Here is a 57,671-nt window from a genome sequence, read left to right as displayed (position 1 = left end):
AGGCGACCAACCCCCTATTGGACAGACGGCAGAGTTACGTCGGATTCCGTACATTTTTCTCGACATCTGCACGGCTATAGCAAACCCAAGTTTTATCATTCTACCTATCCCACTGTTTTGATGGGATGTTTTTTTTGGCACGGTACATGCTCTGCTGTCTGCAACAGCGAAGAACGGTGATGAAAAATGGATTTAGGACTTGTGGGCAAGGTGGCAATGGTCGCGGCCGCCTCCAGCGGCTTAGGTTTGGCCACAGCTGAGGAGTTAGCCAACGAAGGCTGCCGCCTGTCCATCTGTGGACGAGATCCGGAGCGACTAGAAGGTGCAGTGGATCGGTTGCGCAGCAAAGGCGCCGAAGTGCTGGCGCGAGCGACCGATGTGACTGACTGCACGGATGCCGCAGCTTGGGTTGCCGAAACAGCAGAGCATTTTCGGTATATCGACATTTTGGTGACGAATTGCGGTGGCGTTTCTGCCGGGCCACCCTCGGCCATGACGCCTAAGGATTTCGACGATGCGTTTGACCGAGTGCTTTTACCTTCGATAAATCTAATCACGGCTGCCTTGCCGTATCTGCGATGCTCCCAGGCGGGGCGGATACTGATGCTCGCTTCCGAGGCTATTGTGCGGACCCCAGTACACTTTGCGCTGTCGGGTGTCGCACGGGCAGGGCTGGTCCCTTACTGCCACACGCTAGTACAAGAATTGTCGGGGGAGAGCATCACCGTAAACGTGCTCGCTCCAGGAGCACATAGCACGGCCATTCACGAAGCCAATCGCCTTGGCGACCACGCCGAAGCCATCCGTGCGCTGGAGGATAGAACCCCGGCGCGACGCCTGGGCGACCCCTCCGAATTCGCAGCAGTCGCTGCGTTCTTGGCCAGCGCCCGCGCAGCCTATGTCAGCGGCGCCCTGATCGTCATCGATGGTGGGCTGAGTGCAACCGTCTGAACAATTCGTCGCACTACGAGCCGTCCGATGAGCAAAGCTAATGCAAACAGAGCTGTCATTGCCTCGGCGATAGTCCAAAGCGGAAGGTCGCTTTTCTTGGCCCCGCTCTTGCGGCTGGTCAACACCTCTTGCTAATGAATCACGGCAATGAATTGAACAAAGGCAGTAGTCATAGCAGAACCGGGTAGGATATCATGACTGATACAAATCATTATGCGGCAGTTGGCGGAAAAGAATACCAGAAGCTCTTCGGAATTGATGGCAAGGTAGTTTGCATTACAGGTTCGAGCCGCGGTCTAGGAAAGGCGCTCGCCAGTTGCTTTGGACGGTTGGGTGGCAATATAGTCCTTTCCTCGCACAATATTAAAGAGCTGACCGAAGCAGAGGCCGAACTCGAGGGCCAAGGAACCAACGTGACGGCTATCCGCGCTGATGTGCGGTCGCACGACGATTGCAAGGCGCTGGTTAGAGGCACGGTCGACCGCTTTGGACAGATCGATGTGATGATCTGCAATGCAGGTACCGACATCATTAAGCCAGCGCATTCATATGAAGAGCCGGAATGGGACGAAATCGTCGATACGAATCTGCGTGGCTACTACTATTGTGCGAAGTTTGCCGCCCAGGCAATGCTGGATCAAGGCGGCGGCAGCATCATCATGACCTCTTCGGTCGCCAGTTCGCTCGGCATACCGGGCCTGGCTGTCTATGCTGCGAGCAAGGGAGGCGTCAATCAACTGACGCGCACCATGGCGGTAGAATGGGCCGATAAGGGTATTCGGGTAAATGCCGTCGCCCCTGGATTCATCAACAACTTCATGGATGGGGTGCATCCTAACCTCGATACCCCTTACCAGCGCCGCGCTATGGAACTCACTCCGATGCGACGCCGCGGCAATTTGCCTGAGTATTTCGGACCTTACATTTTCCTCGCGAGCCCAGCTGCATCGTTCGTAACAGGCGAGATTCTCTATGTCGATGGGGGCTACGCCGCGAGCTGATGCAGGATGATTCGATGTTGTGGCGGTATTTTTAGGAGCTGGGCAATGTTAATCACAATACCAGATGAAGTGAACTTCCTAGACTGTACCTTGCGCGACGGTGGCTACTACACAAATTGGGATTTTGCGCCGGAACTGGTGTCGGACTATGTCGCTACTATCAACACTCTTCCAGTGCGCATGGTCGAGCTGGGGCTCGTCGGAAAGCCTGAAAGCCACGGATATTTCGCCAATGTGACGAGCTCTAAGGCCGAACAGGCGGCTGCCGGTCTCCGGGTCAAGGCTTGCGTAATGATCGATGCCAAGGATGTGCTTGCGAGCGAACTGCCTATACCCCTTGCCTTGACCCACCTGACAGAAGGACTGGTGCCAGGGCATATCACGACCGTCCGCGTGGCGGCGCATTACAGCAACTTGGCTGCCTGCCGGGACATTTGCACTGAGTTGTCTCACAGGGGCTTCCGTGTGTTTTTGAATCTTATGCAGATCGATGCGGCAAATGCTGCAGAAGTCGAGATATGCTTGACGGAGGTAAAGCAGATCGACACCATCGACGTGCTTTATATTGCCGATTCCTTTGGCTCTATGAAGCCGGCTCGCGTTCAGGAACTTATCGGCCGGTTTGCGGGTCGAATTGAGCCTGACATCGGATTCCACGGCCATGACAGCCGCGGATATGCGCTGGTCAATTCAGTGGCCGCCGCGATGGCGGGAGCGACCTGGATAGACTGCACCATGGGCGGCATGGGCCGCGGGGCAGGAAATACGGCTAGTGAGCAGCTCCTACCGCTTCTCACGCGCCTCGAAACATCCAAGGAGCGGGCACTCCTTGAGCACGTCCTACGTCACTTCAAACCGCTTCGCAAACGGTATGGCTGGGGCAGCACCGCGGCATATCAATTCGCGGGCTCAAATTTCATCCATCCGTCCTACGTTCAAAAGCTTTGTGAAGGCGGGGCATTGTCTGACGCCGCGATTATCAAGCGCCTTTCGGACCTCCGCGCCGATGAACGGATGAGTTTTGACAATGAAAAGCTGTCGGCGCTGATGGCGCAGGACATCGCCTGATCGCAGATATCTCCGTCGAGGTGCCCCCTTTTCCCAATTTGGAGGAAGCCATGACTCTGCCAAATGCGGTTGTGAAACCAACGGTCCTCCCGTCCGATCCACGGTTTTCATCAGGCCCTTGCCGTAAACATCCCGGTTGGAGCGTGCACCCAAATATGCTGCGCTATGTTGGACGAAGTCACCGGAGCTCCGAGGGAGCAGAAAGGCTGGGAGAGGTAATCAGGCGCATGGCCTCTTTGCTAGAGCTGCCTGATAGCTGGCTCTGCGGAATCGTGCCCGGTTCAGGCACTGGGGCCTGCAGCATGGCCCTACAAAATCTACTCGGCCCGTCTCCAGTCGAGACATTCTTGTCAGACAGTTTCTCGCAGTATTGGGCAAGTGAGATCGATACATTGGGGCTTGCGCCCCAAAGGCGGCACACTTGTGCTTATGGCGATTTTCCGCGTACCGGCAGGATCGACCCAAATCACGACATCGTTTTAGTGCTAAATGGCACCAGCAGCGGCGTTTGTCCCCCGGATCTTGACTGGATTCTTCCCGACCGTGCCGGGCTTGTGATCGCAGATGCCGTCTCGGCAGCTTTTACTAGGCACATTGACTTCGATCGGACCGATGTTCTGTGCTGGTCATGGCAGAAGGCGCTTGGCGGGGAAGGCGGCCACGGTATGATCGCGCTCTCACCTCGAGCCCAGGCACGGCTGAAAGCGGGCGAACCTAAGCCTGTAGCCAGGCTCATGAGGGTGCACAATCCCGACGGATCTGTCAACAAAGCGTTCTTTGGCGGCCGGACGATCTCGACCCCGAGCATGTTCGCCGTCGAGGATATCCACTCTGCGCTCGACTGGGCCGAAGCGTGCGGCGGACTACCCGCGCTTCTGAATAGGGTTGCCAATAACTATGCTGTGATGGCCAACTGGGTGAACTCTACTCCTTGGATTGATTGGACTTGCGCCAATCCGGCAGCACGCTCGACCTGTTCAATTACTCTACGGCTCGTAAGAGAGCAACTGGCTGCCGGCGAGAAAGAGGATGACAGCAAAATCGTTGCGGAGATGATCCGCCTACTCGAAACCGAGGCCGCGGCTTTTGACATCTGGAGCTATGGCGATGCGCCACCGGGATTTCGGATATGGGCGGGGCCTACGGTCGAGGCAGATGACTTGGCGATTTTGTGCGAGTGGCTGGCCTGGGCTTACGCCCATGCCTGCGAGGCCAGTATACTACCCAAACCGATAGTCGAGCGTGCCAGAGCGTCTGTTCAGGGGTGACAACATGAGCGCTAATATTCAAAGAGGTTGGGCGATGACTCAAAAAATAATACGAGTGCCTACTTTTGTGTCCATCTCCCGGAGGACATTTTACTGCAAGGGTATATGCGGCAGGGGTCCTCACGATGCGTCGCAGCGTTGATCCTACTGCGCGTGGCCTTTTCTCGATAAGGTCCGTCCGCAAGGGCGAAGTCAATGGACGATCCGGTGATCCTATCGAGGCCTCTTTGACGAAGGGGGGCACGGTAGGCAAGGCCAGCCATCAGGTTCATCCGCGCTGGTATGTTTGCACCGAAAACGCCGATGAGATCTCACGGACCGGAGCGATCAATCACAGCTGTAGACCGAATGTCCGCCTCCTCGGTGCCGTTTGTGGCGACGCAATATTTCGGTGCGAGTACGGACGGGCTAGCCGAGCTCCTTATCGATTCGTAATGACCGGATCTCCGGCATGCGGCTTTTCGGGCTGTAGGTATGGCACCCCACACTGCCGCGGCAAGAAAACATGCGACGACTTGCGCGTCAGAGCGTTGCAAGAGGGTTATCACGGCTACTTTCCCGCGTCTAAAGCGCGTCCGGTTCAGCCACAGAAAGAATCGGCCTATGCTCCGACCGCAGCCCTCCACAGCCCACCAGAGCTCGAGCGTGCTCAGACATTGATCGATCGCTATGACGCGATACTTTTCGATGCGATGGGGGTGCTGATCAGCGAAAATGATGCCCTGCCCGGCGCTGCTGATATCCTGGCCCAACTTAATATGTCCGGTCAGCCATATTACATCGTGACGAATATAAGCAGTGGATCGGATGAAACAATATTCGCGCGTCTCCGCGACGCGGGACTTCCGATTCCAGCGGTCGACCGTATAGTGTCTGCGGGAGGTGTCGCGCGACATCGCGTGCTCGAAGAGCTGTCAGCCGGGCGGCTAGTTTCCTATGTGGGCAGTGCACACGCTGCGCATGACATCTTCGGCAAGCATCCAAATCTTCATTGCGCTGACACGGCTGAGACATTCGACACACTCGTGGTGCTCGATGACGAAGGTTTCGATTTCAAACGGGCTGCCGATCATATCCTGTCGACCTTTCATCGCAGGCTGATCGAGACGGGCGAAATGCCCCGTATAATAGCAGCAAACGCGGACATCATTTATCCCGGCAAGAACAGCTCACTCGTCTTTGGACCAAGCATAATAGGGCCAATGCTTCAGGCAGGACTCGCGCCTTTTGGAGCTCCGCCAATCTCGGTAGAACTTATGGGCAAGCCAGGAAGAGCGATTTTCGAAGAGTGCATCGCGCGGGCCGGCACCGACCGTCTTTTAATGGTCGGCGATCAGGTAGATACTGACATCAAGGGCGCGAAGGCTGCCGGCCTCGACGCACTTCTCGTAACCACCGGCCTGAACAACAGCGGCGAGTTGCGTCACGACGAGAACGGCGCTCCCGCTTATGTCGCAAAGACCCTCAGTCAAATCTTCGATGGCGATTTGTTTCCACACCGTCGATAGGCGAGGCATTCCGGTAGAACCGATCACGTTTGGGCAGTTTGGAGCGATTATGGCGGATAGGACCTGGTCTTAACGGCAGCGGTTGAACGCGGCAGCTCGGCTATGTTGGAATTGGCGATAATCGTCTCGACGATTCGAGCCCGCCGACCCGGCAGGTTCTTCGCATTCTCGATTCAGGGCTTTCAGCGTTTGGATCTGAGACGGCCTCGGAGATCCAATGCCTGCGCGCGGTCGGCACGCAGCCGCCGGCATGATGGTGTCCGTGGGTCCGATCGGTTCAAAGCTCTTCGGCGTGCTCGGGAACCCGCAACGACAGATCATGCGAACCCTGCATCGAGCGCTCGCCATTCCGTGGACGGCTCAACCTAAGCTGCCGACCAACGGGAATCCTGTTCGTCAACCCACATTCGGTGAAGGGTGCCTGCCATCCGTCTGGCCAGGGCGACCTTCGCACGTCGGACTTGCATCGGCGGAAGGGCTTGGGATCATCGATTGTTGCCCTGTTAGGTGAGCGCAGTGACGGGTTCTATGCCAGGCATGGTCGCGAGGCGACGGCAGATGGGATCCACTCGAACTGCTCTCAGGACGAGCCGGTGTAAGCGGTGTTTCCGGGCCACCTTTTCGGGAGTGATCGCGATCTGTGAGGTTGCCGATCCTGTATTGGGATCGGAGATATGCTTGTGTCTGGACTTGACCTTATGCTTGACCCGGAGCGGCAGTCTCGGCGTTTTGAGGATCAACGGCGCTGGCGGCCGGCGTCACTGGTCAATGGACGACAAGGCGCGGATCGTCGCGGAGACACTTGAGCCGAACGCAATAATTTCCGAAGTCGCCCGGCGTTATGATCTCAGGCCACAGCAGGTGTTCGCCTGGCGCCGCGAAGCGCGCAAACAGGCCGCTTTGGCGCAGCAGGAATCCCCGGCCTTCGTGCCGGCGGTGGTGACGACGGCGCTTCCAGAACTCACGCCGACGCGTCCAAGCACGGCCGCGCAAGCGCGAAGCAACTAGTGCGACCGGTATCATCGAGCTTGAGTTTGACGGCATGGCCATGCGGGTCGGCAGTGGTGCCGACGCCAGGACGATTGCTGCTGGCATCCGTGCGTTGAAGGCCACATCGTGATCGGGCCGACGGGTGCGGTCAAGGTCATGGTGGCGACAAAGCCGGTGGACTTCCGCAATTATGTGGAGCGCCGAATTATGCGGAGTCCGCGGCGGCAATTCCTTGTCGCTCGCGGTATTTGAGCAGCGATTACTCGACATAATCTGCCGATCGGCTGACGGACTTCAGCATGGCTAGCAGCTTGTCGGGAGCGCGGAAGCGACCCGGCTTGAGCGACGGCGGCACCATCGCGGCAAGCGCCTCGAGCTTCTCGGTCGGATCGGCCCGCAGATAGATTTCCGTGCTTTGGAGGCTGGCGTGACCGAGCCAGAGCGAGACTTTGCGGACATCCCGGGTCGCCTGCAGCGTGTGCATGGCACAGGTGTGCCGCAAGACGTGGGGAGTAACGCGCTTGTCGGCGATGGACGGTTGCTTCCGCGCCGCGATGGCGACGTGCTTGGCCAGGATATATTCGAATCCGGACCGGGTCATCGCGCGTCCCGTCGCATTGAGAAAGAGCTCGGCGTCGCCACTCGCCGGGCGGACCGCCAGCCAAGCCTTCAACGCCGCCGCAGTCTCCTTCCACAGGGGCAGCACGCGTTCGCGGCGTCCTTTGCCCATGACGTGGATGCTGGCAACCGTCTGGCGATCGATCTGGTCGATGCGGAGGCTGACGAGTTCGGACACGCGCAGCCCGGCAGCGAAGGCGAGATGCAGCATCGCCCGATCGCGGATGCCAGAGACCCGACGCGGGTCCGGTGCGTCGAGCAGAGCCTGCATCTCGTCGCGGCTGAGATGACTGACGAGGGCCTCATCGACCTTCTTCATCGGGATCGCCCGGATCCGGCGTGCCTGATCCAGACAGGATGGGAGCCTATACTCGAGGAAGCGGAAGAAGGCTTTGATGGCGGCAAGACGGACGTTGCGGGTGCGCGCCGAGTTGCCGCGTCCTTCTTCGATGTGTTCCAGGAAGGAGAGAATGAGCGGCGGATCGAGCTGCTCAATCTCGATGCCGGACGGGGCGGTCCGCAGTCGAGCAGCCGCGACGCACAGCAGCAGCTGAAAGCTGTAGGCGTAGGCCGCGCAGGTGTGCGGGCTCGCTCGCCTCTCGTGCGGCAGATGCTCGCGCAAGAAAGCGGTGAGATGCGGAGCCAGCGCGGTCATGAGACGGTTCCTTGGTGCAAGGCCTCGCCGACCGCCGCGATCTGCCGCATCAGGATCGGCGTCGCCTGAAGGTACCAATAGGTGGCGGTGACGTGGGCATGGCCGAGGTAGGTGCTGAGGGCAACGATATGGCGGCCGACGGCATCGCGATCGTGCCGGCACTGCTCCAGTGAGCGTACGGCAAAGGTGTGCCGTAGATCATGAATACAGGGACCCGGTTGGCCGGGGCCTCTTCGCAGGCCGATCGAGCGCGCGAGCTGGAGGAAGTTTGCGATCACGGTACTGTAGGCTGGCGATGCGCCCGCGGCGGAAACGAATAGCGCGTTGTTCAACGTACCGAGCCGGCGACGTGCAACCAAATACCGGTCCAAAGCATCCCATGTCGTGGTGTGGAGCGGCAGCAAGCGGCTCTTGTGGAACTTGGTCTGTCGGATGATCAAGCCATCGGCGGTCATGTCATCGAGTTGAAGCGAGAGGGCTTCGGAAATGCGCATGCCGGTGGCGGCAATCAAACCGAACAGGGTCTCGTACATTAGCGGCCGGATCGAACCTGCCAGCTTCAGGCGGGCAGCCGCCTGCATCAGCGCGACGATCTCGTCCGCGCTGTAGATATGCGGAATCCGTCGCTCTAACGGGCTGTGGCCCTGAGCATCAGCGGGCGGGATCTCGTGCCGCCGATCCTCGGCCGACAGCGCCAGCGCAAAGCGGCGGACCGTCAGCAGTCGGTTGCGGCACTGCTGTGGCGAAGGCGCAAGCCTCGCCCATTCGAGCACGCGGGCAGCTTGGACATGTCGGTCGTCGTGTCGCTCGGCGAAGGCAACGAAGCTCTTCAACAGCGTGCTCTGGACGCGGAACCTGAAGCCCAGCCTATGCTGCAGTTCCACATAGCGTGCGAGATCCTGGCTCAGCATGACGCACTCCCCGGCCAGGGCTGAGCAACCCGAAGCAACATATCGACGTCAACCTTTGCGTAGTGGGCGGTGGTGTCGACCGACCGATGGCGCAGCACGGTTCCAATCACGTCCAGCGTGGCGCCGGCCCGCAGCATACCGGTTGCTGCCGAGTGCCGCAGAAGATGGGCGCCTCGGGACGGAGCGTGGTTGATGCCAGCCCTCGCAAGCGCAAGGCTGACGATGCTCGAGACACTCGCACTCACCAACGGCCGAAACGGTGCAACGGTCCGCAGGAAAATCTGCTCACAGGCGGCAGGCGGACGGGCGCATCGCAGATAATCGATAATCGCGTCGCCAGCGTCCTGGGGCAGCGGAAGCCGAACCTCGCGACGTCCTTTGCCGCGAACGCGCAAGGTTCCCTCGCGCCAGTCAATGTCGTCGAGGCGCATTCCCGAAATGTCGCCGGCGCGCAGGCCGAGACGTGCAAGTAGCAGAAGCACTGCGCGGTCGCGGATGCCCATTGGCGTCGTGATGTCGCACGACGCGATAACCCGCTCGACTTCCGCCGTGGAAATATAGCGCGGCAAGGCAGACAACCGCCATTGCGGCACCGTCGGGATCGCCTGATCAAGCCCGGCGGGCATAGGCCTTGGGTTGCTAAATATCTGAGGTAGCCGCGTAGCGCCATCGTCATCGTCTTGAGGTTGGCCCGCGAATTGCGCTGCGCTTCCCCCAAGATCGCTTGCCGAATGAGACGGGCATCGTAGTGCCTTGGATCGGGACCCAAAGCGGGAAACAGCCGCATGACCATTCGGCCATGGCGACCGATGGTGCGCTCAGAAATGCCCCGGTGCCGTCTCAGCCAAGTCTGGAATGCAAGGACTTGGTCGTCGTGGGCACGCGGCTCATCCTGCGTCAATGGCGTCACGACCCCGCATTCCGCCAGAAAGCTTACGAACCGCCGCGCCCGGTTCACGTATTTGGCGGACAGGCGATCGGCTCGTCGAACGCCGGGACAGCGGCATCGATGTCGCGCAAAGCGGCGAACCGTATCCTCGTTGATCTCCGCGACAGCGATCTTCGCGCTTTGCAGCCAATGTCCGAAGTGACGAGCCGAGGCTTCGTAGCCTGACACCGTCAGGCGGGTGTATCCCAGGCTCAACAATCGGCTCGTGAACGCTTCCACGAACGGTCGCAAGGCGCCCGGGTCCATCAATTGCGTGCATTCGAGCAGAACTTCCTTCGACTTTGACACGTGTGGTCTCCTCTCGAGGTCAAATGAACGTCGAGAGACGACAACAATTATGCCGAGCAAGAAAGCGGATTGAGTGCTCTAACACATTGGAATGAAAGGAAGAAGTTGGTTTGATTGCGGCGGACTCCGCATAATCCGGCGCTCCACATAATTGCGGTTATGCGGAGCCCTGCATAACCGCAAGGGTGCGGAAGGGCTGGCCGCGCTGGTGCGCGAGACGATGGGCGCCGACCCGTTCAGCGACGGAGTCTATGTTTCCGCGCGAAACGAACGGATCGGATCAAGCTGATTTTCTGGGACGGCACCGGTGTCTGCCTTTATGCGAAGCGGCTGGAGGATAGCGAGTTCCGCTGGCCGAAAGTGCATGATGGCGTGGTGCGGCTGACGGCCGCTCAGTTGTCGGCGCTGCTTGAGAGGCTTGATTGGCGGCGAGTCCATGAAGCCAGCCGGACGCGCGCTCCGGCGCAGGCGGGTTGATCCGCGACTTAGTGAATCGCCTGGAAAGGTGCCGGCCGATTGTCGCCGAGTTCGAACCGTGGCTGCGCGAGAAGCTCGGCCTGATCAGCCAGAAGACCAAGCTCGCCGAGGCGATCCGCTACACGCTCTCCCGATGAGAAGGACTCTCGCTCTTCCTCGATGATGGACGCATCGAGATCGACTCCAATACCGTCGAGCGCTCAATCCGCCCAAATCGCCTGAACCGTAAGAACGCGCTCTTCGCAGGCTCCGACGGCGGCGCCGAGCACTGGGCGACAGTCGCATCGCTCGTGGAAAGCTGCAAGCTGAACAACGTTAGCCGCTGCGCTACCTCGCTGACGTCCTCACCAGAATCGTCAACGGCCATCCCAATAGCCAGATCGACGATCTCCTGCCGTGGGCTTACATCCCGGCTAGCGAGACCCGCGGGATGGCGGCCGAGATTGATGCGAAGATACGCTGTCGGGGAAGATGTGGGCAGTGCGGTTCGGTTTGGGTTTGTCATGTCGACCCGCTCTGCAATCTTGATGAAGATCCCACCTCGTTGAGGTGACGATGCGCGCATTCCATTCACAAATGTTCGTCCGAAGTTGAACAACCCGACGAAACGGTAGGCCGGGCGCCTGTCGGTGAGGACTTGCAATTCAGAACGGTGCGGCAGTCGGCACGCAGCTTGCTGCTCACAGCGGACCGTCACCAATGGCGTCATGGAGGCCGGTGGTGGGTAGTCAGCCTCTCAAATTTCGCGCGTGTAGATTGGCGGCAGTCCTTTGGGCCAGTGGACGACGCCTCGTTCGGTTCGCACGGCCGATCTGATTGGAGTGGTCAATGGATCATCACTATTACGGTCTCCCGTTCCTGGGTGCCGTTGAGGTATTCGAGGCATTGCCACGTCATCTCTCGTTGACGCTTGCGGCTTCCGAGCTAAACCTAACAGCGGCAGAGATCCGTCGGCAGATCAAAGTAATCGAGGACGAGATTGGCACTCCTGTATTTGTGGTACTTGGAGCGGACGTTATGCTTACCGGCCCTGGGGAAGACCTTTATAGCGTGTTGGCAAGCATTTTTTCCAAGACATGCAATGTCCTTAGGACCATTAAACGCGGCGGTCACTACAAAATGGGACAATTACCTCCACCGATGCGTTCGCGCCGATCTGGCTGACAGGGGCAAATTGTGGTAAGAGGAACACGAACATCGCGCCGACCAGATCGATCGCATCTCGAAGGCTGGCTGCTCCTCGGCTGCAACGGGCGGATCATCGGCGCTGCTTCGGGTCCTGTTGGCTCCTCGTTCGCGACGGAAGCTGCGCCACGGGTTCCGAAAGTGACGCTGCAACCATTGAACGAACAGGGATTCCGATGCGGTCCAGGCGCTCTCGACCAACATGTGGCGAACACGACTGTTGCCTGCCTTTGTGACGCCGCCGCGCCGGACTGTCTCCCCGGTTGAGCGCTCGCCGGGAACGAGACCCATGAACTGGCGTGGGCTTTCGAACCGGCTGGCATCGCCCACTTCGGTGACGAACGTCACGGCGACGATCAGGTCTACCCCACGCAACGTCTGAAGCGCCCACACGATCGGCGCCAGGACCAGGCCGGACGAACTCTTCGATCACACGCGCCAGCCGCTCGACCCGTTCATTCGAACGCGCACCGCCTCGACCATCTCCTGGAGTGCGATCTGATTGCGCGGGGTGATCGAACCGCTGCTTCTGGTGCCAGCGCAAATAGCGCATCGTCCAGCGCTTCTTGCGGGGATAGATATGCCCGTGCTTGAGCATGAAGGCCTCACATGCTGCGGATGGACGCGAAGCGTCTCGGCCGCGGCCGGCCGGGCGCGGACGAGATCCCGCATGGCTTCGTGACCTTCATCAGGAACCCACACTGCGGTCAGTTTGCCGGCGCGCAGCAGCCGAGCCAACGCAAGAGCATCCCGGCGGTTTGTCTTCACTCGATCGCCGGGCTTCCTTGGGATCAACGATGGCGCGACCACAGTGCATTCATGGCCCAACGATCGGATCAGCCGGTAGAGGCCATAGCCGGTCGGGCCCGCCTCGTAGCAGAGGTGGATCCGATCGTACTTGGTGGCGATCCGTTGACGTAAGACCGTATGTCCGCTTCTGCTAGTGAGGTGGCTCGCCCTGCGCGTCCGAGGGTTGCTCGGGCGGGCCGAGCCGATCCTCATCACAGGAGGACGAGCCGTGACACAGATCATAGGGAAGCATTTGTCGGAATCGATCTTTCGAAGCAGAGGAATGCCGATGTTTGCAGGGTGCCCGGCGGGGAGCCTTTCGCCCCAATCCGACACCGATCGTCACATGCCAATCCTCCGGCCGTGGCCGGGACAAATGGACTCAACCAACGGCGATCGTCCGGCGGCACTATCAACTAGAACGCCGACCATGCGAACTGCATTTGGGAGCGACTGACGATTTCGGCGGTGGCGTGATTAAGCGTCAAGTGACGATGCCCCCGGAGAGTTTGTCCAACAATACATATTTGCGTAAAACAGACTATGCGGGCCTTTGAGTCTGAGGTGAGGTCTTCACTCTGAAATTAGAGAACTCATGACCTCGATCACATGACCGATATCAACCGACTTTTTCAGACCGAACGTTACTTGACGTCGCACTAGGTGCTCGGCCGCAGCGAACGTCGCCTCCCCTTGCAGGTTCTCACTAACGACAGCACTATCTATCGATGATGATACCTGTAAGAAGTTCCAGAGATCTTGATGCTTAGGCGACCGATCTCAAAGGTTTAGTTAGCTCAGAAGACGCTCCTCAAACGGGTAGGTTGATAACAACTCATACCCGTCGGAAGTCACGAGAACCTGTTCCTCCAACTTTACTCCGTCTCTTTCACCGACAGCGCCGACGTAGCTTTCAACGCATATGACCATTCCGGCTTCCACAGTCGCGTCGTACGCTATCGGACCCCGGAATATCGGTCTAACTTGCGGATATTCATCGCACATGCCAACCCCATGTATAACGCAAGGGTAGGCCTGCTCTTGGAATTCCTCTGGCACAGGCCAGGCTGTCGCCTGTAGATCCTTCATGCTGAGGCCAGGTCGGATAAGCTTCATGTTCGTTTGCAATTCGTCATATGCAAGCCGATACAGCTGGCGCTGGCGAGCGCTAGGCCGGTCCTTCCCATAGTAGAATGTCCGTGAGATATCACAGAAATACCCAAATGGGCCTACCATATCCGTGTCGAACCCGACGAGATCGCCCTCTTCGATGACGCGTTGGGTTGCTTCTTGGAGCCACGGATTAATTCGCGGCCCGGAAGCTAGCATTCGACCCTCATGCCAGCCGCCTTGGTTGGCAAGGTTGGTATAGTTGAGAAGTCCCCAAAGCTGCGCTTCCGTTACGCCTGGCCCCATGCTCTCCTGCATACGTGCAATGCCGTGCTCGGCTACAGCACAGGCCCAGCGGATGCACGCTATCTCGTCATCCGATTTGATAACCCGCGCCCGTTCCACGATATCGACCGCATCAATTACATCAAGATCGCGCTGAAGCAGGGCTTGGGTTATGCTCGGGTTCACATATTCCACTGCGACTTTTCGATTGGCAGTCCCAATTTCGCTTAGGAACCCAACGATGTCGTCGGCGAAAAGCCTCGCGCCGTCCGCCAGTTCGTTGCCGCCTTCAAAAAACGAAATCGGCCTTCCGTGCCTTAAGCGGTCTGCGGAGCACGCGTTGCCAATACCCTGATGAAGGGTGATCGGACCTTCAAGTGGCAAAAAGAGATAAGTGACTGGGATATGCGACTGAAACAAAGGGTACGCATTGTAGTCAACTGCATAGCGGATGGTAATGGGGCTCACCAGGACACATAATGCGACATCAGCTTGGCGCATCGCCGCTCTTAGCCGGGTTTTCCGGTATACATCGAGTCTGCTAAAATCGATATCCGGCATTGGTCGAAACTGCCGCAAGTCGCTCCAGTCGTCATTGAGCACAAACCCATCTGGACCGGATTTGGAATTCGACATAGAGCCCTCGTGCATGTTCCGAATTGCCGCGGATCAGCCCCACGCGCAATGTCTAGGGTATAAAGTATAGGAAACGTCGCTCCACTCAAATGAGTATTGGTCGTAAGCCTGATAATCAGGAGTCATGACCACACCCAACGGTCGCAAAGGCTGCGTAAGGCCGCGGTGTACAGCGCGCCATGAACTTCAGCTTGTCTGCCGCAAGACTTCTTGGCGCTTGCAACCGGGTGGCATCAAGGCCCAAATCATTAGATGCGGCCGACGGACAATCCGTCAGGGTTTATCACTTTTGCTGTACAATCCGATATGTATGGCGAGTCCCAATAAGGCAGTTGTCGTTGCTGGTGCGGCTATCCCCGATACTTTGGCAGCCTTCACTACGACCGGACCCGAGCTGGCAAGAGCCGAATGCAGAGGCCGCTGCAGATGGCATTCCGCCAGCCCAGGGCTCTTGGTCGTCGATGAGGTTTGGCAGCCATTTCACGTACGTGGGATGCCCGGGATTGACGCGATAAGGGGCTGCGCTGCGCGTCATTTCGACCGTTTTACCTTTGGATCGACCAGAGCAGTTGGCCCGACCGACCGCTGGGTGCTAGACGGGGTGGGGTCGAGGGCGTTCGCAACGGCATCCTTCCTCGCGCGAGGAAGAAGGGTCATGAGAAGAATGAAGGCCGAGAGCGCCAGGATCAGGACATTGGTGATGATAAGCGCCCAGTCGTTTCTAAGGATCCCGTAGGTCAGCCACACGGCAAACCCCAGTACGTTGATGCCGTACATCAGTGCAGAAATGCTGCTCGTGTCCCGGGTTTTGATGATTTTCCAGGCTTGCGGAGTAAAAGCGGTCACCGAGCACAGAGCTGCGAGGTAACCAGTAACCGTGATCCAATCCATGGTTCGGGATCCCAGTTGGCTATTTCGTTTGAGTCAGGTAGTTATTGCGGCAACAGCTACGCAGACCAGTCAGCGGCTTCTACGTAAAGCGGCCGCGCGAGCAGGGCCGAAGCTCGGCGCCACTACGACGTTCCCTAAGTCGGCGTAGCTTCGTTCTCCTCTGCGAGCGGCGCATCTTGCACGATCCTTACAAACCGCAATTCCCGGGCAAGCTTGCGGATTGATTAACGTTGCCATCGCTGCTCCTCGCCTCAATGGAAGACTTCTACCGTTTAGGCTATTGAACGTTTTTCTCCAACGCTGGAGAATAGATGAATCTCTGGTCGGAGAGGTTCAGGGTGCCTGGCGACGTTACATCTTCGACCAAAGCTTACCGCCGGTCGCCCAGTTGTTTGGCTCATACTCATCAAAAACTACGTGGACCTGTTCTGGTCGTAAAGTCATACTATCACAAAATAGCTTCGTGATCTCAGCGACCAGGTGTTCTTTTTTGTCGTCGTCCGCCTTGAACGTTTCAATATGAATAACAGGCATAACGTACTCCTCTGGTATACTATGAAGTTTATTGCAGGCGGCCTAAGCGTCCGTCACAAAAAAAGCTCTGCAACGCGGGCGCAGACATCGCTATCGAATTTCAAGCCAAGGTCGAGCCAAAGCTCGTTGATAATCTTACTCGCCAACCGAAACCCTAACGTTGGGCCTCACTGTGGGTCCGACACCCATCATGCTACTTCAGTAATAGGCAGCGGCGCGCAACACTTCAAATGAGTATTAATGGGTGACCGGATAACCAGGAGTCATGACCACCTAAGGCTCCCAGAAGCCGTCGCAACGGCATTACCGATGACCGACACGCCATGACTTCAGCTTGTCCTTCGCATGACTTTTTGGTCGCTTGCAAACTTGCATTATGCGGGCCTAGATCACTAAGCAGGCCGCCGGAGATCCCCGCCAAGCCTCATTACTTTACAGGGCAATCGATATTATGACGCAATCCAACAAAGTGGTTATCGTTACTGGCGCGACCTCGGGGATAGGCGAGGCCGTCGCAGAGGCCTTTGCCGCGACAGGGGCGTCACTGGTGTTGATCGGCCGCGATCGAGAGCGGGGCCTACGAGCCTTGGAGTCGGTTCAGAAACTCGCTTGTCCGGCCGAATTGATGCTGGGCGATGTGTCCGACTCGGCATTCGCGGACCATGTAGTGAATTCCAGCGTAGCGCGACTGGGAAAGGTCGACGTCCTGGTCAACAGCGCTGGTATCATCCGGCGTGGAAGCGTCGTGGAAACCTCGGACGATGATTGGCGGGAGATATTCGAAGCCAATGTCACCGGCGTGTTCTACTTTAGCCGCGCCGCGGTGAAGGCCATGCGGAAAACCGGCGGCGGCAGCATCGTCAACATAGCCTCGAATGTGGGGCTGGTTGGCTGTCCCGGGCTGGCTGCCTATTGTGCCTCGAAGGGCGCGGTCGTTCTGCTGACTCAAGCCATGGCTCTCGATCACGCCAAAGAGCAGATCACAATCAATGCCGTCTGCCCCGGTGCCGTGGATACGCCTATGCTTGTGTCGGCTCACAGCAAGCCGGTTACCGCGGCCGAAATTCTTCAAAGAAATGTTGATTCAATACCTCAGGGTCGTGTGGCGACTCCGAAGGAAATTGCGAGCTTGACCCTGTTCCTCGCGAGCGAGGAAGCCAGGCACATCACGGGTGTTGCTGTTCCAATAGATGGCGGCTTCACGGCAGGATAGGAGAAATTCTTGGGTAATCGGCTATCAGGCAAAGTTGCCATTGTCACTGGGGGCAATCAAGGCATAGGGCGAGCAATTGCTGAGAGGCTCGCTGATGAAGACGCCATGGTTGTCGTTGGCGATCTGCGTGACGACCGCTCCGCCGATCCCGGCAGCGTCGACAGGCTCACGTCTATGCCTCTCGATGTTACAAAGGAGGTCTCGATTCGCACGTTCGTTGACGAGGTCCTCGAGAAATTTGGCAGGATCGATGTCCTGGTCAACAATGCCGGTCTGGTCTTTCATAAGTCCATCGACGAGCAGACCGCTGATGATTGGGACCGACTCATGGCGGTCAATCTCCGTGGTCCGTTTCTGATGGCCAAATATGTGGTCCCGGAAATGAGACGTATCGGCTCGGGCACGATCGTCAACATCGGGTCGGTCGAGGGCTATATGGTCAACCCCTGGCATACTGCCTACGCGGCCACGAAGGCCGGCGTGCATGGTCTTACACTGGGACTGGCAGTTGACCTCGGGCCTGATGGCATACGTTGCAATACCGTTTGCCCCGGCTGGATCGATACCGAGCTGAATCGTGCCTACGTCGAGATGCACCCGGACCGAAGCTTGATCGAACGAGAGTTGGGACAACTTCACCCGGTGGGAAGGATTGGCGCTCCACAGGAGATAGCCAATGCGGTCCTATGGTTGGCTAGTGAGGAATCCAGTTTCGTTAGCGGTGAAATGATCTCCGTCGACGGCGCGCGAACCAAAAAGATATCCCTGCCCGCCATCTTGGACGAGGAGTATCGGGCCAAGCTGACGAGGCCGCAGCCATAGTGGTGCGTTGGCGACTTCGAACGGATTGCGACAGGGGCTGTCGCTCGCCAAGTATCATCCTGGCCCTCCCTTGAGCCACACGATGGTGTCGACCCTCGCGCTCTTGCAGGCCGGGCAGGTCGCTCCGCATCGGCTGAGGCGTGGATCACACACACCTCAGCCGAACCGCGATCCTCAATGAGAGCCAAGACCAAGCCAAAGCCGCTGTTCCTCGGGATCGACACCGGCGGCACCTATACCGATGCCGTGTTGTGGTCTGAAACGGAAGGCCCGCAAGAAGGCCCGAACAAAGGCAAGGTGCTGGCCAAGGCCAAGGCGCTGACCACAAGGCATGATCTTGCCGTCGGCATTTCCGGCGCCGTCGATGCGGTGCTGCAGAAAGCCGGAACCGATCCGGCTGATATCAAGCTGGTGTCGATGTCGACGACGCTTGCCACCAACGCGCTTGTCGAGGGCCAGGGCGGCCGCGTCGCGCTGGTGATGATCGGCTTTTCCCATGGCGACCTCGCCCGCGACGGGCTGAAGGCCGCGCTCGGCACCGATCCGGTGGTTTTTTGTCCGGGCGGCCACGATGTGCACGGCAATGCCGCCAAGCTCGATCTGTCTGGACTGGAAGCGGCGTTGCCGGAACTTGGCGCCTCGGTGTCCGGCTTTGCCGTCTGCGCCTATTTTGCCACCCGCAATCCGGCGCATGAGATCGCCGCCCGCGAGTTGATCCGCGAAAAGACAGGCCTGCCGGTCACATCGAGCCACGAGCTGTCGGCCAAGCTCGGCGGCCCGCGCCGGGCGCTGACCACTTTGCTCAACGCCAGGCTGATCTCGATGATCGACCGGCTGGTGGCCGCGACCGAAGGCTTTCTCCAGGCGCGCAACATTGCGGCACCGCTGATGGTGGTGCGCGGCGACGGTGCGCTGGTTTCGGCCGCCTTTGCCCGCCAGCGGCCGATCGAGACCATTCTGTCCGGCCCAGCCGCCAGCCTGGTCGGCGCCCGCCACATGACCGGGCTCGACAATGCCATGGTGTCCGATATCGGCGGCACCACCACCGACGTCGCCGTGCTCGACGGCGGCCGCCCCAGGCTCGATCCGGAAGGCGCCACCGTCGGCGGCTTCCGCACCATGGTCGAGGCCGTCGCCATGCGCACCTTCGGCCTCGGCGGCGATTCCGAAGTGGCGCTGGAAGATGGCGCGCTCAACCCGAAGATCCTGCTCGGGCCGCGCCGCCTGGTGCCGTTGGCGCTGGCCGGCATGGCGCATGGCGCGGCGGTGACCTCAGAGCTGGAGCGTCAGCTGCGCGCGCCCAATCCTGGCCGCATGGACGGCCGCTTCGCGGTGCGCACCGGCGTGCCGGACCGGCTCGCCGCCGGCCTGACCGGCGCCGAAGCCAAGCTCTACGAGCTGATCGGTGCCGTGCCGCTCGCCGTCGACAGGCTTTTGAGTTCCAACGCGCAGAACGCGACGCTGAACCGGCTGGTGTCGCGCGGGCTGGTGCATGTCGCCGGCTTCACCCCGTCGGACTCCGCCCATGTGCTGGGCAAGCAGGCGAACTGGGATCCCATCGCCGCGCGCCTCGGCGCCGAACTGTTCGCCCGCAAGCGTGACGGCCGTGGCCAGAACATCGCCGCCTCGCCCGAAGCGATCTCGGAGCGGGTGCTGGTGACGCTGACGCGCTGGTCGGCCGAATACATCCTCGAAACCGCCTTTGCCGAGGATGGGCTCGATGGCGCATCAACGGTGGCGCATGCACTGGTGCAGCGCGCGGTCGACGCGCATCCCGGCATTGCCCGCCTGAGCGTGGCGCTCGACCGCCCGGTCATCGGCCTCGGCGCCTCGGCGCCGCTGCATTATGCCGGCTTGGCCGACCTGATCGGCAATGAGTGCGTGGTGCCCAGGGATACCGATGTCGCCAATGCGCTCGGGGCCGTCGTTGGCCAGGTCAGGGTGTCGGCCGAGGCCCGCGTCAGCCAGCCCCAGGAAGGGCTGTTTCGTCTCGCCTCGGGCGAGACCGTGCGCGATTTCCTCGATGAGGCGACGGCGATCGCGGCGTTCTCGTCGGAAGAGCGATAGCCTCTGATGCACGGAGCGTAGCGACTGGACGCGACGCGCGGTCCAGGTCTTTCCCGGACCGGTTTACATGCCCATGCGGTTGAGTGTGGCAGCGATTTCGGCATCCGACCACCGGGTTGCGATGGATCGCATGATCGCCAGAGCCCCGCGGTCGGGTGCGAGGAGATATCAGCTAGGCCTATAGAGCCCGCATTATCAGATAACATTTAGTCGTTCGGTACATAACTTTTTGTTCCGTTGTTTTGTTGCTTCCGCGTCGCTAGCCTCCCTCGCTGCCTATCGGCTAAACAAAAATCAGAATGGGAACAGATCATGGAAAATACCATCGGCAATATGAGCCGCCGGACCTTTCTCAAGACAGGCGCAGTGCTTGGCGGGGGGGGCGTCGCTGGCGGCATGCCGTTGTCGCAAGTCATCTGGGCAGCCGAAGGCAAGGTGCTCAGGGCGTGTTCCGATGGCGACATCAGCAAACTTGATCCCGCTTTCTACAACCGACAGGTGGAAGTGGACGTGATGAGCTGCATCTATTCGAAGCTCACGCGCTACAAGCCGGGCTCCGAGTGGGGTTGGGAGCTGGAAGCGGCGGAGAAGATGGAGCAGGTCGACCCAACGCATATCCGCTTCCGCCTGAAAAAAGGTGTCAAGTTCACCGGCGGTCACGGCGAAATGACGGCGAGGGATGTGAAATTCTCCTTCGAACGCATTTTCAAACATAAATCGTTTCTTGCGCCCCAATGGGGTTCGTTCGATCGTGTGGAATTGGAGGATGACTATACTGGCGTGATGGTGTTCAAGACGCCATTCGTACCTGTTTGGCTCCTTTCGCTGACCGATGCTACCGGTCATATCCTTTCCGAAGATGCGGTAATGAAGTCAACCAAGGATGGGGGTGATTTCGGCCTCAAGCCGCCAGCGTTCTCTGGTCCTTACGTGCTCGCCGACTGGAAGCCCAACCAATATATCCTCTTGACACGCAATCCGGAATGGTCGGGGCCGAAGCCGGGCTTTGACGAAATCCGCGTTGTGCCAGTCGACGACCTTAAGGCCAGAGAACGCGCCTATCTGGCAGGCGATGTGGATTTCACTTCTATCAGTCTGGATTCGCTTGCAGGCTTCAAGAGCAACCCGCCCGCCGACACCAAGGTCGAGGAATGGCCCTCGCTCTGGTATTACTGGATCGGCATGAACATGGATCACCCAAAGCTAAAGGACATCAACGTCCGGAAGGCGATCCAATGGGCGATCAATGTGCCGCAGATTTTGGAGGCCGCCTTTGCGGGCCAAGTCAACGTGGCGACGGGCACTATTGCTCTGGGGCTCGTCGGGCATCGTGCGAAGGCGCTCGTTCCGCCAGAAGGCGATCTGGCAAAGGCAAAGGAATTTCTGGAAAAGGCTGGCGTGAACAATCTGACCATAAGCATTGATTGCACAAGCGATAGCCTTAACTCAACTATAGCTCAGACCGTGCAAGCACAATTGTCCCAGATCGGCATTTCGGTCGAGGTCAATGTCCGAGATAACAGCACATTCTGGACGCTTGGCATGGAATCGGAAGGCGAGCGCTGGAAGGACTTGCAGCTCATCGTGAATGGGTTCATCGGTCTGCCGGATCCGAATTACAACACTAATCCGTTCTTGCAAAATCAAGTCGGCATCTGGAACTGGGAGCGCTTCCGCAGCGCGCGCTATGATGATCTGGCCGCCAAGGCAAACACGATCGACGATCCGGACGCGCGGGGGAAGCTGTACCAGGAGATGCAGGACCTCATGGAGGATTCGGGCGCCTACCGGTTCCTAACCAATGGTGCCAATCCAGTCATGTATCGCACCACGAAATTGGTGGCCTCAACGCGTCCGGACGGTGCCCCTCTCTTTTACGATTTCCAGCCGGTTTAAACTCGAGCGATGTGATCGGGCGGCAATTATGTGGTTCTATCTCCTGAAACGCATTGTCCTCGCGGTCGCAATCATTGCGATCGCGGTGACACTTCTGTTTCTGATGATCCATGCCGTGCCGGGCGATCCTGCAGTAACTTTGCTCGGCCCACGGGCAACTCCAGAGATGAGGGCGCAGATCCATCAGCAAATGGGGCTCGACAAACCCCTTGCCGTGCAACTCACCATCTTTTTTGGTAGGGTGTTCCTCGGCGATCTCGGCTTCGACGCGTTTAGCCAGAGGCCAGTTAGGGAAATCGTGTTCGAGCAATTGCCCTATACGATCGAACTGATCTTCGTCTCGATCGTATGGGCGCTCGTGATCGCAGTGCCACTCGGCTGTTATTCGGCCATGAGGCGCAACTCCATGATCGACCAGGTCGTCGGGGTCATGGCAGTAGCCACGATCGCCATTCCATCGTTCGTCATAGCAGTCTACGCACTGATGATTTTTGCCGTGACTCTGCGCTGGCTGCCAGCGATCGGTGTCGGCAATGGATTCTGGGATAGGCTCACCTATCTCATCCTCCCAGCTTTCGCCATAGGGATTGGCTGGGTCGGCTACATCTCCCGACTGGTTCGCGCCTCGATGCTCGAGGTCTTGGGGGAAAACCACATCCGCATGGCCCGCTCCTTCGGGATCTCGGAATGGCGCATCATTGCGCGCTACGCGCTGCCGCTGGCGATCCTGCCGACCGTGACCATACTCGGCGTAGGCATAGCGTGGCTGCTTTCATCCGCGGTCTTTATCGAAGTGGTCTTCGCGAGACCTGGCATCGGCGCGTTGATTGTGAACGCGGTAAATCAGCGGAACTATCCGATTGTCATGGGCGTCGTGCTCGTTACCACGTTCCTTATCGTTGCCGCCACGACGCTCTCCGATGTGCTCAACGCATTCCTCGATCCGCGAACCCGAGAAAAGCTCTGACATGGTGAATGTGGAAGCCATCCGTCCCAAACTCAGCGATGCCATTGATACCGGCGCCTTTCGTACCTTCCTGCGGCAATTTCGCAAAAACCGCCTGGGCATTCTCGGAGCAGTACTTGTCGTACTCATAGCAGCAACAGCGATCTTCGCTCCGCTGTTGATCACACACGATCCGATCCAGATCATGGTCGGGCCACGTCTGGCCGCACCTTCACTGGATTTTCTGCTGGGTACCGACCACTTGGGCCGCGACACGTTTTCTCGCGCTATCATGGGTGGCCGCATCCCGCTTCTCGTCGCTTTCGCCTCTCTCGGCAGTTCGTTGGCAGTCGGCCTCGTCCTTGGCTTGATTGCAGGGTTCGGTCCGCGTTGGCTGGACAATTTGCTCCTGCTTGTCTTCGATACGATCCGGTCGTTTCCGAGTATCATCTTCGCGCTGGCCATGATCGCGCTTCTGGGACCAAGCCTAGCGAGTGTCATTCTAGTCATCTCAATAACGTCCATGCCCATATATGCGCGAGTCGTGCGTACCCAGACAGAAGCGCATCGCAACAGTGAATACATTGCTGCGGAGCGCAGCATGGGCGCCGGCACAACGCGCATCCTCGCCGTGCACGTGCTCCCCAACGTCATCGGCCCGCTTCTCATCCTCGTGAGCATGGACGTGCCGGCCGTCATCGCCGTAGAGGCTGGTCTCAGTTTTCTTGGCTTGGGCGTGCGCCCGCCGACCCCTGATTGGGGTGCTATCCTCAACGATGGCTATAACTACATCAATGCGACGCCTTGGCTGGTCATCGCCGGCGGCATTCCCATCGTCATCGCAACGCTTGGCTTCACGTTCCTGGGCGAGGCGTTGCGCGACATATTCGATCCCAAATTGCGGAAATATCTATGACACGCGACGGTCTGATACAGCATACGTCCGCCCGGCCGCTTCTTGAGATCCGTAGCCTTAGTCTCGATTTCGGCACACCGCGTGGGCGCGTCCATGCCCTGCGTAACGTTTCTCTCGACGTACCGGCCGCACAGGTGATTGGCATAGTTGGCGAAAGCGGGTCCGGGAAGTCGACGCTTGCATACACGGTGATGGGCCTGCTTTCGGAAAATGCAGATGTGACAGCAGGCAGCGTCCTGTTCGAAGGTAAAGACCTGCTCAAAATGCCCGCTCAGGCACGTCGGAGCCTGCTCGGCGATCGTCTCTCCATGATCTTTCAGGATCCGATGACCGCGCTCAATCCGGTGCGGACCATCGAGAGCCAGATGATCGATATCCAGCACCACGAACGAGGAAGCCAGGGCGAAAAGCGCGCTCGTGCCCTCGAGATGCTTCACCGGGTCGGAATTCCCGATCCCCAAAGCCGTATCGGCGCCTATCCTCATCACTTCTCTGGCGGCATGCGTCAGCGCGTTTGCATTGCCATGGCGCTCCTTGTCAAACCAGCACTCCTCGTCGCCGACGAACCGACCACTGCGCTCGATGCAACGCTGGAAGTGCAGATCATTCATCTACTCAAGGATTTGCAAAAAGAGATCGGTTGCTCTGTGCTTTTCGTTTCCCATCATCTCGGCGCGGTGGCTGAGTTGTGCGACCGGGTCGCTGTCATGTATGCGGGCGAAGTGGTGGAGGAGGGGGCGGTCCGGGACATCTTCCACAATCCTGCTCACCCCTACACGCGCGCGCTACTTGAGTGTGACCCGGGGCGGATCAAAAAAAGCACGCGCACTTTGCCGACCATTCCGGGCGGGGTGCCCAATCTCCTGGGCAGCAAGGTGGGATGCATCTTCCGCCCACGTTGCCGACATGCGTCCAACCGTTGTGTTCAAGAGAACCCGGTCGAGTACCGCATCGGTTTCGACCATGTCGCCCGATGCCATCTCCTCGATGAAGAGCGGTTGGTTTCGGCATGAGCGCGCTGCTCCGCGTTCAGGACCTGCGGGTCCGCTTCCGCACCATGGGTCCGCTGAGGGCGCTAGCCTCTGGGACGAAGGCGCCTTTCATCGACGCGGTATGCGGCGTGTCGTTTGAAATCCGCAAGGGCGAGACACTGGCCCTTGTCGGTGAAAGTGGCTCAGGCAAATCCACCATCGCGCGTACGATCATCGGCTTGCAGCGGGCTGTGAGCGGCAGCATCAGCTTCGACGGACAGGAAATTGAGGAGCTCACCGGGGCCGAGCGCAAGCCTTATTTGCGGCGCATGGCGATGATGTTCCAGGATCCCGTCGGCTCGCTCTCGCCGAGGCTGACGGTGCGATCGCTTGTCACAGAGCCCTTTCGCATACATGGGCTAAAGGATCGCGATGCCGAAGGCGAAGCGGAGCGACTGCTTCGAATGGTCGGCTTGTCGGCGGAATTTGCTCGTCGCTACCCCCATCAGCTTTCCGGTGGTCAGGCCAGGCGCGTTGGCATTGCGCGCGCTCTTGCCCTGAATCCGGACTTGATTATTGCCGATGAGCCGACCGCGGGCCTTGACGTCTCGGTGCAGGGCGAGGTGCTCAATCTTCTCGCGCGGCTTCAGGACGAACTCGGCATGGCGATTCTGATTATCACGCACAATCTTAACGTTGTGCGCCACATGACCGATCGAATGGCGATCATGTATCTCGGTCGCTTTATTGAGGTCGGCTCGACCGAGCGTATTTTCGATCAACCGCGGCACCCCTACACCGAAGCGCTGCTTGCGGCCAATCCCGAGCCCGACCCGGATGCGGTGCTGAACAGGATCGAACTCAAGGGTGAGGTGCCGAGCCTGATGAGGCGGCCATCCGGCTGCGAGTTCCACACACGTTGTCCTTACGCGCAGGATATCTGCAGCCGCATCTTCCCGGACTCTTCAAGAAGCCTGGGTGATACGGAGCACAGCTCCAGATGCCATTTCCCGCTGGAGCGTGAAATCATCTCCGGTTTGGAGCGGTCGATTTATTTGTGATTAAGGAAGCTGTTGGTATGCAGGCAGGAGCATAAGTGCAAAGCTACTAAGTAGTTCTGTCTGTGGGCAGCAAGGTTAAAATGGAAAGCATTCATAAAAGGTATGAAAGGGTTTTCCGTTCGGAAAAAAACTGCCATGTGTGGGATTACGCGCAATCCTGGAACCTAGAGCACGTCCTATGATCGATGAATCGATTGTGATGTGACAGCTGCGTTTTGTGCTGATTCAACATCCACCTCGATGGAGGTGGACGATGGGAAGAGCATTGAGCGGGGATCTTCGGTCGCGGGTCTTGAAGGCTTCGGACGAGGGCATGTCGGCGCGGCAAGCGGCGGCGCGGTTCGGCGTGGGAGTGTCCAGCGCGATCCGCTGGATTGCGCGGGCGAAGATCGGCGAACTGGCGCCACGCCCGCAGGGCCGCCGCCGCGCCTCCAGCCTCGATGCGCATGAAGCCTTCATCGTCGGGCTGATCGAGGAGCGCAAGGACATCACGCTGAACGAGATGGTGGAGCGGCTCGTCGCCGAGCAGTCGGTACGGATCAGCCGCAGCGCCTTGAGCGCCTGGCTTCGCGGCCACGGCTGGACATTCAAAAAAAGTCCGCGCACGCACTGGAGCAGGATCGCCCCGACATCCTGAAGCGGCGCCGGGACTGGTTCGACGGCCAGCTCGATCTCGATCCGGCGAAGCTCGTGTTCATCGATGAGACCGGCCTCTCCACAAAGATGGCCCGCCTGCGTGGAAGAGCGCCGCGCGGCGAGCGCTGCCGGGCCGGCGTGCCGCATGGCCACTGGAAGACCACGACCTTCACCGGCGCACTGCGGCTGACGGGCATGACTGCGCCCTTCGTCTACGACGGCGCTATGAACGGCAACGTGTTCCTGGCCTATGTCGAGCAGGTGCTGGTCCCGACATTGTCGGAGGGCGACGTAGTCATCATGGACAACCTCCCCGCCCACAAGGCGGCGGGCATTCGCGACGCGATCGAGGTGGCGGGCGCGAGCTTACTCTACCTGCCGCCCTACAGTCCCGACTTCAATCCGATTGAGAACGCCTTCGCCAAACTCAAGGCGCTGCTGCGAGCAAAGGCCGAGAGAACCATCAAGGCTCTGTGGAACACGGTCGGCGCGGTCGTCGACCTCTTCACCCCAGCCGAATGTGCCAACTACTTCAAAGCCGCAGGATATGAACCGGATTAAACAGGACGTGCTCTAGATTGGACAGCAGGCGGCTCCTCGGTGGTCAGGCGCGGCGGTGGCTGCTGGCATCGTGCCGGTTGCGTCCGCCAACGATGGCGGCGGATCCACGCGTATTCCAGCATCCTATTGTGGTCTTGTGGCCTTAATCCCTCCCGCGGTCGCATCTCCGGAGGGCCGAACGGGGCAGGACCCCGGTCACGGTATTAGCCGAAGGTTGGTCGTCTGCCGGACTGTTCGCGACCTGGCGGCGGCACTGGACGTGTGCTCTCGGGAAGCTATCCCGGCGACCCGTTCCTTATCTCCGGACCGGAACGCCCTACGCTGAGGAGTTTTCACGGCCGAGCGGCCGCTTAGATTGGTGTCCCAATGAGTTCATGGGCAGAACTAAACGTCGATCCAGAAATTCTCGACCGGGTGGCGGAAACGGCTAAGTGCTTGAGAGAATGGGGCATATCGTAGAGGAAATTGCTGCGCCATTTTCTGCCTCAGAGGTTGAAGAGGTTCTCGCTGGATTTTACTATCTAGGCTTTGTCGGGCTCGATGACACCGCAAGCGCCTCGGACGGAAGATTGACACTCTCGAACCTTATAATCTTGCAACCTATGCTCCCGCTGTCCCACGTGGCGAAAGTTTTAGAAGCGCACGGCGATCCGCTTCGATGTTGGCAGGGCAGTGCGAAATTACGATCTCCTGCTAACCCTACAATGCCGTGTACCGCTCTCCACATGATATCTACTCTATGAATCTCGGACACATGTTAGTTGACGAGCTTCTGACTTTCGACACTGCCCTTATCCAGTATCTAGTCGTATTCAGTGCGACCGGTCAGCGGTCCGTGTCTCTTCCACTCTTTAACAGCACCGAAGGATTGCCGATTGGCATTCAGATTGTCGGCCGCTCCGCCGAGAGGCAACAATCGCATTGATCTCGTGGGCTGAGGTGAAGCTGGATCCTGGAATTCCCGATTCAGTGGTAGAAACTGGTAAAGTGCTTGAGGGAATGGGCCATGTGGTGCAGGAAATCGCGACGCCATTTGCCGACGCGAATTGGACCGGCTCATCACCGAGCGTGGCGGGCCGAGGATGATCGTCAGCGGCAATGGCAGCGAGTTCACCTCGAACGCCATCCTCTCTTGGGGCGGATCAGAACCGCGTCGAATGGCATTACATCGCGCCGGACAAGGCGATGCAGACGGATGTTGTAGAATAGCCCCTTTTTCTCATTCGGCGGCTTTTTCCACAGCCTTCGGCCTTTCCTGCCTCGTTCGCCATCGGGAAGTCGCTGTTGCACAGGCAGCTTCCGCCTTCTCGATTCGGGATCGTTCTTCGGCGCGCTTGGCCGGGATGTTGTAGTCGAGTGCGGTGTCGCGCCTGGCATGGCTGGTCGGGAGGCCGGCACGCAGCTCGACCGATCTGAACTTGCGGGCGAGCAAGCCCGGCCGGGTCCAGATGTAGTCGGCATCCTTGCTCAGCATGTGCCAGATGATCATTGCAAGCTTGCGCGCGGTGGAGACCGCCGCGATGCGCTTGCCGCGGCGCGAGGCGATCCGCTTGTGGAAGGCGCGCAGAGGACCCGGCGAGCGCGCAGCCGCCCATGCCGCCTCGACCAGCATTCCCCGAGCATGGCCGCGGCCCTGCTTCGTGACGCGGCCATGATAGGCGGGCCTTCACCGGACTGCCGCACGCTCGGATTCAGGCCAATAGGCGACAAGCCTCTGTGGATCGCCGAAGCCCCGAATGTCGCCGATTGCCGCGGCAACGCTTGCAGCACCGTCGTCATCAGGCGGCGGATTGTTGGATCCTGGAGGGCATGCTGCGATATCCGCCTCGAGCTTGACGATCTCGCCTCGAACTCGCAGTTCATCTGCATACGACGGCCTGCCCGCTCTTGCGTGCTCCCGGTGCCCCGTGGCCCGGATGCGCCAAGCTTAACGAACCTGACGACGGAGCAAACGATGGCACCGAAAACAACCATGCCGGATAATGGCTTCATCGAGAGCTTCAACGGCGGACTGCGCGATGAGCTGCTCAACGAGACGCTGTTTACTTCGCTGGCTGAGGCGCGCGTAGCCATCGCGCTGTGGCGCGCCGACTACAACACCGCGCGGCCGCACTCCCAAATCGCCTGGCAGAACCCGGCCAAGTTCGCCAGCACCTTCAATCCGCGACGGTCGCTCGCGCTGCGCTATGCCAAAGCCTCCGCGCCAGCGCCCGTCGCTTCACCCGCCCAGCATGGCACCCCAGGCCGGAAACGAACTAGAAACTGGATAAAAACTGGGGCAACGTCACGGGCACGCCAGCGGCGGTCTCAAGATCTGCGAGTTTGAGCCGCACCTGGCCAGCTTCTCGTACGAGCGGCCGAAGGGTTTGCGGTGGAAACGAAAATCTGCAGCTGCAGGCGCTGGATGCGAAGTGGCGGCCTCGACGCGCCCTTTTCGCAGCTGCTCATCTCGTTCGGCGATGGTGACGTCATGGGCAGAAATGTCCGCCTCCAGAAGCGATCCGGGCGAAGAAGTCAGCGGGTAGGGAGTTTGTTCAGACGCCCAAAACCTATACTCAGAAGAAACTCGTTACCAAAGGATAATCAACACAAATCTAAAGCAACGTCAAAGCAGCTAGCCAAACGTGGTCGTATAAATCCTACTTGGTCAGCGCCAATCAATCCCCAAAAGCAGCGAAAGCTCCGCCTAGGTGAGCCACAGGGCGACCTGCTCTGGTGGTTGGCCAGGCAGAACAACCATCGGTAAGCCTGGGTCGTCATGCGCCAGAATCTTGATGACATGCCCCCTATGCCCGCGGAAGCAGAAGATCGCGCCAGTATGCGGGTCGAGCGCGAGCACCTATTGACCATCCGCGCCAGGCTGTTGATCCCGCGACGCATGTCGGTCGCGCCGCAGCACAAGTAAATCAAGTCGGTCGGGGCCACCGTGATCACCTGGGACTATGCGCAGTGCTTTTGGATCGACGATCGCGAACCGCAATCGCGTGCCGCTCGGAAAGGCCACGACGATCTTGCCGGCCGGGTCCGGGCAGACGGCGACGCGGCGTTCGACCTCGGGCAGGTCGCTCAAATCGATCCGCGCGAAGGCCGCCATTGCCTGATCGGCGTCGAACTCGCCGCCGGCCATCTGCCTGCGCATAGAGCTGTGCCGGAGCTACGCCGAAGCTTCCGCGACCTCGGTGGCCGCGCTCGCCAAGTCGACCAACGCCCGCTTCTCGGTGCACTCCACAGCCTTCATTGCCGCACGCGCGGGCACCGTTGTAGGATCTTCGGCCGCCGCGGAGCCGGTTAACTCGGCCACCATATCGCCCCTTGCATGTTCCAATGGCATGGCCCGAAAACGTCATGTTCATCGGCCTATTGCAAGGTGCCATCGCGCATCGCTTACCGAAGGCAGAGGGCGGAAGGTTGCTTGCGGCGGGGTGACCGGCGACGTCGGGTTCAGGAATTGGGGACCGGCTACGGCTGAACGCGACGCTCTGCTGGCAATCGAATTCGCCGAAAGCTCAGCAGCGACATTGCTCGATCTCAAGCGTATCAGCCCCAGTGTGCCGCCATCCTCTACTCGGAAGGGCTGTTCCGGCATTTTTGACAATCGCCGGTAGATCCAGCCTATTGCCGGGCTCGCGCCGACGCCTTGGCAGAGCAGATCGGCCCAGCACGACCAAGTCGTCGAAGGCCTGCAACCCCGGCTGCGAACGACGATGATCGAGTTAGCCTGACTATGACTGCGCAATCAACCGAGTTCAGTGCTTACCCGTTCGTTGTACGAACGCGTGATGCGCAATGGGGGTCCCACAACCTTCGTAGCTCCTGAAAGGAAGCTGCTCGTGGCGCTGTTGGAATGTGACGCGGGCGTCGTCATCGAAGGTGCCGTCATGAAGGCTGCTGACGAGATCACTCCGATAGACTCATCCCTCGAGGCCTGATCAGCCTCGGCGGATCCAGGAGCCGAAACGAGATCCCAGCTAGGGTCAGGACTCATTGATCCAGAAGATGAAGGCTGCAGCGAAGGCGATCGCCGACAGGAAGGTGTGAGCACATCGGTCGTTCTGGTGGATGCGTTGCCAGTCTTTGAGGCGTGCGAACATGTTCTCGATCCTGTGGCGTTGTCGGTATAGGACATTAGCTGTGCTGAACACGATGCTTGGCATGGGGTGGGATGCATGGCGTGATACCGCGCTCGACGAGCGCCTGGCGGAAGGCCGCTGAACTGTAGGCCCGATCGGCCAGCAGGGCGTTGGCGGCGGGCAAATCCTCGATCACTGCGCAGCAGTCTTGTGATCATTGGCTTGCCCTTCGCTTAGATGCAGCAGCCGGGGGCGTCCCTTGCCGTCACAGACCACTTGCAGCTTGGTGGTCAGTCCGCCTCGGCTGCGTCCGATATCGGGATAGAGCCCCTTTTTAAGGAGGCTGGCGGCAGTGCGATGCGCTTTGAGATGGGTGGCATCGATCATCAGATTGTCCGTTTCGCCGCCCTGCGCGGCCAGTTCCGCCAGGATACGGTTGAACACACCCACCGACTCCAGCGGATGAAGCGGTTGTAGATGGTCTTGTGCGGACCGTAGTCGGAAGGGACATCTCGCCAGCGAAGGTCATTGCGGATCACAGAGGATGCCGCTCAGCACCCGGCGGTCATCTACACGCGGCACACCATCGATTGCCCGAGCCGTGTCACGATCCGAAAGGGCGAGTCTAGGCTAGCGCTGGTTGGCGTCCTGCGGTATCACGATCGGAGCCTCGTGCCGGAGGGCACGCTTTCGGTTGCCGCGTCTGGGCACCGTCAGCCGTTCCTGTGTTCTTGTAGAGCTTCTTCCGCTTCACCGCCAAGCATTCGTGCTTTAGTGGACTGACGATAGTTGAAGCTTCGACCTTTGCGGCCAATTCCTGCAGCCGCCTACACAGGTCGCGCGGTCCCCTGCCGACGAGCCATAAGCCGCGACGAAGAGAATAGCCCTTCTTCTCAATCGCCCATGTGCCATCCGTTTAAATAACATTTAGTCTTGCGGCGCATAACTTTTTGTATAGTTGATTTGATATGACTCTCTCGCTAGCGTAGGGACGATGCAATACAAATGCTTTAGTAGACTATGGTAATTCTGGAGAGACTATAACAGCGAAAAGCGCGGCAAATTCCGGAACCCTCCTAGTAGGTCTGGCGCGTCGATAAGCTTGAGTATCGTGATTTTTAAAAGGCGGTGGGAGATAACTGGTTCAATTGCTGCGGCGAGAATTAACAATACGAGATAAACACACTGATCGCTTGCTGTTCAAAACGGCGTGAGAGCGACGCCGAGAGGGTGCACGCAAGGCTGACTCGAGTCATCGCAGGACGCCGACGCAACGTGATCCGGAGTTTCGATGTGCTTTCCGCGAATTCGGGGTTCTGACTGGTGATCGTACCATCGCCGTCGGAGAGGGCGTAGACGCGAGCCTATCGCCGGCCGGATTGTGGGGGAGGGGGGCGGCTGGGCGGAGGAAGGTTTGAATGAGCAATAACAAGGAAACTGATAGTATCTCGCTAACTCGACGTGCGATCCTCAAGGGCGTGGATGTGACGCTTCCTGGCAGCGTCAGTGCCGACGCATCTGCCGCCACGGCGGTGAGTGCCCAAATCTCATCGGCCAAGGCGCGAACAGGTCCACGCACGGTGCGTGAAATCGAAAACATCTGGATCCCGATGTCTGATGGTACCAAGATTGCTGCCCGCGTGTGGGTGCCGGAGGATGCCCTGCTTGATCCGGTGCCGGCGCTTATGGAATACATCCCCTACCGCAAGCGCGACAGCAGGCGCCTTCATGAAGAAACCTTCCACCCGTACTTGGCTTCTTTTGGATATGCTTGTGTGCGTCCGGACATTCGCGGGTCTGGGGATTCCGAAGGCCTGCCGATGGATGAGTGGGTTAAGCAGGAGCAGGACGATGGCGTCGAGATCATTGCCTGGCTGGCCAAGCAGCCTTGGTGTACTGGCAAGGTCGGAATGTTTGGGATTTCCTGGGGCGGTTTCAGCGCACTGCAGGTAGCTGCCCGCCGTCCACCTGAACTCAAGGCGATCATCACGGTTTGTTCGACAGACGATCGCTATACTGATGATACACCCTACACCGGTGGCATGATCATGGAGGACGCATTCGGGCCTGCATGGGGTCTCTATTACCCCGCATCTTGTGCACGTCCTCCCGACCCAGCAGTCGTTGGGGACCGCTGGCGCGACATGTGGATGGATCGCCTCAACAATCTTGACTTCTACACCGCGAACTGGCTCACGCACCAGCACCGCGATGCTTTCTGGAAGCAGGGGTCGATCAGCGAAGACTATGGTGCCATTCAATGCCCCGTCTATGCGGTGACTGGCTGGTTCGATACATACCGGCGTACGGTTCCTCGCATGCTTGCCAACCTCAAATGTCCGCGCAAGGGACTTATCGGCCCCTGGGGCCATCAATATCCGAATATTGGTGGTCCTGGTCCAGGTCCGACGATAGACTGGCTCGCTGAGTCGTTGCGTTGGTGGGATCACTGGCTCAAGGATATTGATACCGGCATAATGGACGAGCCGATGTACCGGGTTTGGATGCAGCAAGAGCCGGCAATGCGCGGCATACATCAGACTTCCGGCGGGTGGGAGATTCCCGGGCGGTGGGTTGCCGAGGATAGCTGGCCTTCCTCGCGCATCAGCCCGCGCAAATTCTACCTCACCAAAGATGGGCTGGCGAACAATGCCGGTGCTGAAACGGTACATGTCCTCAACCCGTTGCAGACGGTCGGGATAACCGCGCCTGGATGGTGGCTGAGAAGCCCCGAGGAAGCCCCGATGGATCAGCAAGTTGATGACGCCCGCTCATTAACTTTCGATTCCGAGCCGCTCGAGGCTATGTTCGAGATTCTCGGCGGTCCGGTAGTCACCCTCAATCTGGCGGTCGACAAGCCGGTCGCGTTCTTGGCCGTTAAACTCAACGAAGTTGATCCGGATGGCCGTTCTAGGCGAGTGGCTTATAACGTGCTGAATTTGACCCACCGGGACAGTGACGAGTTTCCTCAGCCGCTGGAGCCCGGAAAACGCTATCGCATCAGTTTGGTGCTGCAGGACTGCGCCCATGTTTTCGAAGTGGGCAAGCGCATCCGTGTTACCGTAGCCACTTCACATTGGCCTGCTTACTGGCCGTCACCTGAGCCCGTTACACTGACGCTATACGCCGGTTTGTCCGACCTCGAGCTGCCGGTACGACCGCCAAGAGTGGAAGACAGGGAATTGAAGCCTTTCGGCCCGGCCTTTGTTCCAGAACCGACCTCCGGACGGACCATTCTACAAGATGAACCGAAGCCAATCAGAGACTCTGTATGGGATGCAGAAAACAGAAAACTTACCATACGAAACGCCAACGGCAGCGGTCGATATAGGATAGATTCGATTGGGACCGAGTTGTGGTGGTCCGAAATGGAGACTAAGGAAATACTTGATCATGATCCTACTAGCGCCAAGAGCGATGCCCAATACATTACAGGTTTCAAGCGCGGCGATTGGGACTGCCGGATCGAGAGTCGGCTATCTTTTGGCTCCACCAAAGACAATTTCTTGTTCGTGGGTCAGATTAAGGCCTTCGAACACGATATCGAAGTATTTGCCAAGACTTGGGACCGTATGATCCCGCGGATGCTAGTCTGATATCCAGATCTTAGACGACAATGAAGTAACGCCGAAGTGACTGATCCTCTTCGAAGCGGCGCTGGAGGCAACCCTTGAGGGCGAGGTGTCCGTCGAGTGGATACGCGTCCACCGGCCTCGTCGCGTTCGAGATAATAGGTGGCTCCCGGCTGCGCACCCTCCCCATGGATGGCGGCGGCGCGTTCGGCCTGCGGCAGCTTTATAGGCTTCCGGAAGCGACCCCTCTTATTACCTCACCGAGGAATGTTACCGAACGCGATAGGGCCGACATGGGCCGTTTTCTCCATCCGTCGCCGCGGAGGGATGTAGCGGCCAGCTCTTCATCCAACCGCCATCGAGGATGATCAGCCCAGCCATTTCCATGCGCCAGACCTTCACAAGCCGTTGCACGATTCTCAGGTTCTTTCCTTAAAGCGCGAGGGGGCGATCTTTATCAGGCGTTGCAACACACTTGCTGCCGAGAGCGCCGGCTCTTCCTCGAGCCATCCCTTGATCTGCGCCTCGAACGGCTCGTACATGCTGGTCTCTTCGGATAGGGTTTGGTCCGCCCATACGGCCGCCGAGGCCCTCTTCCAGGCCGTCTTCAGATTCGCGGCGAAGCGCTGGAGATCGATAACGGCCGGCTCCTCAATCTTCGCATAGGCCACGACGATCGACCCGCCGGCCAAGCTCCTCCTGCGCGGCGAGGATACCAGCGAACAGTGCACGGGATTGGCCGTTTCCATCATCGCCTGGAGCCGCTGCTTGTCGGCCTCGGCCACACCCGGATGTGCAAGGACACGGGCCGCAGGCGGAACTGGCGGATGATAGCGCTTGATCACACGAGCGCCGATCCGCGTCTTCTCCTGAAGCTTGAATGACGGTTGGAACAGATTGCGTAAAGCCGCACGACAGCATCAAGTTTACCAAGCGCGCCGTCGCCTCCGCGCCGCCTGGTCGTTCTTACGATAGGCGCGCGAGCGCGTCACTTCCAGTTCCTCACTGCGGCACCAGGAGACGACGAACTCGTTGATGAAGGCGCTGTGCGTTGTCGAAATCTACGCTGAGCAGGGGGAAGGGAAAGAACGAGCGGGCCTGCTTGATCGCCACAATCAAATTGCCGCTGTCGCGCGTGCGGACCGGAACGCATTCAGTCCACCCCGTGGCAATATCCGTCAACACCATCGTCTGCACAAAGCTGCCGGACGAAGATGTGCCGGAATGCGCCACGAAATCGACCTCGACGCAACCGGGCGGCGGATCATTCCAGCCCCCGAAGGTGCGCACCGGCACCGATCGGCGAACCGCAGAACTCATTCCTGCTCGCCGGCTCTGGCCGCCGCGAGCCACAACACGTACCTCCGCCAAAAGCCGATCTGTCGTCGCCGGGCTCATTGTCAGCAGCTTGCCGCGAGCGCGGCATCGAGCTCTAGACGGCCATGCCGTTCAAGCGCTGGCAGCAAGACAGGTATCAACGGCCGCAGCCGTTTGGAACACAGCCGCTCCGATGCCTCCCACAACACCACGAGCGCTTCGCGAACATCGCCGCCATAGCGAAGGCTGTGCCTCTTGTTGCCAGATATCTTCGACGGACGGTGACGGAGCACTCGGATCGCATGCTTGCGATGATAACCGATCACCGCGACGAACTCATCGAAGATGAGGCGCTTATCGCTTCGGCTCCCCGATCGATACCGCTCGACAATTGCTTTCCACCAATTCCGACCGTGTCGCCATGCTGATCCGCCTTGCCATCCATCCGCAAGCCGGCCTTAGCCGGCTTAACCGGAGGCGTAGTGAGAGACTGGCCGTTACAGAAGAGGCGCGCCGGGACGCCACAAATGAACGACAGGAGCGTTGATGGCGGGCTTTGGATCATACATTATACTTCATTTGCCCTCCTTCGTCGGTTTGGACGAAGTGTTCTCAGGAGCACTGTGAGACTGTCCGATGCGTCCCGGACAGAATTAGGCGCTCTGTATCCGGCGCAGTGCCTATTCCTTTTCGGCGGGAAAGGGGATTATCGACCAATGGATTAAGTCGACGGCACGTTGAAGTGCGACCTGGGTGTCACGAAGGCTTGGTGAAACGGCGATAAGATATCCGAGGCAGTCCCGATAGTCGCCTTTCCTGACGATCGGCGTCTTGGGTTCAACATACAATTGGACCTCTGTAATACCGGACTCAGCAGCCGCTTGACTGTCACCAGTAATCCAATCGAGGATACCATCGCGGTCAGGAACCAAGTTTCGCGCTACCGCAATCTGCGAATGCCTTCTGCGCAAATCCCATTCGTCGCCGGTGACAAGCTTAATGTGTTCGGTGACGAGATCGATACCGTAAGCCAGCTGAATCAGCTGAGGATCAGGCCAACCTGGCATACGCGGATTGACTTCAATGACAACTGGGCCACGCTTCGTCCATCGGAGTTCAATGTTCGTTGGCCCCCAGCCAAGGCCGAGAGTCCGCAAACAGTCTTGCGAGACATCTGCGATGCGCTCACGCTGGTTGTCAGTCAGCGGGGCCGGAAAGACCCACTGGCGAAAGACAAAATGCGGTGGCGGGTCAAGCTCAGTAGCTTCAATCCCGATAACCTCATTTCCCATTATTTGAGCAGTATACTGCGGTCCTTTTGCGAATTCTTCGACGAGTATTCTCGGCGGAGACCGCCACACGTGCAATCCGCCCAACAGGTAGGTCATATGTTCTGCCACCTCGTCGGCAGTGCGGCACAATCGGACACCGACGCTGCCGCTGCCTACGGCTGGCTTAACAATCACCGGCAGTCCGATCTCTGAGGCAGAGCTCTCAGCCTCCGTGGAATTCGCTGCCAAGCGATAAGAGGGTACTGGAACGCCGGCCTCCGCGAGGAGCTGTCGTTGGGCGAATTTATTGCAACATCGTTCAATAGATGCTGGGTTCGGTCCCGGTAGGTCGAAATGGCGGCAGAGCTTCCCAACTGTCGCATAAGTGCGCTCCACGGCGGACGTAATGCCAGCAATGTCATAGGTCGCACACAGCCGGGAACACTCCGTGATCAGCGCATCGAGATTGTCAGTATCGACACGGATTGCCTGAATTTCTTCCGCCGCAAAATGGTCGTACTGAGCTGGATCTGCCGACAGGATAATTGGACGAAGACCGAGTCGCTGGGCCGCCTTGACGTACAACCGCATATTACTTGCGCCTTCGATTAGGATGAGCACTCTTTTTGCCATTGGCTGTCACTCCACGGTGCGTGCTAGCTGCGGTCCTTGCAGCTCGGCACAGTTTTCGCGGCCTGGCCGACGCCAAGCTATGCTGGGAGGTACCATTGTTAGCGATCTGCAGGTGCAAAGATTCTGTGAAGTTATTGAAGTGTCGCCTATAACCGTTTTGATCAGCGGGGTGGGGCACTGAGCGTCTCAATGAAAGTTGGAACTTGCGATTTGCGAGGAGCGCTAGTTGGACCTGCAAAAAGGTCAAGCTAGATGTGAGCTTTCAGTAGGTTGTCCATCCGGTCCAGGCCGGGAAAGCTGAGGTTGTCCAAGCTTCAGTGATTCTCGGAGGACCGAATGAACATCCATAAGAATGCCCGTCTGACGCCGCTGCGTCGAGAGGAGATGGCCAGCGACGCCTGAAGTATCCTGGCGATCCATTGCGATCCAGCGCACGATTGGATCCCGACGATTGCCGGCGCTGCCCGCTCAAGAGCTTCATCAACGTAATAAGCGATGGCAGCTTCGAGGAAGGCGACAGCGATCTCCTTGCGCTCGTCGGGCAGGCCTGCAGCTGGGCTTCAGATGGACTGCCTTGACCGTGTGATCCCAAAAAGGGGCCGACGTTCAGGGACCTGAACCGAATACATAGAGTAATCGCGGGAGCGAGTTTCCCAAGTCTTAGCTATGGAAGTGGGTGGCTGCTCCCCCGCATGGTTATTGACAGCGGTCACACAAAACCGGAGGTAACAGTAGGCGGAATGTAGTGCAGCCGTTCGCTGGCGGATGGTGCATGGTCAGCGCTCGTGTTCGCGCCGCTCGCTTTGGCATAGTGATTTCGGTGTTGTTCAAAGGCCGCGAATTCGCGCATGCTCATGTCGTACCACGCGATCTTGTTCTCTCAAGAAAACGGGGCAGGTCACGTCCTCTGTCCATAGCGCGGGTCCAGACCCCATTTTTCGGCTTCTCATACGTCCAACTTCGAACAAAAGGGACGCGGAATTGTTCCGAAGACGCGCCTCGTGGTGCAAAAGCAATATGATCTCATAACCTTAATTCGATTGGCGCAGCGCTTGCACCAGATGAAAGCAGCGCGTCGGACTCGTGCCAGTTTAAAAGGAAGGCCAGCTTCAACCAAGTTGGTTGATTGTAAGGACGGCCATACCTCCTGGTTATCCGACCCGCCACTACCTCTGACGTTGGGTGCGCCGCTGCCTATAATTCACCACCGTAGCATTCCGGATGACCGGATCAGCAGCATAGCCGGAACAGGTACCAGGATTATGATGAATATCCACAAATTAAACTATCCTTCCGTGGTCCGGTCGCGCGACCCTTGAAGCAGGTATGGTAATCTGTTTTGGAAAATTGGCGCCATAGGCGAAAAGGATGGTGTAGAGCTGGAGCAACAGCTGCTTGTGAGACCCATGGCTGTGAATTGCTTTCAAATCCATTTGACGGAGGTCTCCTAACCTCCCGCGCCCCAGTTCTTGACTGATATTCGACTAAGAACATAACTCATCAAACCAACAGGCTGACCTATGATCTACGAACTCAGGCACTACGTACCGATCGAGGGAATGAAGGACAAAATGCGAGAGCGGTTTGCTCGCGACAGCTTGCCGCTCTTCATGGAGACGGGAATTAAACTCATTGATTTTTGGGAAACTCCGGAAACCGGCGAGATTTGGTATATCGTCGAGTGGCCAAGTGAGGAAGTAGCGAAAAAAAGCTGGGAAGATTTCGTTCAGACGCCGCGATGGAAAGAGATTGCGGCACGCACCGAGCAGGATGGCCCGCTGTCGACAAGCCGAGGGATTGTGTTGAAGCGGCCGTCTTTCGTCAAGGCCGAGTGGCTCACGCCGATCAATCCGACAGAAGACCGGTAGTGCAGGCAAGCTCACGCCCTCTCTTCTGCCGCGATCGACCTAGCTTACGAGTGGCCAGAACCTTATTGTCGTAGTTGTAGCTAAAGAACATAGACAAAAGTTTGCAGACTGGCCTTTGTTTCTTGAGACTGGCACGCGGCAGGTTGCAGAAAATCGAATACATGGCGCAGGACACAGCCATCACCCGCAAGCCGTCAGGGTAGTCATTCGCTGCGAGATCCCGTCAGGCGCCCGTTCCAGTTCACGATAGCGGTGAGGACCGACGAACAACTCGGCCAGCGTAATGACCGTCACCGGTCGTCGAGAAGACCCGCGGGGAGCCAGAAAGGTGGCCACACATCCGAGGTCATCCTCATCACCTGAGCCTCGGGCCAGTTGGCATCGCAGATTGTGACACGGGCGCGGCAGAAGGGCGAGATCTGTTGCACGTGTTTTCAGAAACCGGCTACCGCCAGATGGTAGGGCGAAAAAGTGGCAGGGCAGAAGCCGCGCTAGGCTCCCAGGTGACAGCCATTCCTTTGCGAGGGGGGCCGAAAAACGCGGCAACTCCCGAAAAGCTCATACGGCCGGCGTCGGCGGGCGGTGAGAGCGCCGGTCAGTTCTTGCAAATAGACCGTTGCGAAGGATCGCCAGGGCCATGCCGCTTGCCCGAGGCGGAACTGAAGGACGTCGGTGATCAAGCTCTGATGCGCGGATTGGTTACCGCATTCCCGATTGTGCGTCCAGGGGCTGTTCCTATCTACCGCGGGCGTCGGTCGATTTGCCGGCCACAAAGCGTCTGACGGGCATTCCCCTGCCATGGTCCCGCCTCCGCCCACGAGCGAAGGATGTGTGTCGCGTGCAGCGACTAGATCAGGTGACGTGCGCCTCCTTGGCAACAGCCCACACGAAGCCGACCAGCGCGGGCTTCGCAGTGCAGATCACTGTCGTCTTCTTGCCTCGTCCGCTTAACATTCGAAAGCGGGCCGTCAGTCGGGCCTGCGCCTTCCAGGCGATCTCTCTCACCCCTGGCGGCGCCTGCTCCAGTCGATGCAGCTTCTTCGCGCCGACTTTCGGCGCATGCCTATAGGTCCATGCGCTCTCAACCAGCATATGACGAACGCGGCCATTCGCCTGCCTTGGTGATGCCGCCCCGTCTGACTGTCTCTCCGGTCGACCGCTCACCAGGAACAAGGCCAACATAGCCCATGAGCTGGCGCGGGCTTTCGAAACGGCGCACGTAACCAATCTCGGTAGCAAACGTCACGGCAACGATCAGATCCACACCTCATAATGTCTGCAGCGCCATCGCACTCCCCCAAAAGAATTGTATCGCGAATGGAGAGAGGACATCACAGTATGACTGGCGAGAAGCACCTTACGCAAGCTCAGAAATTTGAACAGGCCGCTCGTGAACTGGGGTGTGATGACACCGAACCAAACGGGCGAAAGACGCCGGCACCGACAGTGCCGAAATCGAAGTCGCCACCGAATTCAACGTCACGGTCGAAAGCCAGCGCATGTTCATCGAAGCGCATGTGACGGCGGTGGCGTCCGGCAGGCCAAGGATTGTGGCTTAGGCAAACGGCGGCCTCTGCGAACCTCTCGTGCCAACGCGCCCGAAAATGTTCGGCATGTTGTCCACACTCACGGGCGGAGCGCGAGGAGGGCTGGCTCTCTTGGTCTCGGCTCGGCACGTCCAATAAACGCTAAGACGAACTGGATCGCAGCCATCCTGCGGTTTCCTGTTGTCTAGCCGAGGCCGGGTCCGACCCATGCCGGCGTCGTTGCACGACACTGCTGCGGCGAGAGGCCGTTGAAAGTTCTGAAGCACTTTGCAAAGTGTGAAGGCGACAAAAATCCGCAGGCCATTGCGATATCGATAATGGGCATGCTTGTGCCTTCAATCAGGCGCTTGGCATGAGCGACACGGATCCGGAGGTAGTGGCGTACCGGCGGCATGTGCACGTGTGCTGCAAACAGGCGTTCCAATTGGCGCCGCGACAAGCCAGCCCGTTCCGCAACTTCCGTCATCGTCAGCGGGTACTCAATATTCTCTTCCATGAGCCTCATCGCCATCAGCAACTTATCGCTTACACCCGCAAAGGCCAGACCCGACGGCCCGGTCTGGCGGTTGGAACCTGAGCGCTGACCGTCGACGGTCGCGTAGCGGCAAACCTCCTGTGCGGTAAACCCGCCGACATGGCTGGCGATCAGATCTACCGCCAGGTCGAAGGCCGCCAGTTCCCCCGCGCATGTCGAAAACTGCCCATCCTTGACAAAGAGAGCATCGCGGATCTGCGGCTGCCGGAACATTTCCGAGAAGGCGGCCAGCCGCGACCAGTGAATCGTGCAGCGTGTGGCTGCCAATAGACCGGTCTGCGCGAGCAGCCACGTCGCTGTCCCAACCGCGGATATTGGAACCCCGCGGCGTGCGATTGTGCGCAAAAAATTATTGAATTGTGGCGTCAGTCGCCGGCCCACCGGTTCGCCCGCCAAAATTGCGAGATGATGTGGCCCCCGGCCGCCTAAACAAGAGTTCAGTTCGTCAATCGTTATATCAACAGCGATCGAGAGGCCGCTCACCCCCTTGACGGATTGGGCGTCGCATCCCGCGATCCGCCACCGGAACAGGGTCAGCTTGGATACCGTATTGGCGATACGGAAAGGTTCGATGAAGGCGTGAAGCGCCAGGTTCGAAAATCCTGGTAATACCAGAACCACCAGCTCAATCGGTCGGCCGCCCTTTGCCGGATCGTCCGGCGTGGACAATGACTTCATGGCATTCATATTGGGAGGTGCGTTCATTAAGAATCCTCCATACCTTTCGCAATGGGCTGACCGAGCTGTTGTCGAGGGTAGGTTCATGCGCCCCGCGAGCTTCAGTAGGCGATCTAGCCGAAGGTGCTGCCAGTTACCTCGATGCTCGCTGTGTGGACGCCACGGTCTCCACAGCCACTGGTGTTATTCTGCGCCTAAAGGACAGCATCGCCGATCACAAGTTCCCGACGTTTCATGAAGTCAAGGAGCTCTTCGTCGATTCCTTGGTCCATCGGCGGTGCTTCATATTCCTTAAGGGCTTGCACAGCTGCATCGCGTCCCCGAGTGTTGGCATCCTTAGCGCCCGCGAAGGACCATTGCTCAAAGCTGTCGTGATTCATCAAATCGGGCGTGAAGAAGGCCTTCTCGAAATTCTTCAGTGTATGTTCGGTACCAAGATAATGACTGCCCGGCTCACTTTGGCGGATCGCATCGAGCGTTTCATCCATCTCGCTCATCACTATGCCCTGCCCAAGCTTATAGAACATCACCATCTGCTCAGCATCGAGCATGAATTTGCTATAGCTTTGTGTCAAAGCTGCTTCGAGATAGCCGGTGGATGAAAGCACAAAGTTCGCACCGGCGATAAGTGCGCCGTACATATTGCGGGCGGCCTCATAGCCTGCCTGGGCGTCGACGAGCTTTGAACTTGTGTTGCTACCACTGCAGCGCCAAGGCAGTTTGTAGTGTCTGGCCAGTTGACCCACCAATATATTCATGTGGCAAATCTCGGGTGTTCCTGCCATTGGCGCGCCGCTTTTCATTGAAACGGTCGCCAACCACTGCCCATAAATGCAGGGCGCGCCTGGCCGGACCAGCTGAGCAAAGGCAACGCCCGCAAGTGCTTCGGCATTAAGCTGCGCGACTGCAGCCACGGTGCTGGCGGGGGTGCTAGCGCCACCAAGCACAAACGGGGCGAAGATCATGGCCTGGTTGTTTGCAGAGTAGACCTTGACCGCATCGAGCATGGTCGCGTCCCAAACGAGTGGCGAATTGCAGTTGGCAAGCGACACCATCACAGTGTTGTTGTTAACGAACTCGTCCCCGAAGACAATCTTCGCCATCGCGACCGTGTCTTCTGCCCTCTCGCGCGAGGTCACCGCTCCCATAAATGGCTTGTCAGAGTACCGTATCAAACTGTAGTTCATGTGCAGGTGGCGCTTCGGGACGGCAATATCCATCGGTTCGCAAAGAACTCCACCCGTCATATGCATGGCGGGGGCTTGGTAGGCGAGTTTTGCAAAATTGACGAAATCCTCGATTGTCGCGTTCCGCCGCTTGCCCTCAAGGTCAAGTACGTTCGGTGAGCCGTACGCTGGGGTGAAGATAGTCTTTCGACCGCCGAGAGTGACGGTCCTGGCGGGATTCCGAGCGTGAACCGTGATGGCTTCTGGGGCCTTTGTCACGAGTTCCAGCAGTTGGTTTCTGTCGATCCGAACGCGTTGACCGGTCACGTCGGCACCGGCTGCACGCCACATTTCGACAGCCTCGTCATCTCGGAATTCGATGCCTATCTCTTCAAGTATTTGCATCGAAATGTTGTGAAGCCTAAGCAAATCATCCGGGCTCAGCAAATCCATATAAGGCAGACCGCGCTCCAGCGAAGGCAAATACGTTACCGTCCTGTCAGAGCGTAGCTTTTGCCGAGCGTCTCGGCCTCCATATCTTGCAGACATTTTTATAATCCCTGATTTTACGCAACAATATAACGCACAACAAATGCCGAAACTAACAATAAAAAGGAATGTAACTTATGAACTGAGGTTATGACCGTGACTCGTGCCAGCCTAAGCTAGTTCTGGAGGCGAGCAAAACGAGACGATGCCGAGGTCAACCCGCGCGCCGTTGACACACAATTGCAACCTGTTTTCATGTCGATTTGCCAAGCAGCTTGCAGTCCCAGACCCAAAGTCACAATTTCGGGCATCGTTTGCTGACAGGGGCACGGACTGTTTTAATAGACGGCCTTGGCACCGTGGACTTCGAGTGCCGTCCCCGCGATGAAGCAAGCGGCGTCAGAGCTCAGGAAGTACACCGCATCAGCTATATCCTCCGGGTCGCCAAGTCGGCCAAGCGGATTTGACTTGCTAAGCTCGGCAACCGCTGTGTCGGGATCGAACCCGCGATGCATAAAGCCTGAGCGAAGCATGGGTGTATCTATCTCGCCGGGGCAGACGGCATTGATCCTTATCCTGTCCCCTGCGTGATCACGGCCGAGACATCTCGAAAACGTTGCTACGGCGGCTTTACTCGCACAGTAAGCTGCGTGACTAGGTCCGGGATATATGCCCCAGGTTGAGGAGATGTTCACGATCGACCCGCCACCATTCTCCTTCATGAATGCTATTGCCCGTCGGCAGGTGTAGAAAATTGCCTTCAGATTTATATCGAAGGTTTTTTCCCAATCCTCATCGCTGGTTTCCAGAATCGTTCCGCGCGTGATGATGCCCGCATTGTTAACGAGGGCGTCCAGCCGAGCTGTAAGCCTGATAGCCGTATCGATGAGATCCTCGCAATACGCTTTGCTTCTCAGGTCTCCAGGCTTTGCCAAAACATTTTGCCTACTTCGGTTGAGTTCGTCAGTCGTGTCAATTAACCGCTCCGCGTTAGAGTCACTGGCGATTACGACATATCCATTAGCAACGAACTTTTTGCAGATAGCTTGGCCCATTCCGCCAGCAGCTCCAGTTACGACCACAGTCTTTTGTTCAGTGTTGATCATCGTTTACCAACCAGTTTCGGAGAGTTGCGGCTTATAATTATTTCAATTGCCTGCTGAACCGAGCACGAAAGATATGCGGAAGAACATAGTTTCTAGACCAAATAGGAATAGAACTAAGCATTAGCCCACCTAAATCCTGTCATGTACTCCACGTAAAAGTAACGACGCAGTCACGACGCCCACATCAACTCCGCCTGAATCGACTACCACTAACGGTAAATTCCCATGTCGATGAGACAGGTCGAGCATTTCTTTGATCGGAGTATCAAGACTGAGCCGTGGAGCATCCGCCAACGCCAAGCCGTCGCCGACACTCGAAAATTCAGCAAGCGGCAACATCACGGACCCCGCTTTCAGAAGCTTCAATCGGCTGCTTCCCTGGACAAATCTTTCAACATATGTGTCCTTGGGACTTCCGAGGATGTCATCCGCCGAGCCGATCTGAAGCATCTTCCCGTCTTTCATGACACCGATTTGCTGTCCCAACCGAACTGCTTCATCCAGATCGTGAGTGATGAAAAGCGTTGTTTTGCCCAACTTCGTCGACAGCGTTTTGAACTGGTCCTGTAATTCTCGTCGAATGAGAGGATCGAGCGCCGAAAATGGCTCATCCATCAATAAAATGGCGGGATCAGCTGCTAGAGCTCGAGCAAGCCCAACTCTCTGCTTCATGCCGCCGGAAAGTTGATCAGGGTAACGGTCACCCCAGCCCGCAAGCTGGACGAGCGCCAACTTTTCCTCCGCAATCTCATAGCGCTGTCGGACGCTTGCCTTTCGTAGCTCCAGACTCAGAGCCACATTGTCTCGGACCGTGCGATGGGGGAGGAGCGCCACATTCTGGAAAACCATCCCCATTGTCCGGGCACGGAGCTCCCGCATCTCATTTTCGGACTTTAGATTGATGTCCTCGCCGCCAACAATGATCTGGCCGGAGCTGGGCTTGATCAAACGATTCACATGTCGGACCAGCGTTGACTTTCCACTTCCGGACAGTCCCATGACACAGAATATTTGTCCGGCTTCTACCTTGAAGGACACACCGGCGACGGCGGCCACGCACCCATGTTTCTCGAGCAGAGCTGCCTTAGAAAGGCCCTCTCGCTGGACACTCGCGAAGTCAAACTTAGAGCTCGTCCCGAAGACTTTCCAGACGTCCTTGAATTCAATGGCATGCGCTTTCAAAGGTAAGCTCCACGATTGAGAGGTGTCGCCCGGCAGCCAAAGCTTGCCGGGCGAGCATGCTTCCCGCCCGCCAATTACTTGGCGGCCTGCTTTGCTTGATCTATCCAGGTGTTCCACTGGTCGAGGTTGGCCTTTTTCCAGGCCTCAGCATGACCGTGGATGTCATCGTTGGACTTCTCACCCTTGTGAATAAGAAGATTCTCGTCGTCGATATCCTGAATTGGGACCTCGACTAGCTCGAACCACTTGTTTGCGACGGGGTTTTTCTCGAGAAAAGGTGTGTTGGCAATCACGTGATGATTGTTCACGGAAAATCCCAGGTTTCCAATGCCTGGAACCGTCGTGTTCGCGCCAAGCTGTTCGTCGGGCAACGCCGTGAACGGAACCGTCAGCCAGACCACCTCTTTTCCATGGCGCAAAACCCCTTGTAGCCAGTTGGGTGTCCAGCTGTAGTACAAGGTTGGACTGCCGGACTGAATCCGCTGGATGACGTCAGGAAGTAGAGCAAAATACTCACCCTGCTTGTGCGTGACCGTATCCCGAAGGCCGTACGCATCAAGGTTATGTTCGATGATGCGTTCGCATCCCCAGCCCGGATCACAGCCATACAGGTCTGCTTTACCGTCCCCATCTACATCGAACAGCTTGGCAATCTTCGGATCCTTCAACTGATCGATAGTCTTTATGCCGTACTTGTCGGCTGTGGCCTTGTCTATGGAGTATCCCTGGATTGAGTTCTTTACCAGCGTCCCGACCCGACGAAGCTTGGCATCGCCGCCGGCCTCCTCGGCGAACGCAATATGCAATGGGTACCAGTGGGGCGTATAGTAATCCGCATCACCGTTCCCTACCGCTATATGGGCAAGTGGAACCTGGGTTGCGGAGGGTTCGTCAACTGTATAGCCGAGGTCCTCGAGGCCTAGCTTAACGACATAGGCTTCAAATAATTCTTCCGCCTGGCCAAGGTATAGGGGCCGAACGGTCACGCCTTTCCCCGGAAGGTCCTGCGCAGCCGCGTCTCCAGGAGACATAGCCAAATTGCCAAGCACTGTCGCAGCGGCAGCCAGCCGCCGAATGTGCCCTTTTATTCTAAACCGATCGCTCATAGTCGCTCCCATTCTTGCTAGCTAGATGTCCGTTGCCGACCACTTTCAATTCTTCTAGGCCCCGCCGGAGAGGCTTGGAAGATCTTAACTACGCCTGTGAAGAGCGCGGCTGGACCCCGCCTGTGCCAGGCAATGCCGGCATAGCGTCTGCGCTGAGACATCGCCGATTGAGTCATGCGATCTAGGATGATTGCGAGAATGACAATGCCGAGTCCGCCGGTTGCTGCCAGTCCAATGTCGAGGCGACCGATGCCTCGCAAAACCATTTGGCCAAGTCCGCCCACGGCGATCATTGAGGCAACAACAACCATCGACAATGACATCATCAACGTCTGATTGACACCTGCCACTATGCTCGGAAGCGCCAGGGGCAGCTGAGCCTTGAACAGTACTTGGCTATTGGAAGCTCCAAAGGCACGCATGGCCTCAACGACTTCCTCAGATACCTGCTGAATGCCGAGTGTTGTCAGCCTGATAACGGGCGGTAGTGCAAAAACGATCGTTACAATCACGCCAGGCACATTGCCGATACCGAACAACATGACCACGGGGACAAGATAGACGAACGACGGAATGGTCTGCATTGTGTCGAGTATGGGCCGGCAGATTGCAGCCGCTCGGTCACTTCGAGCGGCAATTACGCCCAGCGGAATACCAACAATCGTGCAGAAAAGAACGGCGGTGAAAACGAGAGACAGGGTCGTCATCGTTTCACCCCAGATGCCAAGAAAGCCGATAACCAACAGCAGACCAGCGATTTGAACTGCCAGTCGGCACCCGGCGATCTGCCAAGCTACCAATCCGAAGCATAAAATAATAATGACCGGTGGGATGCCATTGAGTGCGCTGTCAAATGCCCTCAGAAGCTGGTCAATGGGCCATTTCAAGCTCTGAAAAAACGGGCGGTATTGTTGTACAACCCACCCCAATCCGATATCAACCCACTCACCAAACGGTATGTGCCAACTTTTGAACGGGTCCAATACGTCTTCGAGCTTCACGCGACTTTCCTTTCAACCAAGACTTACTTGGACGACAACTATGGAGCGCTTTATTGCGAGGTCATAAATAATTCCGGTCAGGAGCCGCCGAATCCATCACCTGCTTGCCCGCTCTCCGTCTGACTAGGCCTTCTGGGCAGCTTGAGAGGCTGTCACGTCGGATTAGTCCAGAAACGCTAGCGGCGCGGGGGCTGCAAAACAACCGTATAAAAAGTCATCTACCGGAGGAGTAAATGTTATCGAGCGGATGGCAGGTCTGGCTGGCCAGCTGATATCTCGCTGGGTGCAACGGGTGCTGCCTTGATGTTTTCCGCAGTCGGCGCTGGCGGGACCGGATTGAGATCTGCGACCTCTGCAATCAGCCAATTGCCGAAGATTTGGACGTCGTCTCGCTCAATTACGGTATTCGGAATGACCAAATGGTGTTTCCGGCCGGTTAGATAGCTTTCACTCAGAGGCCTAATCAAGGTGCCTTCATTGAGATAATCACTTACCAAATGACGGAAGCCGAGTCCGATGCCGTAGCCCTTAATCACTGACTGGATCATCGTTGGATAACTAGTGAATGTAATGGCGCGTTTGAAGTCGGATGAAACGCCGAACTGCCCAAGCCAATGAGCCCAATTAAAGGGTGACCAAGGGTAGGCGGACCAATGCTGATCGTCCATATCGAGGAGGACCTCGCTTACCAGGTCTTCCGGAGTGAGAATACGCGGGGAGTGTGTCTGATATGATCTACTGCAAACCGGGAAGACTTCCTCACCGAAGAGCTCGGTGGCTGTGAACCCTGGGCGCGCCAGGTACCCCATTACCACGGACACATCAAAACCGTCCGTCGCAGGCGCCGGACTGCGTTCGAGAGACACCAAGTGCAGGTCGACCGCTGGGTTGTTCGCAACGAAATCTCCAATACGATGGCTCATAAACAACGTTGCGAACGACATTGGCATGCCAACGGTCAACCGTCGCGCTTTCTGCCCTCTCTTCACGCTGTCGAAAGCCGCTGCAATATGTGCCAGGCTGAGGGTCGCAGCTTCAAATAACTCCTCGCCGGCGGGAGATAATGACACCTTTTGGTTTCCGCGATTGAAAAGCTGGGTATCGAGGTGGTCCTCCAGCGTCAAGATATGGCGACTCACTGCCGCTTGCGTGACCGAAAGCTCATTGGCAGCCTTGGTAAAACTCAAGTGCCGTGCGGCAGCTTCAAATGCGCGCAGCGCGCTTAACGGAAGCCGTCGATAATTTGACATGAGTTACGGGTACTCCAGCCAGACTCTTGCTGATCTAATCCTCAGTTAGGGCCACTATAACTGCGTTATCAGGCCCATGCTAACACCCTTAGCACCCGCTGCAACGTATAAAATCGCGGCGATAAGCGTCACTGACGGGACGGGGGAGTGTCACCGAGTTTATTCAACCGTGTCCGCTCCGAGCCCGCACGTATGGTGCGAAGCTCAACAGTCGACACTTTGCGAAATAAGATCCGAACGCCTCCAGGCAGTAGGTGATTGGCCGTAAACCCTTCGGAAGACCTTCGCGAAGTGAGAGGTGTTCTCGAAACCGGCTCCAAGCGCGACCTCGATCAACGACGCGTCGGCTTTCCTGAGAAGTTGCTTGGCGCGCTCCAGCCGCACGCGTCGGTAGACAAGCGCAGGAGAGCTGTTCATCTCCTTGAAAGCAGACTTCAAGTTGTCGCCGGGAAATCCCCAACGCTGAGGCCAGCAAGGAGACAGACATGGTATTCTCGATATTCTGCTCCATTAGGATCAGCGCAGCGTGAAGCCGTGGATCCTGCGTCTCGATCCTTAGCGGCCGATGTGGTTGCACCCATTTTGCGTTCCGAGCCTCGTCGATCTGCAGCACTTCGAGCGCTTCCGTTCCGCCGCGTTTCCAATATGCCGTCGCACGAGTTCTGCCGACAAAATCGGCAGTGCTGCTGCCGCCCGCGCATGATCCTCGTGCGGTATCCAAGTTATAGATTCTGTCCGCCCGAACCTTTAAATCAGGAAATCGCTCCCGGAAGTCGACGTAGTGAAGCCAGCTAACGCAGGTCTCGTGCTCGGCCATAAGACCTGCCTCAGCCAAAACGAACGTCCCTGTGCAGACACCGATTAGACGCGCCCCTTTGGACGCAGCATCGCGTAGATACCGAAGGGTTTCGTTGTCGACTGCCTGACCACCGATCAACCGTCCCCCCGACGACGACAATGTAGTCAAACTCCGTCGGTCCAGGAATGACGACGTCGGAGAGACCTGGACGCCGCAGCTCGAGGTGACGAGATGGCGGGTGTTCGACAGCACCTCCCAGTCCGCGTTGATCCGACCTGATTTGTCGGTTTCATCGCTGGCGAGTCTAAGCGTGTCGATAAACATGGCGAAGGCGGTCAACGTGAAGGATCGGGCCAAGACGAACCCGACCTTCAGCCGAACGGGACCGTGCTTTTCTGCTCCGCACTGATGAATGAAACATCGGTCATGCCTCCATCAAGTTACCACCTGCGAGCTACGCTTCTAAGTCGCCGCCTTGTGATTTTTTGGTTCACCTATCTTGACTCGTATTGTTTGTCTACATTATGCCTATCGCCGATAAAGGAGCCGCTATGATCCTGAATGAATCTGCTGCCTCGACGGACCGAAAGGGTATTCTTGCTGAAACACTGGTGCATCGTATCCTGACGATGCAGCTCGAGCCGGGAGCGGTTCTCGACGAAGTCGCTCTCAGCGAGGAGTTCGGTCTTTCCCGTCCGCCGGTCCGCGAACTCATGAGACAGATGGCCGGCGAGGGCTATGTCGATCTTGAGGCCAATCGCGCTGCGCGCGTCTCCATGATGTCCTACCAAACGCTTCGGGATTTCCTGATCGTCGCTCCTATGATCTACGTAGGAACGACGAAGCTTGCCGCTGTGAACCATAACGCTCGCGACCTCGAAGTTCTCAAGCACACTCAGCAGAAGTTCCGGCAGTCCATCGCCGACGGCCACGTCGAGAACAGGGTAATCTTCAATCACCAGTTCCATCTGAACATAGGGAAAATGGCGCACAACCCGTATCTGCTTCCCAGCCTCAAGAAACTTCTCATCGATCACGCTCGGATCGGGAAGATCTTCTATCGCCAAAACGGCGGTCAGCAGATCCAGAAAGACCAGGAAACCGCTGCGTGGCAGCACGATCAGATGATCGAGGCTATCGAAGCCCGTGATGCAGAGCGAGCGGGCGACCTGGTGCGTGCCCATCTTGAAGTCTTCCGAAGCGACGTGGCGCTCTACGCGGTGCCCAGCGGCATGCCGGGCGAACTCGACGGATAAGCATCGTCGGTGTCAATAGGCCACTAAGGAGAACAGAAATGCTAAATAAAGTCGACTACAAGACGCAGGCGGCTGCACTCATACTGCCCACCCATATGATTGTTGACGGGGTGGAGGTGGCCGCCCTGTCGGACAAAACGTATGCGACCGTAAACCCGGCCACAGGCGAGGTTCTGACGGAGCTTCCCGCAGGTTCGGCAGCTGATGTCGACAGGGCCGTAGCCGTGGCCCGGCAGGCGTTTGAAGATGGCCGGTGGTCGAAGCTGACCCCGGCTAATCGGAAGAGAGTCCTTCTCAGGCTGGCATCTGTCATCGAGGAAAATTCGCTTGAGCTGGCACTGATGGAGAGCTTGGACAGTGGCAAAACCATCAGCGACTGCATAAATATCGATTTGCCCGAGACGATCAACAGCCTCAGGTGGCACGCCGAAGCCGCCGACAAGATATATGACCAGGTGTCACCTGCGAACGACGCCTCTCTCGGCCTGATCGTGCGCGAGCCGACCGGCGTCGTCGGGATCGTGCTCCCCTGGAACTTCCCTCTTCTTATGCTCGCATGGAAGATTGGCCCTGCTCTGGCAGCGGGTTGCACGATCGTCGTCAAACCTGCTGAAGAGACGTCGCTCACCACTTTGCGGGTCGCACAGCTCGCTCTCGACGCGGGGTTGCCGCCGGGGGTTTTCAACGTCGTGACCGGTGATGGTCCGGACGTCGGTGAACCAATCGGTCGCCATCCCGACATCGATGCAGTTTCCTTCACAGGCTCGACCGCCACTGGTCGTCGCTTCCTGAAGTACTCCTCGGAGAGCAATTTGAAGGAAGTGGTCCTTGAGATGGGCGGCAATAATCCTTGCATCGTCATGGACGACGTTCCCGATCTTGACGCTGTGGCCTTCCACATCGGCAACGGCGCGTTCTGGAACATGGGTCAAAACTGCTCGGCCATCTCACGTGTCTTAGTTCACAAAGACGTGAAGGACCGCCTTCTCCAAAGACTCACTGAAGTAGCTAAGACCTGGACCGTTGGCGACCCGCTCGATCCGGCCACCCGCATCGGTCCGCTTATCTCACCCACCCATTTCGAGAAGGTTACCAGCTATCTGAAAGGCGAAGGCAAGGTAGTGGCTGGAGGAAAGGTCTTCGACGGGACCACGATCGAGCCCACGATCATTGAATTCGACCGCCACGACGGCAAGCAGGTCCGGGAAGAGATTTTCGGACCGATTGTGTCTGTGATTGGGGTGAGCTCCCTTGCGGAAGCGGTCACGCTTGCCAATGAGACCGAATTTGGCTTGGCGGCCTGTGTTTTTACCGCCGACGGCACGCGGGCGCTTCGGGCCGCACGGGCGCTTCGGGCGGGGACCGTAACGGTGAACTGCTACGGGGAGGGGGACGCCGCCACTCCGTTTGGCGGTTACAAGCAATAGGGCTTCGGCGGGCGGGACAAGGCTTTCCACGCGCATGATCAATATTGCCAGACTAAAACGCTTTGGATCGACCTGAGCAGCTCAAACGAGGGTTTCTGAAATGTCGACATTTCCGTTTTCCGGTCTCAATCTCGCGATCACAGCTCCGTTCGACTCAACCGGACGTATTGATTTCGGTGTTTTTGAAGACCTTATCGAACGGTATCTGGCTGCCGGCGTAGATGGCTTTGTATTCAGTTCTGGCACTGGAATGCACGTCTACCTGTCACCTGACGAATCGAGGTCCCTCGTTGAGCGCGGTGCTCGCATCGTCAACGGTCGCGCCAAGGTCATTGCCCAAGCCTCAGCATTGCTCACGGTCGACGTTGTTGAAAAGACGCAATTTGCAGAGGGCTCCGGCGCGGACGGCGTCATGGTCCTTCCGCCCTTCTTCGAGGGTCCATCCGACGACGATAGCGTCTTCGATTTCTATGCCGAAGTTGCTACGGTCGGATTGCCGATAATTGGATACAATGTCCCCCAAGCAGTCGGCGTACGCATAACCGCAGACCTCCTCGGCCGACTATCCGAGTTGCCAGAATTCCGGGCAGTCAAGGATAGCAGCGGAGACTTGGTCGCGCAGGTAAGGCTGATAGGCACTGGCTTTGACATCATCAATGGAGCTGATCCGCTTGTCCCCTTCTCCCTGTTCGCGGGCTGCTCCGGCCTGATCTGGGGCGGTGCGAACATCGCGCCTCGTACATGCGTAGCGATCGTGAAGGCTGCCCGGGAAAAGAGATGGGAGGACGTGCAGTCGCTCTGGCGGCTGCTGGAGCCAATTATGTCCCTTCTTTGGGACGGCGACTATGTGCCGAGCGTGTATGCGGCGGCCGAACTGACTGGATATGGCTGCGGCATTGCTAGGAAGCCGTTCCGGCCCCTTTCGACGGACCGTATGGCGGCGCTTAGAACCGCGCTCGGCGCACTGGTGGAACAAGAAGCCATATGAAGAGCAAGATCTTTCGTGCGCGTGGCCTGCCCGCGCATGGCGTGGAATCCGGTTGGGAGGCATTGCTCCCTTCGAGGACACCAACGCCCGAATTGGATCGGGCCATCACTGTCGATGTCGTAGTCATCGGCGCTGGCTTCGCTGGGTTGTCCGCCGCTGTAAGGCTCTCCGATCTCGACCCAAAACTTTCCGTCGCCGTCCTCGATGCCGACGTGGTCGGGAACGGGGCCAGTGGTCGGAACTCCGGCTTTTTGATTGATCTACCGCACGACATTTCGTCTGGCAATTTCGGAGTAGATGGCGTTACGAAGAGCCGCAAGGACATACTGGTAGCGCGAACAGCCATTCAACACTACGCTCGACTTGCGGAGGAAAATGACTGGGACAGGGCCATATTCGATCCCAGCGGCAAATACAGCGTCGCGATGACCGCCACCGGCGCGGACCATCTTGCCGCTTACTCTTCGAAACTCAAGTCATTGGGCGAACCTCACCAGCTTCTCGCGGGCAAAGAAATCGCGGAAATCACGGGCACGCGATCTTTCAAGTCGGGACTCTTCACTCCCGGTACCGTGATGGTCCAGCCCGCGGCGCTGGTGAGGGCCGTTGCAGATTTGTTTCAGGAGCCTGTCAAGCTATTCGAGCGGACGCCAGCCCTGTCCATCCAAACTTCGTCGAGCGGCTGCATTGTAACGACCCCTAAAGGCGAGGTCAGGGCCGGCCGAGTGATTTTGGCGACAAATGGCCACGCTGAGAGCTTCGGGTTCGGAAGCGGTGAACTCCTCCATGTCTTCACTTACGCCTCGCTTACCGAGCCGTTCGCTCCCTCCGCCCTTAGGGGCTTCCGGAAATGGGGAGCAACGCCGGCTGCGCCGATGGGTACGACTGTGCGGCGTATCAACGGCTCAGATGGCGACCGAATTCTTATACGCTCGCGCTACACCTACCACCCCAAAATCGAAGTGGGCCTCGGCTCGATTAAGAGTGCAGGCGACCTCCACGACCGAAAGTTCGCAGATCGCTTTCCCGCACAGCGTCACTTGAAGATGCAGTACCGTTGGGCGGGAGCGATGGCGCTCACGCGGAATTCGGTACCATTGTTCGGCCAAGTGGCAGACGGCGTCTTCGCTGCTTGTGCCTGCAACGGCATCGGCGGTACCAAATCTACCGCCGCGGGCATCGCAATAGCCGAATTATTGGTTGGGCATCGGTCCAAGCTCGGCGAGATATTCCTTACATTCGAGAAGCCCCAGTCATTGCCCCCGCGACCGTTTACCAACGTGGGCGCGCGATTGATCCTTGCATTCAGAGAATGGCGCGCGGGACGCGAATAGGCGTCTCTGCAGGCTGACTTCGGGTGGGCGCCCGGAAAACAGCCGGCGTGATGTAACCGATCGGGAGGGAGACTACAAATGTCTATTCCTATGACTGCCTAACACGACAACGCGACGCTTTCCGACCAGACTGCAAAGGCGCTTTCGGCTGCGCTACAGATCGGCTCGGATGTGCATGTTCTGGTTGCCGGCAATGATCGCAAGGGCGCTGTGGGTGCCGAAGCTAGGCTCAGCAAGGTGTTGCTCGCCCAAGCCGAGGAACTCGCCGAACCCCTTTTCGAACCATTGGCGACGTTCGTCGTTTCGCTCGTCGGAGCCCATGACACTATCATCGCGCCGGCGATCTCGTCGGGCAAGAATGTCGCGCCGGGTGTCGCCGCACCGCTCGATGTCATCTCGCCTCACGCGTCAATGTGGCCGGTTTATACCGGCAACCCCATTCAGCCGATGCAATCGAGTGACGCGCAACAGAAGCTTATCAATGGTCTCTCTGCGGGCGCAGTTAGTGTGAATTACCTGAAAGGGGTTTCCGCGGATGCGCCTTATGGGGGCGTCAAGCAAAGCGGCTATGGATATGAAGGCGGCGAGCAGGGGGTGCGAAGCTTCCAGATTCTGAAAATGGTCAATGCCCTCGGTTCGTTTGGATAAAATCCGGTGGGAAACAGAACACGGACCATCGCCGGTCGCGACATCACAAGGAGTGTCGCCGACGCCCTTCAGTACATCTCGTACTATCATCCTCCAGATTATATCCGGTCTCTTTCTCACGCATACACGCGAGAACAGAGCCCGTCGGCGAAGAATGCCATAGGTCAGATTCTGCTGAACTCCCGTATGGCGGCCTTTGGGCGGCGCCCGATTTGTCAGGACACCGGACTTGTGGTTGTCTTCGCAAAGGTCGGCATGGATGCGCGCATTAAGTCAACGGCCAGTTTCGCTGATCTTGTGAACGAGGGCGTACGTCAAGCCTATCTCGATCCGGACAATCCCCTTCGGCCATCGATCGTTGCGGATCCCCTCGCTAGGCGGGTCAACACCCGCGACAACACGCCGGCAGTTGTCCATGTCGACTTGGTGCAAGGTAACCAGGTTGAGATCACCATCGCCGCAAAAGGCGGCGGGTCGGAGAACAAGGCGCGTTTTACCACCCTCAATCCCAGCGCCTCCGTTTCCGACTGGGTGGTCAATACCGTTTCGACCCTTGGCAGCGGGTGGTGTCCACCTGGACTGATCTCTGTCGGCATCGGTGGTAGCGCTGAAAAGGCGATGCTGCTGGCCAAGGAAGCCATGAACGAGCCCATCGATATGGCGGAACTGATCGCAAGGGGGGCGTCAAGCCCAGAAGAGGGACTGCGGATTGAGCTTTATGAGCGGATCAACGCGCTTGGCATCGGCGCCCAAGGGCTTGGTGGTCTGACGACAGTCGTTGACGTCAAGGTTGCGACCTATCCTACTCATGCGGCGTCCAAGCCTGTGGCGCTCATCCCGCAATGCGCCGCCAACCGGCACCTGAAGTTTACTTTGGACGGCTCTGGACCCATCAGCCTCCAGCCGCCCGATTTGCGCGAATGGCCCGACATCGGAGCCGACGAATTGAACCCAGCCGGCGTCCGGCGGGTCAATTTAGATACGCTGACGAAGGAAGAGACGGCATCGTGGCGCTGCGGTGAAACGCTCCTGCTGTTTGGAAAGATGCTGACGGCCCGTGACGCTGCCCACAAACGAATGGTCGAACTGATCGATGCCGGCAAGCCGCTTCCAGTCGATCTGCGGGGACGCGTGATCTACTACGTCGGTCCCGTCAGGGCAGTGAGGAATGAGGTCGTTGGACCCGCCGGTCCAACAACCTCCAGCCGCTTCGACGATTTTACGG

General features: G+C 58.1%; 45 protein-coding genes and 7 pseudogenes. 30 read left to right on the top strand and 22 right to left on the bottom strand.

All coding sequences use genetic code 11. The features are described 5' to 3' along the window. The first annotated feature begins 186 nt into the window (after nucleotides 1–186). The 6 genes from EOC93_RS08170 to EOC93_RS35325 all read left to right on the top strand — a co-directional run bounded on the left by EOC93_RS08170 (nucleotide 187) and on the right by EOC93_RS35325 (nucleotide 6,804). Nucleotides 187–951 carry an SDR family oxidoreductase gene (locus EOC93_RS08170; RefSeq protein ID WP_127204322.1) on the top strand — a complete coding sequence of 255 codons (765 nt, stop codon included), beginning with the start codon at nucleotides 187–189 and terminating at the stop codon, nucleotides 949–951. 194 nt (nucleotides 952–1,145) lie between these two features. Beyond that, on the top strand, nucleotides 1,146–1,952 hold the full coding sequence (locus tag EOC93_RS08165) for an SDR family oxidoreductase (RefSeq protein ID WP_164759077.1): 807 nt from the start codon (nucleotides 1,146–1,148) through the stop codon (nucleotides 1,950–1,952). Nucleotides 1,953–1,997: 45 nt separating this feature from the next. Beyond that, the gene (locus EOC93_RS08160; protein ID WP_127204321.1) at nucleotides 1,998–3,020 is read left to right on the top strand and encodes a hypothetical protein; all 1,023 of its coding nucleotides are present in this window, start codon (nucleotides 1,998–2,000) and stop codon (nucleotides 3,018–3,020) included. Between the two features lie 347 nt (nucleotides 3,021–3,367). Further along, nucleotides 3,368–4,288: a phosphoserine aminotransferase gene (locus EOC93_RS08155; protein WP_245461405.1), complete on the top strand. Its 921-nt coding sequence runs from the start codon at nucleotides 3,368–3,370 to the stop codon at nucleotides 4,286–4,288. Between the two features lie 515 nt (nucleotides 4,289–4,803). After that, entirely contained in the window at nucleotides 4,804–5,796 is a 993-nt protein-coding gene (locus EOC93_RS08150; RefSeq protein WP_206532222.1) for an HAD-IA family hydrolase, read from the top strand. A gap of 528 nt (nucleotides 5,797–6,324) precedes the next feature. Continuing rightward, nucleotides 6,325–6,804 carry a transposase gene (locus tag EOC93_RS35325; protein WP_127204318.1) on the top strand — a complete coding sequence of 160 codons (480 nt, stop codon included), beginning with the start codon at nucleotides 6,325–6,327 and terminating at the stop codon, nucleotides 6,802–6,804. Nucleotides 6,805–7,045: 241 nt separating this feature from the next. On the opposite strand, the gene EOC93_RS08140 is transcribed toward EOC93_RS35325, so the two are convergent. Genes EOC93_RS08140 through EOC93_RS34695 form a run of 3 tightly spaced genes read right to left on the bottom strand, consistent with a single transcriptional unit; the run spans nucleotide 7,046 to nucleotide 9,596 of the window. Next, nucleotides 7,046–8,059, bottom strand: coding sequence for a tyrosine-type recombinase/integrase (locus tag EOC93_RS08140; RefSeq protein WP_127204317.1), 1,014 nt, complete (start codon nucleotides 8,057–8,059; stop codon nucleotides 7,046–7,048). Next, nucleotides 8,056–8,970, bottom strand: a complete 915-nt coding sequence (locus EOC93_RS08135) for a tyrosine-type recombinase/integrase (RefSeq protein WP_127204316.1) — start codon at nucleotides 8,968–8,970, stop codon at nucleotides 8,056–8,058. Before EOC93_RS08135 ends, EOC93_RS08140 begins: the two co-directional genes overlap by 4 nt. Further along, on the bottom strand, nucleotides 8,964–9,596 hold the full coding sequence (locus EOC93_RS34695; RefSeq protein WP_245461404.1) for a tyrosine-type recombinase/integrase: 633 nt from the start codon (nucleotides 9,594–9,596) through the stop codon (nucleotides 8,964–8,966). The genes EOC93_RS08135 and EOC93_RS34695 overlap by 7 nt, the downstream gene beginning before the upstream one ends. A 173-nt stretch (nucleotides 9,597–9,769) precedes the next feature. On the opposite strand from EOC93_RS34695, the gene EOC93_RS34690 reads away from it, so the two are divergent. From EOC93_RS34690 to EOC93_RS08115, 4 genes and pseudogenes are all read left to right on the top strand, one after another. Beyond that, nucleotides 9,770–10,084 (top strand): hypothetical protein, encoded by a 315-nt coding sequence (locus EOC93_RS34690; RefSeq protein WP_245461403.1) that lies wholly within the window; start codon nucleotides 9,770–9,772, stop codon nucleotides 10,082–10,084. 402 nt (nucleotides 10,085–10,486) lie between these two features. Next, complete coding sequence (gene tnpB / locus EOC93_RS08125; RefSeq protein ID WP_348627594.1) at nucleotides 10,487–10,684, top strand: IS66 family insertion sequence element accessory protein TnpB; 198 nt, start codon at nucleotides 10,487–10,489, stop codon at nucleotides 10,682–10,684. Nucleotides 10,685–10,701: 17 nt separating this feature from the next. Beyond that, a pseudogene (locus EOC93_RS08120) lies at nucleotides 10,702–11,099 on the top strand (transposase); the annotation flags it as partial. Nucleotides 11,100–11,512: 413 nt separating this feature from the next. Beyond that, nucleotides 11,513–11,848 (top strand): LysR family transcriptional regulator, encoded by a 336-nt coding sequence (locus EOC93_RS08115; RefSeq protein WP_127204315.1) that lies wholly within the window; start codon nucleotides 11,513–11,515, stop codon nucleotides 11,846–11,848. A gap of 201 nt (nucleotides 11,849–12,049) precedes the next feature. Here the strand turns inward: EOC93_RS08115 and EOC93_RS08110 are convergent. The 4 genes and pseudogenes from EOC93_RS08110 to EOC93_RS08095 all read right to left on the bottom strand — a co-directional run. After that, nucleotides 12,050–12,784 (bottom strand): annotated as a pseudogene (locus EOC93_RS08110) (IS110 family transposase); the annotation flags it as partial. 666 nt (nucleotides 12,785–13,450) lie between these two features. Beyond that, nucleotides 13,451–14,689 (bottom strand): Xaa-Pro peptidase family protein, encoded by a 1,239-nt coding sequence (locus EOC93_RS08105; protein ID WP_127204314.1) that lies wholly within the window; start codon nucleotides 14,687–14,689, stop codon nucleotides 13,451–13,453. 531 nt (nucleotides 14,690–15,220) lie between these two features. Continuing rightward, entirely contained in the window at nucleotides 15,221–15,580 is a 360-nt protein-coding gene (locus tag EOC93_RS08100; RefSeq protein ID WP_127204313.1) for a SemiSWEET transporter, read from the bottom strand. A 351-nt stretch (nucleotides 15,581–15,931) separates the two neighbouring features. Beyond that, nucleotides 15,932–16,114 (bottom strand): tautomerase family protein, encoded by a 183-nt coding sequence (locus tag EOC93_RS08095; protein WP_127204312.1) that lies wholly within the window; start codon nucleotides 16,112–16,114, stop codon nucleotides 15,932–15,934. Between the two features lie 451 nt (nucleotides 16,115–16,565). Between EOC93_RS08095 and EOC93_RS08090 the strand changes: the two genes are divergently transcribed. From EOC93_RS08090 to EOC93_RS08035, 10 genes and pseudogenes are all read left to right on the top strand, one after another. Beyond that, on the top strand, nucleotides 16,566–17,327 hold the full coding sequence (locus EOC93_RS08090; RefSeq protein WP_127204311.1) for an SDR family NAD(P)-dependent oxidoreductase: 762 nt from the start codon (nucleotides 16,566–16,568) through the stop codon (nucleotides 17,325–17,327). 9 nt (nucleotides 17,328–17,336) lie between these two features. Beyond that, the gene (locus tag EOC93_RS08085) at nucleotides 17,337–18,149 is read left to right on the top strand and encodes an SDR family oxidoreductase (RefSeq protein WP_127204310.1); all 813 of its coding nucleotides are present in this window, start codon (nucleotides 17,337–17,339) and stop codon (nucleotides 18,147–18,149) included. Between the two features lie 177 nt (nucleotides 18,150–18,326). Continuing rightward, nucleotides 18,327–20,216 (top strand): hydantoinase/oxoprolinase family protein, encoded by a 1,890-nt coding sequence (locus EOC93_RS08080; RefSeq protein ID WP_245461402.1) that lies wholly within the window; start codon nucleotides 18,327–18,329, stop codon nucleotides 20,214–20,216. 312 nt (nucleotides 20,217–20,528) lie between these two features. Next, on the top strand, nucleotides 20,529–22,112 hold the full coding sequence (locus EOC93_RS08075; protein WP_127204309.1) for an ABC transporter substrate-binding protein: 1,584 nt from the start codon (nucleotides 20,529–20,531) through the stop codon (nucleotides 22,110–22,112). 28 nt (nucleotides 22,113–22,140) lie between these two features. After that, nucleotides 22,141–23,079 carry an ABC transporter permease gene (locus tag EOC93_RS08070; protein ID WP_127204333.1) on the top strand — a complete coding sequence of 313 codons (939 nt, stop codon included), beginning with the start codon at nucleotides 22,141–22,143 and terminating at the stop codon, nucleotides 23,077–23,079. 1 nt (nucleotide 23,080) lies between these two features. After that, a complete protein-coding gene (locus EOC93_RS08065) occupies nucleotides 23,081–23,974 on the top strand; it encodes an ABC transporter permease (protein WP_206532221.1) in 894 nt (297 codons plus the stop codon). Continuing rightward, nucleotides 23,971–24,987 (top strand): ABC transporter ATP-binding protein, encoded by a 1,017-nt coding sequence (locus EOC93_RS08060; RefSeq protein ID WP_127204308.1) that lies wholly within the window; start codon nucleotides 23,971–23,973, stop codon nucleotides 24,985–24,987. The genes EOC93_RS08065 and EOC93_RS08060 overlap by 4 nt, the downstream gene beginning before the upstream one ends. Beyond that, complete coding sequence (locus EOC93_RS08055) at nucleotides 24,984–26,006, top strand: ABC transporter ATP-binding protein (protein WP_127204307.1); 1,023 nt, start codon at nucleotides 24,984–24,986, stop codon at nucleotides 26,004–26,006. Before EOC93_RS08060 ends, EOC93_RS08055 begins: the two co-directional genes overlap by 4 nt. 253 nt (nucleotides 26,007–26,259) lie before the next feature. Next, a protein-coding gene (locus tag EOC93_RS08050) for an IS630 family transposase (protein WP_245461401.1) occupies nucleotides 26,260–27,203 on the top strand; the annotation gives its coding sequence in 2 pieces (ribosomal slippage) (nucleotides 26,260–26,596 and nucleotides 26,596–27,203; 945 coding nt in all). Between the two features lie 1,040 nt (nucleotides 27,204–28,243). After that, a pseudogene (locus EOC93_RS08035) lies at nucleotides 28,244–28,394 on the top strand (IS3 family transposase); the annotation flags it as partial. Nucleotides 28,395–28,422: 28 nt separating this feature from the next. Here the strand turns inward: EOC93_RS08035 and EOC93_RS08030 are convergent. Next, a complete protein-coding gene (locus EOC93_RS08030; protein WP_127204305.1) occupies nucleotides 28,423–28,815 on the bottom strand; it encodes a hypothetical protein in 393 nt (130 codons plus the stop codon). Between the two features lie 369 nt (nucleotides 28,816–29,184). Between EOC93_RS08030 and EOC93_RS08025 the strand changes: the two are divergent. Beyond that, nucleotides 29,185–29,529, top strand: a pseudogene (locus EOC93_RS08025) (transposase); the annotation flags it as partial. Between the two features lie 513 nt (nucleotides 29,530–30,042). On the opposite strand, the gene EOC93_RS08020 reads toward EOC93_RS08025, so the two are convergent. Together EOC93_RS08020 and EOC93_RS08015 are read right to left on the bottom strand one after the other, a co-directional pair. Next, nucleotides 30,043–30,342, bottom strand: coding sequence for a hypothetical protein (locus tag EOC93_RS08020; protein WP_206532219.1), 300 nt, complete (start codon nucleotides 30,340–30,342; stop codon nucleotides 30,043–30,045). A gap of 1,123 nt (nucleotides 30,343–31,465) precedes the next feature. After that, complete coding sequence (locus EOC93_RS08015) at nucleotides 31,466–31,717, bottom strand: hypothetical protein (RefSeq protein WP_127204304.1); 252 nt, start codon at nucleotides 31,715–31,717, stop codon at nucleotides 31,466–31,468. A gap of 974 nt (nucleotides 31,718–32,691) precedes the next feature. On the opposite strand from EOC93_RS08015, the gene EOC93_RS08005 reads away from it, so the two are divergent. Beyond that, nucleotides 32,692–34,869 (top strand): CocE/NonD family hydrolase, encoded by a 2,178-nt coding sequence (locus EOC93_RS08005; protein ID WP_127204302.1) that lies wholly within the window; start codon nucleotides 32,692–32,694, stop codon nucleotides 34,867–34,869. A gap of 395 nt (nucleotides 34,870–35,264) precedes the next feature. Here the strand turns inward: EOC93_RS08005 and EOC93_RS34685 are convergent, their stop codons facing one another. The 3 genes from EOC93_RS34685 to EOC93_RS07995 all read right to left on the bottom strand — a co-directional run bounded on the left by EOC93_RS34685 (nucleotide 35,265) and on the right by EOC93_RS07995 (nucleotide 38,066). Further along, nucleotides 35,265–35,690, bottom strand: a complete 426-nt coding sequence (locus EOC93_RS34685) for a hypothetical protein (RefSeq protein WP_245461400.1) — start codon at nucleotides 35,688–35,690, stop codon at nucleotides 35,265–35,267. Between the two features lie 157 nt (nucleotides 35,691–35,847). Further along, nucleotides 35,848–36,165: a hypothetical protein gene (locus EOC93_RS34680; RefSeq protein ID WP_245461399.1), complete on the bottom strand. Its 318-nt coding sequence runs from the start codon at nucleotides 36,163–36,165 to the stop codon at nucleotides 35,848–35,850. Nucleotides 36,166–36,842: 677 nt separating this feature from the next. Further along, the gene (locus EOC93_RS07995) at nucleotides 36,843–38,066 is read right to left on the bottom strand and encodes an acetyl-CoA carboxylase biotin carboxylase subunit family protein (RefSeq protein WP_127204301.1); all 1,224 of its coding nucleotides are present in this window, start codon (nucleotides 38,064–38,066) and stop codon (nucleotides 36,843–36,845) included. A 1,520-nt stretch (nucleotides 38,067–39,586) separates the two neighbouring features. Between EOC93_RS07995 and EOC93_RS07990 the strand changes: the two genes are divergently transcribed. Next, nucleotides 39,587–39,934, top strand: coding sequence for an NIPSNAP family protein (locus EOC93_RS07990; protein ID WP_127204300.1), 348 nt, complete (start codon nucleotides 39,587–39,589; stop codon nucleotides 39,932–39,934). An 852-nt stretch (nucleotides 39,935–40,786) separates the two neighbouring features. Here EOC93_RS07990 and EOC93_RS07980 read toward each other — a convergent pair. The 9 genes and pseudogenes from EOC93_RS07980 to EOC93_RS35520 form a co-directional block, all read right to left on the bottom strand. Beyond that, nucleotides 40,787–41,219 (bottom strand): annotated as a pseudogene (locus tag EOC93_RS07980) (transposase); the annotation flags it as partial. Between the two features lie 446 nt (nucleotides 41,220–41,665). Then, nucleotides 41,666–42,721, bottom strand: coding sequence for a GlxA family transcriptional regulator (locus EOC93_RS07975; protein ID WP_164759075.1), 1,056 nt, complete (start codon nucleotides 42,719–42,721; stop codon nucleotides 41,666–41,668). Between the two features lie 167 nt (nucleotides 42,722–42,888). Further along, on the bottom strand, nucleotides 42,889–44,409 hold the full coding sequence (locus EOC93_RS07970) for a trimethylamine methyltransferase family protein (protein ID WP_127204298.1): 1,521 nt from the start codon (nucleotides 44,407–44,409) through the stop codon (nucleotides 42,889–42,891). A gap of 278 nt (nucleotides 44,410–44,687) precedes the next feature. Then, a complete protein-coding gene (locus tag EOC93_RS07965; RefSeq protein ID WP_206532218.1) occupies nucleotides 44,688–45,455 on the bottom strand; it encodes an SDR family oxidoreductase in 768 nt (255 codons plus the stop codon). A gap of 129 nt (nucleotides 45,456–45,584) precedes the next feature. Beyond that, the gene (locus EOC93_RS07960) at nucleotides 45,585–46,637 is read right to left on the bottom strand and encodes an ATP-binding cassette domain-containing protein (RefSeq protein ID WP_127204297.1); all 1,053 of its coding nucleotides are present in this window, start codon (nucleotides 46,635–46,637) and stop codon (nucleotides 45,585–45,587) included. A 74-nt stretch (nucleotides 46,638–46,711) separates the two neighbouring features. Further along, nucleotides 46,712–47,743 carry a glycine betaine/L-proline ABC transporter substrate-binding protein ProX gene (gene proX / locus EOC93_RS07955; RefSeq protein ID WP_245461397.1) on the bottom strand — a complete coding sequence of 344 codons (1,032 nt, stop codon included), beginning with the start codon at nucleotides 47,741–47,743 and terminating at the stop codon, nucleotides 46,712–46,714. 17 nt (nucleotides 47,744–47,760) lie between these two features. Continuing rightward, a complete protein-coding gene (locus EOC93_RS07950) occupies nucleotides 47,761–48,744 on the bottom strand; it encodes an ABC transporter permease subunit (protein WP_127204295.1) in 984 nt (327 codons plus the stop codon). Nucleotides 48,745–48,980: 236 nt separating this feature from the next. After that, complete coding sequence (locus tag EOC93_RS07945) at nucleotides 48,981–49,994, bottom strand: LysR substrate-binding domain-containing protein (RefSeq protein WP_127204294.1); 1,014 nt, start codon at nucleotides 49,992–49,994, stop codon at nucleotides 48,981–48,983. A gap of 204 nt (nucleotides 49,995–50,198) precedes the next feature. After that, complete coding sequence (locus EOC93_RS35520) at nucleotides 50,199–50,411, bottom strand: helix-turn-helix domain-containing protein (protein WP_348627593.1); 213 nt, start codon at nucleotides 50,409–50,411, stop codon at nucleotides 50,199–50,201. A gap of 933 nt (nucleotides 50,412–51,344) precedes the next feature. Between EOC93_RS35520 and EOC93_RS07935 the strand changes: the two genes are divergently transcribed. The 7 genes and pseudogenes from EOC93_RS07935 to EOC93_RS07910 form a co-directional block, all read left to right on the top strand. After that, nucleotides 51,345–52,049, top strand: coding sequence for a GntR family transcriptional regulator (locus tag EOC93_RS07935; protein WP_127204293.1), 705 nt, complete (start codon nucleotides 51,345–51,347; stop codon nucleotides 52,047–52,049). Nucleotides 52,050–52,087: 38 nt separating this feature from the next. Continuing rightward, a pseudogene (locus tag EOC93_RS07930) lies at nucleotides 52,088–53,575 on the top strand (aldehyde dehydrogenase). Between the two features lies 1 nt (nucleotide 53,576). Beyond that, on the top strand, nucleotides 53,577–54,464 hold the full coding sequence (locus tag EOC93_RS07925; RefSeq protein ID WP_127204292.1) for a dihydrodipicolinate synthase family protein: 888 nt from the start codon (nucleotides 53,577–53,579) through the stop codon (nucleotides 54,462–54,464). Next, nucleotides 54,461–55,798 (top strand): FAD-binding oxidoreductase, encoded by a 1,338-nt coding sequence (locus tag EOC93_RS07920; RefSeq protein WP_127204291.1) that lies wholly within the window; start codon nucleotides 54,461–54,463, stop codon nucleotides 55,796–55,798. Before EOC93_RS07925 ends, EOC93_RS07920 begins: the two co-directional genes overlap by 4 nt. A 114-nt stretch (nucleotides 55,799–55,912) precedes the next feature. Continuing rightward, nucleotides 55,913–56,179, top strand: a pseudogene (locus EOC93_RS35320) (electron transfer flavoprotein subunit alpha/FixB family protein); the annotation flags it as partial. Nucleotides 56,180–56,209: 30 nt separating this feature from the next. Next, on the top strand, nucleotides 56,210–56,446 hold the full coding sequence (locus tag EOC93_RS35315) for an aldehyde dehydrogenase family protein (RefSeq protein ID WP_348627592.1): 237 nt from the start codon (nucleotides 56,210–56,212) through the stop codon (nucleotides 56,444–56,446). 6 nt (nucleotides 56,447–56,452) lie between these two features. Next, on the top strand, nucleotides 56,453–57,671 hold a 1,219-nt coding region (locus tag EOC93_RS07910; RefSeq protein WP_164759074.1), incomplete at its 3' end, for a fumarate hydratase.

Origin of the sequence: Mesorhizobium sp. M6A.T.Ce.TU.002.03.1.1, from assembly GCF_003997275.1 — a bacterium.
Taxonomy (GTDB): Bacteria; Pseudomonadota; Alphaproteobacteria; order Rhizobiales; family Rhizobiaceae; genus Mesorhizobium; species Mesorhizobium mediterraneum.
The sequence above is the reverse complement of the archived record's forward strand: the minus strand, read 5'-3'. Positions and strand labels throughout refer to the sequence as shown.

Excerpts from the sequence above, each read along its gene's own strand:
- EOC93_RS08105 (WP_127204314.1), bottom strand. The coding sequence starts at position 14,689 with ATGTCGAATTCCAAATCCGGTCCAGATGGGTTTGTGCTCAATGACGAC.
- EOC93_RS34690 (WP_245461403.1), top strand. The coding sequence starts at position 9,770 with ATGGCGACCGATGGTGCGCTCAGAAATGCCCCGGTGCCGTCTCAGCCA.
- EOC93_RS08100 (WP_127204313.1), bottom strand. The coding sequence starts at position 15,580 with ATGGATTGGATCACGGTTACTGGTTACCTCGCAGCTCTGTGCTCGGTG.
- EOC93_RS08165 (WP_164759077.1), top strand. The coding sequence starts at position 1,146 with ATGACTGATACAAATCATTATGCGGCAGTTGGCGGAAAAGAATACCAG.
- EOC93_RS08070 (WP_127204333.1), top strand. The coding sequence starts at position 22,141 with ATGTGGTTCTATCTCCTGAAACGCATTGTCCTCGCGGTCGCAATCATT.
- EOC93_RS07975 (WP_164759075.1), bottom strand. The coding sequence starts at position 42,721 with ATGAACGCACCTCCCAATATGAATGCCATGAAGTCATTGTCCACGCCG.
- EOC93_RS08160 (WP_127204321.1), top strand. The coding sequence starts at position 1,998 with ATGTTAATCACAATACCAGATGAAGTGAACTTCCTAGACTGTACCTTG.
- EOC93_RS07995 (WP_127204301.1), bottom strand. The coding sequence starts at position 38,066 with ATGGCAAAAAGAGTGCTCATCCTAATCGAAGGCGCAAGTAATATGCGG.
- proX (WP_245461397.1), bottom strand. The coding sequence starts at position 47,743 with ATGAGCGATCGGTTTAGAATAAAAGGGCACATTCGGCGGCTGGCTGCC.
- EOC93_RS08135 (WP_127204316.1), bottom strand. The coding sequence starts at position 8,970 with ATGCTGAGCCAGGATCTCGCACGCTATGTGGAACTGCAGCATAGGCTG.
- EOC93_RS08055 (WP_127204307.1), top strand. The coding sequence starts at position 24,984 with ATGAGCGCGCTGCTCCGCGTTCAGGACCTGCGGGTCCGCTTCCGCACC.
- EOC93_RS08030 (WP_127204305.1), bottom strand. The coding sequence starts at position 28,815 with ATGCTGGTCGAGGCGGCATGGGCGGCTGCGCGCTCGCCGGGTCCTCTG.
- EOC93_RS08020 (WP_206532219.1), bottom strand. The coding sequence starts at position 30,342 with ATGCGCAGGCAGATGGCCGGCGGCGAGTTCGACGCCGATCAGGCAATG.
- EOC93_RS08140 (WP_127204317.1), bottom strand. The coding sequence starts at position 8,059 with ATGACCGCGCTGGCTCCGCATCTCACCGCTTTCTTGCGCGAGCATCTG.
- EOC93_RS08005 (WP_127204302.1), top strand. The coding sequence starts at position 32,692 with ATGAGCAATAACAAGGAAACTGATAGTATCTCGCTAACTCGACGTGCG.
- EOC93_RS08075 (WP_127204309.1), top strand. The coding sequence starts at position 20,529 with ATGGAAAATACCATCGGCAATATGAGCCGCCGGACCTTTCTCAAGACA.
- EOC93_RS07935 (WP_127204293.1), top strand. The coding sequence starts at position 51,345 with ATGATCCTGAATGAATCTGCTGCCTCGACGGACCGAAAGGGTATTCTT.
- EOC93_RS08065 (WP_206532221.1), top strand. The coding sequence starts at position 23,081 with ATGGTGAATGTGGAAGCCATCCGTCCCAAACTCAGCGATGCCATTGAT.
- EOC93_RS08090 (WP_127204311.1), top strand. The coding sequence starts at position 16,566 with ATGACGCAATCCAACAAAGTGGTTATCGTTACTGGCGCGACCTCGGGG.
- EOC93_RS34695 (WP_245461404.1), bottom strand. The coding sequence starts at position 9,596 with ATGCCCGCCGGGCTTGATCAGGCGATCCCGACGGTGCCGCAATGGCGG.
- EOC93_RS08060 (WP_127204308.1), top strand. The coding sequence starts at position 23,971 with ATGACACGCGACGGTCTGATACAGCATACGTCCGCCCGGCCGCTTCTT.
- EOC93_RS07965 (WP_206532218.1), bottom strand. The coding sequence starts at position 45,455 with ATGATCAACACTGAACAAAAGACTGTGGTCGTAACTGGAGCTGCTGGC.
- EOC93_RS35315 (WP_348627592.1), top strand. The coding sequence starts at position 56,210 with ATGTGGCCGGTTTATACCGGCAACCCCATTCAGCCGATGCAATCGAGT.
- EOC93_RS08080 (WP_245461402.1), top strand. The coding sequence starts at position 18,327 with ATGAGAGCCAAGACCAAGCCAAAGCCGCTGTTCCTCGGGATCGACACC.
- EOC93_RS08115 (WP_127204315.1), top strand. The coding sequence starts at position 11,513 with ATGGATCATCACTATTACGGTCTCCCGTTCCTGGGTGCCGTTGAGGTA.
- EOC93_RS08170 (WP_127204322.1), top strand. The coding sequence starts at position 187 with ATGGATTTAGGACTTGTGGGCAAGGTGGCAATGGTCGCGGCCGCCTCC.
- EOC93_RS07945 (WP_127204294.1), bottom strand. The coding sequence starts at position 49,994 with ATGTCAAATTATCGACGGCTTCCGTTAAGCGCGCTGCGCGCATTTGAA.
- EOC93_RS34680 (WP_245461399.1), bottom strand. The coding sequence starts at position 36,165 with ATGAGTTCTGCGGTTCGCCGATCGGTGCCGGTGCGCACCTTCGGGGGC.
- EOC93_RS07920 (WP_127204291.1), top strand. The coding sequence starts at position 54,461 with ATGAAGAGCAAGATCTTTCGTGCGCGTGGCCTGCCCGCGCATGGCGTG.
- EOC93_RS35325 (WP_127204318.1), top strand. The coding sequence starts at position 6,325 with ATGCCAGGCATGGTCGCGAGGCGACGGCAGATGGGATCCACTCGAACT.
- EOC93_RS07990 (WP_127204300.1), top strand. The coding sequence starts at position 39,587 with ATGATCTACGAACTCAGGCACTACGTACCGATCGAGGGAATGAAGGAC.
- EOC93_RS35520 (WP_348627593.1), bottom strand. The coding sequence starts at position 50,411 with ATGAACAGCTCTCCTGCGCTTGTCTACCGACGCGTGCGGCTGGAGCGC.
- EOC93_RS07970 (WP_127204298.1), bottom strand. The coding sequence starts at position 44,409 with ATGTCTGCAAGATATGGAGGCCGAGACGCTCGGCAAAAGCTACGCTCT.
- EOC93_RS08095 (WP_127204312.1), bottom strand. The coding sequence starts at position 16,114 with ATGCCTGTTATTCATATTGAAACGTTCAAGGCGGACGACGACAAAAAA.
- EOC93_RS07925 (WP_127204292.1), top strand. The coding sequence starts at position 53,577 with ATGTCGACATTTCCGTTTTCCGGTCTCAATCTCGCGATCACAGCTCCG.